The organism is Candidatus Chloroploca sp. Khr17 (genome assembly GCF_004138165.1).
Taxonomy (GTDB): domain Bacteria; phylum Chloroflexota; class Chloroflexia; order Chloroflexales; family Chloroflexaceae; genus Chloroploca.
This window is the reverse complement of record NZ_RYFF01000024.1, coordinates 1-57,671: the sequence shown is the minus strand read 5'-3', so window position 1 is coordinate 57,671 and position 57,671 is coordinate 1. Positions and strand designations below refer to the sequence as shown.

47 protein-coding genes (1 of these 47 running past the window's edge) are annotated in these 57,671 nt (G+C 59.2%); 22 read left to right on the top strand and 25 right to left on the bottom strand.

Annotated elements, in window-relative coordinates:
• A protein-coding gene (locus EKD05_RS14740) for a TrkH family potassium uptake protein (protein ID WP_129674027.1) crosses the window boundary here: on the bottom strand, positions 1–275 show its beginning. 1,078 nt of this gene lie to the left of the window's left edge; 275 of the gene's 1,353 nt are visible here — the first part of the coding sequence; its start codon is at positions 273–275; its stop codon lies off the left edge, out of view.
• Between the two features lies 1 nt (position 276).
• Positions 277–948: a TrkA family potassium uptake protein gene (locus tag EKD05_RS14735; RefSeq protein ID WP_129674025.1), complete on the bottom strand. Its 672-nt coding sequence runs from the start codon at positions 946–948 to the stop codon at positions 277–279.
• 101 nt (positions 949–1,049) lie between these two features.
• Between EKD05_RS14735 and EKD05_RS14730 the strand changes: the two genes are divergently transcribed.
• The 4 genes from EKD05_RS14730 to EKD05_RS14715 all read left to right on the top strand — a co-directional run bounded on the left by EKD05_RS14730 (position 1,050) and on the right by EKD05_RS14715 (position 6,182).
• On the top strand, positions 1,050–1,835 hold the full coding sequence (locus tag EKD05_RS14730) for a TatD family hydrolase (RefSeq protein WP_129674023.1): 786 nt from the start codon (positions 1,050–1,052) through the stop codon (positions 1,833–1,835).
• A gap of 12 nt (positions 1,836–1,847) precedes the next feature.
• The gene (locus EKD05_RS14725) at positions 1,848–4,235 is read left to right on the top strand and encodes a DUF4129 domain-containing transglutaminase family protein (RefSeq protein WP_129674021.1); all 2,388 of its coding nucleotides are present in this window, start codon (positions 1,848–1,850) and stop codon (positions 4,233–4,235) included.
• 54 nt (positions 4,236–4,289) lie between these two features.
• Complete coding sequence (locus EKD05_RS14720) at positions 4,290–5,594, top strand: extracellular solute-binding protein (RefSeq protein ID WP_129674073.1); 1,305 nt, start codon at positions 4,290–4,292, stop codon at positions 5,592–5,594.
• Positions 5,595–5,813: 219 nt separating this feature from the next.
• Positions 5,814–6,182 carry a roadblock/LC7 domain-containing protein gene (locus tag EKD05_RS14715; protein ID WP_097655432.1) on the top strand — a complete coding sequence of 123 codons (369 nt, stop codon included), beginning with the start codon at positions 5,814–5,816 and terminating at the stop codon, positions 6,180–6,182.
• 143 nt (positions 6,183–6,325) lie between these two features.
• On the opposite strand, the gene EKD05_RS14710 is transcribed toward EKD05_RS14715, so the two are convergent.
• The 3 genes from EKD05_RS14710 to EKD05_RS14700 all read right to left on the bottom strand — a co-directional run bounded on the left by EKD05_RS14710 (position 6,326) and on the right by EKD05_RS14700 (position 8,747).
• A complete protein-coding gene (locus EKD05_RS14710) occupies positions 6,326–7,690 on the bottom strand; it encodes a HAMP domain-containing sensor histidine kinase (RefSeq protein ID WP_129674019.1) in 1,365 nt (454 codons plus the stop codon).
• The gene (locus EKD05_RS14705; RefSeq protein ID WP_129674017.1) at positions 7,687–8,379 is read right to left on the bottom strand and encodes a response regulator transcription factor; all 693 of its coding nucleotides are present in this window, start codon (positions 8,377–8,379) and stop codon (positions 7,687–7,689) included. Before EKD05_RS14705 ends, EKD05_RS14710 begins: the two co-directional genes overlap by 4 nt.
• A gap of 83 nt (positions 8,380–8,462) precedes the next feature.
• Positions 8,463–8,747 carry a hypothetical protein gene (locus tag EKD05_RS14700; protein ID WP_129674015.1) on the bottom strand — a complete coding sequence of 95 codons (285 nt, stop codon included), beginning with the start codon at positions 8,745–8,747 and terminating at the stop codon, positions 8,463–8,465.
• A 171-nt stretch (positions 8,748–8,918) separates the two neighbouring features.
• Here EKD05_RS14700 and EKD05_RS14695 point away from each other — a divergent pair, with 171 nt between their 5' ends.
• Positions 8,919–9,278: a hypothetical protein gene (locus EKD05_RS14695; RefSeq protein WP_129674013.1), complete on the top strand. Its 360-nt coding sequence runs from the start codon at positions 8,919–8,921 to the stop codon at positions 9,276–9,278.
• Between the two features lie 64 nt (positions 9,279–9,342).
• Here the strand turns inward: EKD05_RS14695 and EKD05_RS14690 are convergent, their stop codons facing one another.
• The 3 genes from EKD05_RS14690 to EKD05_RS14680 are packed head-to-tail and all read right to left on the bottom strand — an operon-like array spanning position 9,343 to position 12,504.
• Complete coding sequence (locus EKD05_RS14690) at positions 9,343–11,958, bottom strand: heavy metal translocating P-type ATPase (RefSeq protein WP_129674010.1); 2,616 nt, start codon at positions 11,956–11,958, stop codon at positions 9,343–9,345.
• A gap of 36 nt (positions 11,959–11,994) precedes the next feature.
• Entirely contained in the window at positions 11,995–12,210 is a 216-nt protein-coding gene (locus EKD05_RS14685) for a heavy-metal-associated domain-containing protein (protein ID WP_129674008.1), read from the bottom strand.
• Between the two features lie 15 nt (positions 12,211–12,225).
• Complete coding sequence (locus tag EKD05_RS14680) at positions 12,226–12,504, bottom strand: metal-sensitive transcriptional regulator (protein ID WP_129674006.1); 279 nt, start codon at positions 12,502–12,504, stop codon at positions 12,226–12,228.
• Positions 12,505–12,785: 281 nt separating this feature from the next.
• On the opposite strand from EKD05_RS14680, the gene EKD05_RS14675 reads away from it, so the two are divergent.
• The gene (locus EKD05_RS14675) at positions 12,786–15,053 is read left to right on the top strand and encodes a hypothetical protein (RefSeq protein ID WP_129674004.1); all 2,268 of its coding nucleotides are present in this window, start codon (positions 12,786–12,788) and stop codon (positions 15,051–15,053) included.
• Between the two features lie 59 nt (positions 15,054–15,112).
• On the opposite strand, the gene EKD05_RS14670 is transcribed toward EKD05_RS14675, so the two are convergent.
• On the bottom strand, positions 15,113–16,321 hold the full coding sequence (locus tag EKD05_RS14670; RefSeq protein WP_129674001.1) for a DNA double-strand break repair nuclease NurA: 1,209 nt from the start codon (positions 16,319–16,321) through the stop codon (positions 15,113–15,115).
• A 9-nt stretch (positions 16,322–16,330) separates the two neighbouring features.
• Positions 16,331–18,313: an acetoacetate--CoA ligase gene (locus EKD05_RS14665; RefSeq protein WP_129673998.1), complete on the bottom strand. Its 1,983-nt coding sequence runs from the start codon at positions 18,311–18,313 to the stop codon at positions 16,331–16,333.
• Between the two features lie 383 nt (positions 18,314–18,696).
• On the opposite strand from EKD05_RS14665, the gene EKD05_RS14660 reads away from it, so the two are divergent.
• Positions 18,697–20,496 (top strand): DUF389 domain-containing protein, encoded by a 1,800-nt coding sequence (locus EKD05_RS14660; protein WP_129673996.1) that lies wholly within the window; start codon positions 18,697–18,699, stop codon positions 20,494–20,496.
• A 38-nt stretch (positions 20,497–20,534) separates the two neighbouring features.
• Here the strand turns inward: EKD05_RS14660 and EKD05_RS14655 are convergent, their stop codons facing one another.
• The 4 genes from EKD05_RS14655 to EKD05_RS14640 form a co-directional block, all read right to left on the bottom strand.
• Entirely contained in the window at positions 20,535–21,113 is a 579-nt protein-coding gene (locus EKD05_RS14655) for an RDD family protein (RefSeq protein ID WP_129673994.1), read from the bottom strand.
• Positions 21,110–22,414 (bottom strand): hypothetical protein, encoded by a 1,305-nt coding sequence (locus EKD05_RS14650; RefSeq protein WP_129673992.1) that lies wholly within the window; start codon positions 22,412–22,414, stop codon positions 21,110–21,112. Before EKD05_RS14650 ends, EKD05_RS14655 begins: the two co-directional genes overlap by 4 nt.
• A gap of 80 nt (positions 22,415–22,494) precedes the next feature.
• Positions 22,495–23,067, bottom strand: a complete 573-nt coding sequence (locus tag EKD05_RS14645) for a DinB family protein (RefSeq protein ID WP_129673990.1) — start codon at positions 23,065–23,067, stop codon at positions 22,495–22,497.
• 92 nt (positions 23,068–23,159) lie between these two features.
• Positions 23,160–24,527, bottom strand: coding sequence for a dipeptidase (locus tag EKD05_RS14640; RefSeq protein WP_129673988.1), 1,368 nt, complete (start codon positions 24,525–24,527; stop codon positions 23,160–23,162).
• A 68-nt stretch (positions 24,528–24,595) separates the two neighbouring features.
• Between EKD05_RS14640 and EKD05_RS14635 the strand changes: the two genes are divergently transcribed.
• On the top strand, positions 24,596–25,381 hold the full coding sequence (locus EKD05_RS14635; protein ID WP_129673986.1) for a TspO/MBR family protein: 786 nt from the start codon (positions 24,596–24,598) through the stop codon (positions 25,379–25,381).
• Positions 25,382–25,444: 63 nt separating this feature from the next.
• On the opposite strand, the gene lon is transcribed toward EKD05_RS14635, so the two are convergent.
• The 4 genes from lon to EKD05_RS14615 all read right to left on the bottom strand — a co-directional run bounded on the left by lon (position 25,445) and on the right by EKD05_RS14615 (position 30,777).
• Positions 25,445–27,880 carry an endopeptidase La gene (gene lon, locus EKD05_RS14630; RefSeq protein ID WP_129673984.1) on the bottom strand — a complete coding sequence of 812 codons (2,436 nt, stop codon included), beginning with the start codon at positions 27,878–27,880 and terminating at the stop codon, positions 25,445–25,447.
• A 313-nt stretch (positions 27,881–28,193) separates the two neighbouring features.
• Entirely contained in the window at positions 28,194–29,141 is a 948-nt protein-coding gene (locus tag EKD05_RS14625; protein WP_129673982.1) for a ring-cleaving dioxygenase, read from the bottom strand.
• Positions 29,142–29,150: 9 nt separating this feature from the next.
• On the bottom strand, positions 29,151–30,350 hold the full coding sequence (locus EKD05_RS14620; RefSeq protein ID WP_165360746.1) for a DNA/RNA non-specific endonuclease: 1,200 nt from the start codon (positions 30,348–30,350) through the stop codon (positions 29,151–29,153).
• Between the two features lie 13 nt (positions 30,351–30,363).
• Entirely contained in the window at positions 30,364–30,777 is a 414-nt protein-coding gene (locus EKD05_RS14615) for a nuclease A inhibitor family protein (RefSeq protein ID WP_129673978.1), read from the bottom strand.
• 253 nt (positions 30,778–31,030) lie between these two features.
• Between EKD05_RS14615 and EKD05_RS14610 the strand changes: the two genes are divergently transcribed.
• The 5 genes from EKD05_RS14610 (at position 31,031) to EKD05_RS14590 (ending at position 36,628) form a co-directional block, all read left to right on the top strand.
• Positions 31,031–31,396, top strand: coding sequence for a hypothetical protein (locus tag EKD05_RS14610; RefSeq protein ID WP_129673976.1), 366 nt, complete (start codon positions 31,031–31,033; stop codon positions 31,394–31,396).
• Between the two features lie 33 nt (positions 31,397–31,429).
• The gene (locus EKD05_RS14605) at positions 31,430–32,530 is read left to right on the top strand and encodes a mechanosensitive ion channel family protein (protein ID WP_129673973.1); all 1,101 of its coding nucleotides are present in this window, start codon (positions 31,430–31,432) and stop codon (positions 32,528–32,530) included.
• Positions 32,527–34,395 (top strand): LpqB family beta-propeller domain-containing protein, encoded by a 1,869-nt coding sequence (locus EKD05_RS14600; protein ID WP_129673971.1) that lies wholly within the window; start codon positions 32,527–32,529, stop codon positions 34,393–34,395. The genes EKD05_RS14605 and EKD05_RS14600 overlap by 4 nt, the downstream gene beginning before the upstream one ends.
• A gap of 32 nt (positions 34,396–34,427) precedes the next feature.
• Positions 34,428–35,741 carry a DUF58 domain-containing protein gene (locus EKD05_RS14595; protein ID WP_129673969.1) on the top strand — a complete coding sequence of 438 codons (1,314 nt, stop codon included), beginning with the start codon at positions 34,428–34,430 and terminating at the stop codon, positions 35,739–35,741.
• 281 nt (positions 35,742–36,022) lie between these two features.
• On the top strand, positions 36,023–36,628 hold the full coding sequence (locus tag EKD05_RS14590; protein ID WP_129673967.1) for a cyclopropane-fatty-acyl-phospholipid synthase family protein: 606 nt from the start codon (positions 36,023–36,025) through the stop codon (positions 36,626–36,628).
• 253 nt (positions 36,629–36,881) lie between these two features.
• Here the strand turns inward: EKD05_RS14590 and EKD05_RS14585 are convergent, their stop codons facing one another.
• Positions 36,882–37,763 (bottom strand): glycosyltransferase family 2 protein, encoded by an 882-nt coding sequence (locus EKD05_RS14585; RefSeq protein ID WP_129673965.1) that lies wholly within the window; start codon positions 37,761–37,763, stop codon positions 36,882–36,884.
• 641 nt (positions 37,764–38,404) lie between these two features.
• Between EKD05_RS14585 and EKD05_RS14580 the strand changes: the two genes are divergently transcribed.
• On the top strand, positions 38,405–39,886 hold the full coding sequence (locus tag EKD05_RS14580) for an alkaline phosphatase family protein (protein ID WP_129673963.1): 1,482 nt from the start codon (positions 38,405–38,407) through the stop codon (positions 39,884–39,886).
• Positions 39,887–40,118: 232 nt separating this feature from the next.
• Here EKD05_RS14580 and EKD05_RS14575 read toward each other — a convergent pair whose 3' ends face one another.
• Both EKD05_RS14575 and pnuC read right to left on the bottom strand, forming a co-directional pair.
• The gene (locus EKD05_RS14575) at positions 40,119–41,129 is read right to left on the bottom strand and encodes an AAA family ATPase (RefSeq protein ID WP_129673961.1); all 1,011 of its coding nucleotides are present in this window, start codon (positions 41,127–41,129) and stop codon (positions 40,119–40,121) included.
• Positions 41,114–41,839 carry a nicotinamide riboside transporter PnuC gene (pnuC, locus tag EKD05_RS14570; RefSeq protein ID WP_129673959.1) on the bottom strand — a complete coding sequence of 242 codons (726 nt, stop codon included), beginning with the start codon at positions 41,837–41,839 and terminating at the stop codon, positions 41,114–41,116. The genes EKD05_RS14575 and pnuC overlap by 16 nt, the downstream gene beginning before the upstream one ends.
• A gap of 445 nt (positions 41,840–42,284) precedes the next feature.
• Between pnuC and EKD05_RS14565 the strand changes: the two genes are divergently transcribed.
• The 4 genes from EKD05_RS14565 (at position 42,285) to EKD05_RS14550 (ending at position 49,249) form a co-directional block, all read left to right on the top strand.
• The gene (locus tag EKD05_RS14565; protein ID WP_205703948.1) at positions 42,285–43,286 is read left to right on the top strand and encodes an arsenic resistance protein; all 1,002 of its coding nucleotides are present in this window, start codon (positions 42,285–42,287) and stop codon (positions 43,284–43,286) included.
• Between the two features lie 220 nt (positions 43,287–43,506).
• Positions 43,507–46,809, top strand: coding sequence for an efflux RND transporter permease subunit (locus EKD05_RS14560; RefSeq protein WP_129673957.1), 3,303 nt, complete (start codon positions 43,507–43,509; stop codon positions 46,807–46,809).
• Positions 46,810–46,941: 132 nt separating this feature from the next.
• Positions 46,942–48,504 carry an efflux RND transporter periplasmic adaptor subunit gene (locus EKD05_RS14555; RefSeq protein ID WP_240695789.1) on the top strand — a complete coding sequence of 521 codons (1,563 nt, stop codon included), beginning with the start codon at positions 46,942–46,944 and terminating at the stop codon, positions 48,502–48,504.
• A 142-nt stretch (positions 48,505–48,646) separates the two neighbouring features.
• Positions 48,647–49,249 (top strand): TetR/AcrR family transcriptional regulator, encoded by a 603-nt coding sequence (locus EKD05_RS14550; protein ID WP_129673955.1) that lies wholly within the window; start codon positions 48,647–48,649, stop codon positions 49,247–49,249.
• A 68-nt stretch (positions 49,250–49,317) separates the two neighbouring features.
• On the opposite strand, the gene EKD05_RS14545 is transcribed toward EKD05_RS14550, so the two are convergent.
• On the bottom strand, positions 49,318–50,262 hold the full coding sequence (locus EKD05_RS14545) for a low molecular weight phosphatase family protein (protein WP_240695788.1): 945 nt from the start codon (positions 50,260–50,262) through the stop codon (positions 49,318–49,320).
• Between the two features lie 324 nt (positions 50,263–50,586).
• On the opposite strand from EKD05_RS14545, the gene EKD05_RS14540 reads away from it, so the two are divergent.
• The 4 genes from EKD05_RS14540 to EKD05_RS14525 all read left to right on the top strand — a co-directional run bounded on the left by EKD05_RS14540 (position 50,587) and on the right by EKD05_RS14525 (position 55,066).
• Positions 50,587–51,750, top strand: coding sequence for a M23 family metallopeptidase (locus EKD05_RS14540; protein ID WP_240695787.1), 1,164 nt, complete (start codon positions 50,587–50,589; stop codon positions 51,748–51,750).
• 443 nt (positions 51,751–52,193) lie between these two features.
• On the top strand, positions 52,194–52,982 hold the full coding sequence (locus tag EKD05_RS14535; RefSeq protein WP_129673951.1) for a metal ABC transporter ATP-binding protein: 789 nt from the start codon (positions 52,194–52,196) through the stop codon (positions 52,980–52,982).
• Positions 52,982–53,851, top strand: a complete 870-nt coding sequence (locus EKD05_RS14530; protein ID WP_129673949.1) for a metal ABC transporter permease — start codon at positions 52,982–52,984, stop codon at positions 53,849–53,851. The genes EKD05_RS14535 and EKD05_RS14530 overlap by 1 nt, the downstream gene beginning before the upstream one ends.
• Before the next feature lie 111 nt (positions 53,852–53,962).
• Complete coding sequence (locus tag EKD05_RS14525; RefSeq protein ID WP_129673948.1) at positions 53,963–55,066, top strand: metal ABC transporter permease; 1,104 nt, start codon at positions 53,963–53,965, stop codon at positions 55,064–55,066.
• Positions 55,067–55,265: 199 nt separating this feature from the next.
• Here EKD05_RS14525 and EKD05_RS14520 read toward each other — a convergent pair whose 3' ends face one another.
• The 3 genes from EKD05_RS14520 to EKD05_RS14510 all read right to left on the bottom strand — a co-directional run.
• Positions 55,266–56,159, bottom strand: coding sequence for a hypothetical protein (locus tag EKD05_RS14520; protein ID WP_129673946.1), 894 nt, complete (start codon positions 56,157–56,159; stop codon positions 55,266–55,268).
• 123 nt (positions 56,160–56,282) lie between these two features.
• Complete coding sequence (locus EKD05_RS14515; protein WP_129673944.1) at positions 56,283–57,098, bottom strand: hypothetical protein; 816 nt, start codon at positions 57,096–57,098, stop codon at positions 56,283–56,285.
• Between the two features lie 138 nt (positions 57,099–57,236).
• Positions 57,237–57,671 (bottom strand): transposase (locus EKD05_RS14510; RefSeq protein WP_165360745.1); only part of this gene is annotated, 435 nt, incomplete at its 5' end.

Here is a 57,671-nt window from a genome sequence, read left to right as displayed (position 1 = left end):
GCAATGACCATAAAGCCGACGCCACCGATCTGGATCAGGGTCAGCAAGATCAGCATGCCAAAGGTCGACAGATCGCTGGCCGGAGTGATAATGGTCAAACCCGTCACGGTCAACGCCGAGGTTGCGGTAAACAGAGCCTCATTCCAGGTAAGGCTGCCATCACGGCCTGAGATCGGCAGGTGGAGCAGGAATGCCCCAAAGAACATAAAGCTGATGAGCCCAATCGCCAGGCGCACAGGTGGTGGCAGAGGGCGTCGTTGGGTGGAAATGGTCATGCTATTGTGTCTGGTGGCAAAAACTGCTGATTGAATGATCGGCCCCAATAATTAGCATCATATCACCACGCGCAAAGAGCATGTCGGCTGGCGGGGTGACAATCATCTGGCCGTTTCGTTTAATCGCAAGCAGGTTGATATTGTAGCGTTTGCGGAGCCCGCTCATCATCAGTGATTGCCCCACGAGCCACTCGGGGACATGGATTTCGGCAACACTGAACCCCGAGCCAAGATCAAGGTGCTCGAGGACCCGTGGTTCAGCCAGGCGCCAGGCGAGGCGCGCCCCGGCTTCGTGTTCAGGCAGGACGACCTGATCAGCCCCGATCCGCAAAAGGATCTGCTGCTGGCGTTCACTGATCGCCTTGCAGACGACACGGCGCACCCCCAGGCCCTTGAGGGTGACGGTGGTCATCAGATTATTCTCGAAGTGGGTGCCAATCGCGACTACCACCGTATCAAACGAGGTAATATCAACGGCGCGTAGGGCATCTTCATTCGTTGAGTCAAGCGCCACTATCTGCGAAATACGATCCGAGAGCGTCTGCACAATTTCGGCGCTACGGTCAATGCCAAGCACCGTATAGCCTCGCTCGATCAAATTCAAGGCCACCGAACTGCCAAAGCGCCCTAGCCCAATCACGGCAAATTCTTCTTGACGACTTGCACGTGCCATCGTGTGTCCTTTTCTGTGTGCCGTTGGTGGCGGGGCGAGCTTAGCTGGCCCCGCCACCAACAATAACTCATATTGTACCGCAGCTATGCTACAATGCCTATATGAGTGACGGTTCCATTCCCTTTATTGATACCCACGCGCATGTTGCGCTTGCGCAATTTGATGCCGACCGTGAGGCGGTGCTGGCCCGCGCTGCCGCTGATGGCGTGACACGGATCATCGAGATTGGCTACGATCTGCCCTCGTCGCGTGCCGCTCTTGCGCTCGCTGAAGCGTACCCGCAGATCTTTGCGGTCGTTGGCGTGCAACCTAATCATGTCGCCGATCTGCCCCCTGACTGGCTCGCCCAGGTGCGCGATCTCGCTCGCCACCCCAAGGTGGTCGCCCTTGGCGAGATTGGCCTTGATTACCATTGGATGCGGGCCTCGCCTGAAGCTCAGGCGCTCGTCTTTCGTCAGCAACTCGAGCTTGCACGCAGCCTGGATCTTCCGGTGGTGATCCATAGCCGCGATGCCCACGACGATACGGCCCAGGTGCTCGCCGAGGCTGCCAGGGGTGTGTCAGGGGTGATGCATTCGTTTTCGGGCGATTGGGCCTATGCCCAGATCTGCCTTGAATTGAACTTTTTGCTCTCGTTTTCGGGGCCGCTTACCTTCCCCAAAGCAACCATCCTGCACGAGGTGGCGCGTCGTGCGCCGTTGACGATGCTGCTCACCGAGACTGATAGCCCCTATCTTAGCCCGCATCCCTATCGGGGCAAACGTAACGAGCCAGCCCGTGTGCGGCTCGTGACCGAACAGCTTGCCGCCCTGCGTGAGCAACCGCTCGCCGAGGTGGCAACGATCGTAGACGCAAATGCCCGGCGTATCTTTCCACGGATGCGCTGATCGATAGAATATATGACAACATTAACCACATCGGCCAAGCGGCCTGCTCCTCGTGAGTGGAGCCGTGAACTGGCTGAGGTTTTACCCGGGTTTCTGCTGATCCTGTTGATGACCGGCGCCGTCGTCTGGTCACTCTCGGTTTCCAATTGGGCCTCGGGGCTCGAAGTGCTGCGCCCGATGGCGCTGCTTGGTCTGGTGCTCGGGGCAATCTTTGCCCGTTTGCCTTGGCTGAACCCCGGGTTGGCTCATCTGCTGAGCGGGATGCTCGGGTTTACCTGGGCGATCCATCTGCTCGGCGATCTGATGGATGCACGCCTGATCACCTGGCGCGATCAGGCGACCGATCTCTTGATCCGTGCCTTGATCTGGACCCGCGTGATCGGTGCCGGCGGGCGCGGTGAGGATATTCTGCTCTTTGTCTTTGTCCTCTGCCTTCTGGTCTGGTTGCTGGCCTATAGTACGGCATGGATGGTTTTGCGCCGTGGCTGGACCTGGCGGCCCATTTTGCTCAATGCGCTTGTGGCGTTGATTAACTATACCTATGTCTTGCCCAAGCCGACGATGCCCTTTTTTGTCTTTCTCTGCGCGGCGCTGCTGTTGCTCGTCTACCAGAATGTTATCCAGCGCCAGGCGCTCTGGGATGCCCGCCAGATCGAGTATCCCGATCTGCTTCCGCTCCGCTTTCTCTGGTCGGCGACGTTTGTCTGTGGCCTGTTGATCATCCTGACCGCCTTTTTACCCGGTGAGGTCTCGATTGATCGGGCTACCCGTACCTGGACGATGCTCAGTAGTCCCTTTAAGGCCGCCCGCGAGCAGTGGGAGGATATGTTCAGTACGATTACCGCCCCTCCCGGTGCTGGTAGCGGGGCCTTTACGTCACGTGGCGCAGCCCTTGGTGGTTCCCGTCAGTTGACGGCCGATACGGTGATGGAGGTGCGCTCGCTTGAGTATGATTACTGGCGGGCGGTCGCGTTTGATAAGTATACCGGCCAGGGTTGGCAGAATACCGTTGGTGAACAGGCCCGTGCTGCGCTCGGGGTCGGTGCCCCCGAGCAGGCGCGTACCCCCCGCGAGGCTGATGAACCTCTTCCGGTCTCACCTGGGCAGGGCCGCCGTGAAGTTGTGCAGACTTTTACGATGAAATCGGATCGGCTTGATGATCTGGTGATGGTGGGCGGTACGCCGTATCAGATCAGCCTTCCTACCCTGGTTGAACATAACTACGCTTTGAGTGGGGGCGTGAGCGTGCCCAATTTTGATGAACTCGCGCTCGTCGTGGCCCAAGAACGCCTCCGGGCCGAGCAGGTCTATACGGTGACGGCGCTGATGTCGTTTGCCGATGTCGCGAGCCTGCGCGCCTCGGGTAGTGATTATCCGCAATGGGTGCGCGAGCGCTATCTCGCCCTGCCCGAGACGGTAACACCGCGTACGTACGAACTCGCGGCCCGTCTCATCGCCGAAAATGGGGCGTTGACCCCTTATGACCAGGCCATCGTAATCCAGGATTACCTCCGCACTATTCCGTATAGCGAGTCGATCGCGGCGCCTCCTCCTGATGCCGATCTCGTGGATTGGTTCATCTTTGAAGAGCGAACCGGCTACTGTGATTATTTCGCTTCGGCGATGGTGGTGATGCTGCGCTCACAAGGTATTCCAGCACGCTGGGTACGTGGCTATGCCGGCGGCGAGTTTGACACCGAGCGTGGCATCTATGTTGTCCGTGAAAATGTTGCCCATAGCTGGCCCGAGGTCTATTTCCCTGGTTTTGGCTGGGAGCGTTTTGAGCCAACGGCTGCCAGTTACACGGTTGTACCGTCGCGTCGCCTCACCGCCAATCTCGGCTCGGATAGCAGTGATGCTGGGGGCCCGCTTGCCCCGCTCAATCCCGATCCTGGCCGTTTTGATGAGCTCGATGAGGGCCTCGATCAGATTCCCGTGCCTGGTGTTCTGCAGACCGGTGAACCGTCTGGGGCCTTCGGGAGCGTCTTGTCGCTTGGTCCCTTTGGGATGATCCTGGTGGCACTTGGCTTGCTGGCGCTCGCTCTGTATGCCCGCTGGCGATACGAGTTGTATGGGCTGAGTCAGGTAGGTGCGACGTATGCGGGGATGGCGTTACTGGCTCGCTGGAGTGGTCTCGGCCAGGCTGAGCAAGTGACTCCGGCGGAATACGGGGCGCTGCTGGCCGCCGCATTGCCCGACCATCAAACAACGATTGTGCAGATTGCCAGGGCGTATGCTCGTGAACAGTACGGTGGGCCGGCGCAGACTACCGGGCAACTCTTCCGTGGGGCACGCGTTGATCTTCCATCTGATGAAGCGCGCAAGGCCTTGCATCGGGCGCTTGTCCGGCGCATCTTTACGGCTCTGCCCGACCGGATGAGCCAATTCCAACGCTCGTAGCACCATGCATGCTATACTGGCTCGTTGTGTAGCCCAAAAGGAGCAGTGGTGCAGATGCTGGCGCAACTTAGATCTCTCCTGCTTGCCTGGTTGATGGCGGTGCTGCTCGTTGCCTGTTCAACGAGCAGCACGTCGCCACCACCGACGTCTTCTGCGGTTGCCCCGAGCGAGCGTACCGTCTTGATCCTTTGGCATGCCTGGCCCCGTGCCGAGGCCCAGGTGCTTGCGGTGCTGATCGAGCGCTTTAATCGGACAACCCCAGGGGTGCAAATTGTCCTGCAAACCCGCCCTGCCGCGACGCTGCGCAGCGATCTTGCGCTTGCCGTTGCCGAAGGCGGTGGCCCTCATGTTGCGATTGTGCCGAGTCATACGCTTGGTGGATTGCGTGACGAGGCAGTCTTGCTTCCCGCTGAGGATCTGATCCCCGCACGCACGGTGGCGCAACTCTTGCCGGTTGCGGTTGGCGCGGCACGCACCGCAACCGCTGATGGCCCGGCGCTCTATGGCGTGCCACTGACCTTTGATACGCTGGCCCTCTACTATAATCGGGCGAATTTCACCGGAGCGCCGCCATCTGATCTCGATCCCCTGCTCGCGACGGCGCGTGGCTTGACCGTCACCAGTAGCAACCCGCCAATCTGGGGGCTTGCCTACAATCTCAACCTCGACCGTACGCTTGGTTATCTCTATGCCTTTGGTGGGCGGGTCTTTGATGACGAGGGCGCAATCATCCTTGGCCTCGACGGGCGTGAAGGCACTGAAGCCTGGCTCAATTGGCTGCTGCAACTCCGCGAAGATCCGCGACTGCTCGCACGGCTCGATGGAGTGCGCGTGGACAATGCGGTGATGGCGCAGCAGGCCGTGATGACGATTGATTGGGCCCATGCCTTGCCGGTCTATCAGACGATCTGGCCCGGTAATCTAGGGGTGATGCCTTTGCCGCATCTGTCGGGGAGCAATCAACAGCCGCAACCCCTGGTGCAGAGTGATGTGCTGGTTTTCAATGCCCGCCTCGGCGAACAAGCCGAGCGGACGGCGGCAAGCGCCCTTGCCACCTATCTGCTGGACGAGGTCGCCCAGCGCGAATTGTTGCGCGCTGGCCGCCAACCGGTGTTGCTGAGCCTCGATCTTGAAGCTGAAGATACCGACCTTGATCCAGAGTTGCGTAATGCGGCCATCGCTTTTCGCGCTCAGGCCCAGGTCGGCTTGCCAATGCCCAATAGCCGGATCGCCAACGAGGTCGTCTGGAATATTTTGCTTGACATGCATAGTAGTGTTTTGCGCCGCCTTCTTACGCCTGAGCAGGCGATTGAACAGGCTGATGGAATGTTGCGTAGCCGCCTCGAAACAAGGCCCTGATGATGGTATAATTACGACAAGTGCTAGTCATTACACTTGCACGTGTAGAGGCACACGTTCTATCCCATTGGCACGAAGTAAACAAGTTGCCCGTAGTCTCAAGATGTAGTAGAATAGGCCAGGATGGTCATCGCGCTATGGCCCGTGTGCTTTGCCGGTAGAAACTGGCACATTCTCGCCTTTACCCCACAACTGGTTGATGGCCCAAGGAGGATATAAATGGCAAGCAGAACCGAAGAGATGGTGCGGCATCTGAAGGCCCTGTCAATGAATACGCCTGACATCGAGGCATCGGCTGTCGTCAGTGTTGATGGTCTCATCATGGCTTCGGCGCTGCCCGCTGATGTTGAGGAAGATCGAGTCTCGGCGATGAGCGCAGCAATGCTCTCGCTTGGTGAGCGGATTGCCAATGAGTTGCGGCGCGGTCAACTCGATCAAGTCTTTGTCCGGGGTGAAGAAGGATATGTGATCCTGATGGCTATCGGCGACGAGGCAGTCTTGACCGCTCTTGCGCAGAGTCGTGCCAAGCTTGGTCTGGTCTTCCTCGATATGCGCCGAACTGCCAACGAGTTGATTAATCTCGTCTAGGCTGGCTCCCAGGCTCTGTGTTGCACGCGGGCAACGAGTATCTACGTCACTCGTTGCCCGTTTTGTTGTGGGCAAACCCTGTCTTTTTTCAATGCGGCGCCAGTCGGGGCACGGCAGCGCCGGGGCACGGCAGCGCTGTGCCCCTACGCCACCGACAGGGTAAACCAGAAACACGTCCCTTGCCCTGGCTCGCTGGTGACCCCAAGGGTGCCGTTGTGCAACTTGATTAATTGTTGGGTAATGGCAAGCCCGAGCCCGCTTCCCCCTCGATCACGGCTGCGTGACCGGTCTGCTCGGTAAAAACGCTCGAAGATGTGGGGCAGATCGTCGGCTGCAATGCCTGTGCCATTGTCTTCGACGGTGACCCGTACCAGCGATCCTTCGGCTGTTGCCCGCAAGCTGATTGTGCCACTTGCTGGCGTGTGGTGCAGGGCATTGCTCACCAGGTTGCGTAACACTTGCGTCAAACGTTCAGCATCACCTGTCACCATCGGCAGTTCGGGTGCATACGTGGCGTAGAGTGTGATCTGCTGACTCGCCGCAAGCTCTTCAAAGAGGGTGACCGTGCGCTCAAGGAGGGGGCCAATTGCTGTGGGGCTGAGGTGCAGTTCCAGTTGCCCCGCCTCGGCAAGCGAGAGTTCCCGTAGGTCGTCGACGAGTCGGCGCAAGCTCAGCGTGGTATCGTAGATGGTCGCTACTTCGCTTTTGCTGAGCGGGTAGACATCGTCGAGCATGGCGCGCAAATTCCCCTGTACGACGGTGAGTGGGGTGCGTAGTTCGTGGGCAATGTCGGCGACCATATGACGACGCTCGGTCTCGCCGGCTTGCAAACTGGCGGCCATGGCGTTGAAGGCCTCGGCAACCTGGCTTACTTCGGTGGGCCCGCCAGGCGGTACCCGTTCGTCAAGTTGGCCCTGGGCAATGCGTCGCGCTCCATGCGCTAATCGGTTGAGTGGTGCCGTCAGGCTCCGCGCCAGCAGCAAGCCGAGCACGAGCCCGATGCTGGCGGCAAGGAGCGCCGACCACCAGAAAATATCGTTCAGATCCTCCAAAAAACGCTCGGCTGCACCGGGCAGGCTGCCGCCATGTGATTCGCTGACCAGCAGATAGCCCACGGTCTCGTTGGCGACCGTGATCGGGAGGGCGTTGTCGCGCTCACGGACGTCTAGGCTGTTGCCCGTCGCGATGCCGTTGGGATCGGCGATCAGTTGTCCCTGGGCATCGGCTAGCGCGACACTGCTCCGCAATGCCCCCAGACCCTGCCCACCCCGTCCTTGGCCAGGCCCAGACTGGGCCGCGAGGATTGTCTCAACCCCCTCCCACGAACCTTGTTCGCGGTACAAACGCTCAAGTCGCCCGATCAGCCCCGAGTCGGTGACCTGACTACGCACGACATAGCCCCGAAAGGTTGTCGCGGCCCGGGTATTCGCCAGCAAGGCTACGGTTACGATGGCCGTCAAGGCTACTAAGCCGAAGCTCAAGGTGAGTTGGATCCAGAGACGTTTCATAGCTTGCGCAAACGGTAGCCGATGCCATAGACCGTCTCGATCAACGGGTTGGTATCGCTATCACGCTCGATCTTCTTCCGCAAATTCTTGATATGGCTATCCACCGTACGCTCCAACCCGGCATAACTGTACCCCAGCCCCTGCTCGATTAATTCTGTGCGCGTAAAGGCGTGCCCAGGGTTGCGCATCAGCAGTGCCAGCAAGTCGAATTCGGTAGGCGTGAGTTCAAGGGCACCCCCCGCCAAGGTGACGTGATGGGCATCAAGATCGAGCACGAGATCCCCCGAAGTTAGGCGGTGCGTGGCTGCAGGTGCGCCTGCGGTACGACGTAAGACCGCTCGGACACGTGCGACAAGTTCACGCGGATTGAACGGCTTGCTGACATAATCATCGGCTCCCAGCTCAAGCCCAACAATGCGGTCGGTATCGTCAATGCGCGCCGTTAACATAATAATAGGAAGTTGCGCATGAGCCGGATCGCTGCGCACCGTACGGGCAATCTCGAAGCCATCGCGGTCAGGCAGCATCAGATCAAGCACGATGAGATCAGGTCGTTCGGTGCGGATTGCACGGAGGGCCGCTTCCCCATTATACACACCAGATGCACGAAAGCCTGCCTGCTCGAGATAGGCGCAGACAAGCCGGACTATTTCGCGATCATCATCAACAACAAGGATTGTTTCTGGCATAGACGTTCTTCCTCAGCCTTCAGCCTGCCTTCGCTGCGCTGTGGGCAAAGCAAGGTGCTTCTTTGCCCACAGCGCGAATACAACTACCGATTGCCTCCACGACGCTGTTGTCCACCACTCTGGTCACACGTTCCTGTGCCATCGCAGGTGCCATCATTGCTCTGCTGACGTGTCCCCTGGTTGGCGCGATCCCGGTTGCCCTGGTTGCCCTGGCTGCCATTGCTACCCATGCTCAACGGCTGATTAATCCGCTCGGTGAGCTGCGTCTCAATTGTTACCAGACGGGCGTCGGCATCGGCCTGGGTCAGATGACCTGCTGCGACGGCGGCCTCAAGGCGCTCGGTGCGCGAGGCGATCATTGTCTGCACGAACGCGGCTGGATCAACGCCCCCAGACTGGAGCGCGGCAGCGGATGTTTCTACTATAGCAAGTCTTTATGAAGAACCTATGGAGATAGGGGGTAACTGTTGTGGATATCCCTATATGGAAGGAGGCGCTGCGCATCGCAGCGCCTCCTTCCATATGTTACAATAGCTCCCATGCCGATAATGACGAACCTGACCACCGCCGAGCATGGCGGCACCCAGCCTTCCTGCGGGACGGGCGATCATAGTAGTTGTGGCCCCAATTGCTCGTGTGGCTGCCCCTATACTGGCATGCACGAGCGCGGTCTTGTGGAGCCCATTGCGCTCGTCGAGCTGCGCTATCCCAACGAGTGGTTGGCCTTTGTGATTCCCCCTGGTGAAGACGAGTATCACCCCGAACATGGCATGCTCGTTGTCCATAGCCCCGACGATAATGAAGTCTGGGACGCCGTCAGCCGTATCACCTTCAACCAAGTGGTGCATGTCTATTTTAATGGCTGCTTAGAAGCGTACTTCGAGCTTAATTCGTCGTAGTAGGGGCGCAGCAGCCCATAGCTCGCCTGTTGGACAAACGCCCCACTGCATTGCTGCTGCGCCCCTACTTCCGCAAACGCAGCGAATTGGTCACCACAAAAACCGAACTAAACGCCATCGCGGCTGCGGCGAGCATCGGGTTGAGTTGCACCTCGGTGAAGGGGTACAGAATGCCGGCGGCGACTGGGATCAGCATGACGTTGTAGATAAAGGCCCAGAAAAGGTTCCAGCGAATCGTGCGCATCGTCGCCTGACTGAGCGTAATCGCCTGGCTGACCCCGGCGAGGTCGCCGCGCATCAGCGTGATCGCTGCGGCTTCGATTGCGACATCGGTGCCCGTGCCAATGGCAATGCCAACGTCGGCCTGCGCAAGCGCCGGCGCATCATTGATGCCATCGCCTACCATTGCCACGACCCGGCCTTCGCCCTGGATGCGTTTGACCTCATTGGCCTTATCCTCAGGTCGCACCTCGGCGAGCACGCGATCAACGCCGACCTCGTGGGCAATGGCTGCGGCGGTACGCTGGTTGTCGCCGGTGAGCATGGCCACTTCGATGCCGCGGCTGCGCAGCATGGCAATCGCCGCCGCTGAAGTTGGCCGCACCGTGTCGGCGACCCCAATGACCCCCAAGGGTAGGCTGTCTGCCGCGACGATCATCGCGGTCTTGCCTTTGCGCTGCATGGCGCTGATTGCGCTTGCGAGTTGCTCAGTCCCAATGCCGCGCTCGTCCATCAGACGGGTTGTCCCGATCAAGACGGTTGTGCCCTCGATCTCAGCTTCGACGCCAGCCCCGACGATGGCGCTAAAGCGTGTCGGGCGCGTCAGTGTCAGGCCGCGCTCGTGGGCCGCCTGGACAATCGCTTCGCCAAGCGGGTGCTCGCTCCGACTTTCGGCGCTGGCGGCTAGGTGCAAGAGGTGACGCTCGGCTTCCTCTGCGCTTCCGTTTATGGTGATGCCATGTTCCGACAGAAGCGTCGCCTTACCGACGCCATCCCCCGGGTCTTTCTCGCCTGCTGCGGCAGCCGTAACCGAGGTCGGCAGGACAGGTTGCCCGCCCTGTGCGAGCACGATGATATCCGTCACTGAAGGTTTGCCGGCGGTGATCGTGCCCGTTTTGTCCAGCACGACCGTCTGGATCTTGGCGGCGCGTTCGAGGCTTTCGGCATTCTTGATCAGAATGCCCCGCCGCGCTCCGACGCCGGTGCCAACCATAATCGCGGTTGGCGTCGCAAGCCCTAGCGCACACGGGCACGCAATGACAAGCACCGAGACCGCAAAGATCATGCTGCGCGTAAAGCCGACATCCCCAATGAAATACCAGACGCCAAAGGTTGCCAGAGCGATGGTGATGACAACCGGGACAAAGACCGAGGCGACCTGGTCAACGAGGCGCTGCACCGGTGCCCGGCTCCCCTGGGCCTCTTGTACGAGTCGGATGATTTGCGCCAGCGCGGTCGCCTTGCCCACACGGGTGGCCCGCATCTGGAAACTTCCACTTCGGTTGATCGTCGCCCCGACGACCGGGTCGCCAACATACTTCTCAACCGGCAGGCTCTCACCTGTCAGCATGCTCTCATCAACACTCGAAGCGCCTTCAAGCACCACCCCGTCAACTGGGATTTTCTCGCCCGGGCGCACGATCATCACCTCGCCCACGCGAACCTCCGCCACCGGAATATCAACTTCTTGCCCACCACGTAGCACGCGGGCGGTGCGTGGTTGCAATCCGATCAGACTCTTGATCGCCGCACTCGTCTGACTCTTCGCCCGCGACTCGAGATATTTGCCCACCAGTACGAGCGTGATGATGACGGCGGCGGTCTCGAAATAGACATGCCCTGGTGCCCCGCTGACAAGCAGGGCAATGCTATAGAGGTAGGCCGTGGTCGTCCCCATGACAATCAGGGTGTCCATATTGGCCGTACGCGCTTTGAGTGCCGTCCAGGCGTGGCGATAAAAGTCGGCCCCGCTATAGAACTGCACCGGTGTCGCCAGCAACAGAAAAAGCCAGTTGAGCAGGTCGTCGCGGGCGGCGATCTGGTGCATCATTGCCGCCATGGAAGCCCCGTGATCCTGACGCATCATCTCGGCCCCGGCCCCGATCAACCAGGGATTGATGAGCCCGACATCGCGGGCCATCGCGATGAGCAAGAGGGGCAGACTAAAGATGATGCCCACGGTCAACTGCCGTCGCTTGCGGGCAAGTTCTGCGGCGCGGGCAATGGTCTCGGCATCCTCGGTTTCACCCTCTTGCTCGCTCGTCTCGATCACCCCGTAACCGGCCTGTTCGACCGCCGCCTTCAGTTCGCTGAAACTAGTCGCCGCCGGTGAAAAGACCACAGTTGCGCGCTCGGTTGCCAGGTTCACGTCGGCGGTCAAAACTCCGGACACCTTGCGTAACGCCTTTTCGACGCGACTGGAACACGAGGCGCAGGTCATCCCCGTGACTGGTAATTCAACGCGATCAGTGACAATGCCGTAGCCGGCCTGCTCGACAGCTGCCTGGATCTGCTGGGGCGCAAGTTGGGCCGGGTCAAACCGGATGATCGCCTGCTCGGTGGCAAGATTGACGCTGGCACTCGCCACGCCAGGGAGTTTCTTGACCACCTTTTCGACCCGCATCACACACGAGGCGCAGGTCATCCCGGTCACCGGTACAATAAGTTCTTGTTCTGCCATAGGTCTTTAGGAGCATTGCTTTGCTGCAAGCTATGCTCATAGAACTGGAGCAACCTCTTCGTACCCTGCCTCGCGAATCGCCGCCACAATCGTTTCCGCTGCGAGCGTGTTCTCCGACGCAACGGTCACGACCTTGCTTGGCAAATCGATCGTGATACTGGCTACCCCGACCAGTTTGCCTACTTCGTCGGTGACCGCACGCACACAGTGCTGGCACGAAATCCCCGGGACGTGAAATTGTTCGGTTTTCATCCTTGCTTTGCCTTCCTATTCACTCTGACGCGCTTCAAAGACATCCAACAACTCGCGCACGACCCGTTCCCGTTCATCGAGGCGCTCACTCTGGATGGCCGTGGTGACACAGGTGCGCAGATGTTCATCAAGAATGCGCTGGTCAAGACTCGTCAGGGCCTGCCGGATCGCCCGCGTCTGGTTGAGCAAGTTGATGCAATAGGTGTCCGCTTCGACCATCCGTTGTACACCACGCACATGCCCCTCGATCGTCTTGAGCCGCTTGAGCAAATCTGCTTTGTGTTCGTTGTTCATTGCCTCCTCCACCCCCTCCCCCCTGGGGGGGGTATTGATAGTATACCAGATGTCTCAATCGGTTGCCTGCTCCGCTCTCCACTGCTTCTCCATAAGTTCTCCCTATCTTCTCCATCTCTCTTTGTTACTCTGTTAGACAGAAGTAGGATTTTGTTTAAATATTCAGCTTAACTTGCGGTGAAGGCTATAGTAGCCTTTTTATAGATGGGGTGTGCGGTGGATAAGAGAATAGGCAATGTATTTGACCTTCTTACACCACGACCCAAAGGAGTATTATCATAGTGAAACTTGCTCGACTCGCGCTCTTTCCTCTTATTTTGATCCTGGTTCTTGGCCTGGCACTTGTAGGGCACTTTTCGTCGGCAGCTGTACGCGCCGTGAATCTTGCGCAGAGCCAGGCGGCCGTGGTGACAATTCGTTTAGCTGATCTGGGGCTTGAATTTGGAGCAATCGAAGGATGGGAAGCCTCCCTCTACGCCGGTGCTGTCGTTGGTCAAGAGACAAGCGGTCGCTTTACGGCATGGAAACCCGTCGAAGCTGGCACCGTGGTCTTTCAGGTTCCAGATGATGTTTCAGATGGGAGCCAGGCCCCGTGGGATCAAGTCGACAACACGTATGTCCGTGTGCGTCAGGCTGCCCCCACGGTCTATCCAACGCTTGATCTTGTGAGCAACTCCTTTACCCTCGTTGCTGGTAGCTACAACGTTGATGTGGCTTTCTTTTCGACCACAACGAGCCTGCCGCTGGTGCCGGGTGATACCACTGAAGTGCGCGTTTACCTTGACGATCTGGGCGGAGCTTTTAGTTCACTCGATACCTGGGAAGCTTCACTCTATGCAGGAGCTGAACCTGGTCAAGAGACAAGTGGACGCTTTACGGCCTGGAAGCCGGTTGAGGCGGGCCTGGTGACGTTTCGTTTACCTGCCGAGATCAATGAGGGTAGCGCTGCCCCATGGGCGGTCGAAAATGGAGCGTATATACGTGTACGCTCAACTGAAGCCTATCCTACTTTTGACCTGGTTGGACGCCCCTTTACGCTCGTTGAAGGTCTCAATATCGAGTCGCGTCTCCGCCTTGCTCGTGATGTCCAAGCGCCATCCCCAACTGCTGCCATTACCGTCACCCTCACTGATCTTGATCTTGCTTCTGGCTTTGGTGCAGTTGGTGATTGGGAAGCTTCACTCTATACCGGTGCTGCGGTTGGTCAAGAGACGAGTGGTCGCTTCACCGACTGGAAACCGACTGTTGACGGTGCGGTGACCTTTGCTTTGCCCGATGAGGTGAATGAAGGAGGCGTGCTCCCCTGGGGACGTCCCAACGACACGTATGTCCGTGTACGTACGGTGGCAGGTGCATCAGTCCCTGTCTTTGATCTCGTCAGTGATCCGTTTACGCTGGTTTCGGGTGAGCATGCCGTGGCCGTTGCGCTTACTTCAACGGCAGAGGCGATCACCGCAGTCGCTGATGCACATCTGGCTCAAACAACGAATGTCACCATTACGTTGCAAGATGCGGGTGGCATATTTGGTCAGTTTGCGAACTGGGAGGCATCGCTCTATACAGGTGCAGTTGTAGGCCAAGAGACATCTGGGCGCTTTACCGCCTGGAAGCCAGTAACAGGCAACGCTGTGACGTTTGCCTTGCCTGATGAGGTGCTAGCTGGCAACAGTGTCCCCTGGGGTGAGGCTGATAACACCTACGTCCGCTTCCGCCAGACTGGCGTTGATGTCTATCCCACCTTTGATCTCGTTGGTGCTCCCTTTACCCTGAATGAAGGTCAAAGCTTGAGCACGAGCCTGAATGTGTCACGTGCTGCGGCGCCACCGGCGCAGACGGCCACAGTGCTTGTTACGCTGGCAGATTTGGGCCTGGCATTTGGTGCCGTTGGACCCTGGGAAGCATCGCTCTATATGGGCGCGATTGATGGGCAAGAGACAAGCGGTCGTTTCACAGCCTGGCGTGAGCCTGTTGATGGCGTTGTAACCTTTACGCTTCCGCTAGATGTCAATGAGGGTAGTTCCGCCCCATGGGGTGTTTCTGATGACACCTATGTGCGGATACGCACAATAGGCGCTTCCGTTTTCCCGACGTTTGATCTGGCGTCTAATCCCTTTACACTGGTGAACGGTGCCTATCAAGTCCAGGCTAGCTTTACGTCGTTTGCCCTTCTCGATACGCGGATTACCATTCGCCTTGAAGATCAGGGTGGCTCATTTGGTCAGGTTGGCGTATGGGAAGCCTCGCTCTATCGTGGTGCTGTTGCCGGTCAAGAGACAAATGGGCGTTTCACGGCCTGGCAAACCGTACAAGATGGGGTTGTCACGTTCAGTCTGCCTCAGGCGATCAATCCAGCCAGTAGTGCGCCCTGGGGGGTTGTGGATGATACCTATGTTCGCTTCCGTCACGTCGGCGACAGTGTCTATCCTACCTTTGATCTTGTTGGCACACCCTTTACGCTCACGGAGGGAAGCAATATTACGACTCAATTGAGCATTTCACGTCGCGTGAGCCGAGGATGGTTTGTCTATCTGCCTTTTGGCGCACGTTAATTCCTGCGTAGGGGCAAGTGGTTTTTCGGATGCAGCGGGCGACCCCAAAGGTCGCCCGTTTAGCTCCGCGGAAACTGTTTGCTCGCTTGTTTGGCCGAGCTACTCGCCGGGGCTTCGGCGCGGTAGAGGCTTCCTTCGAGGATGCGCAGAAACGCACGCCGGTCGGCGCTGCGCACAACGGCCTGTTCATGGGCGCGAGCGAGCGCTACCGGGTACCCGTCGCCACGGACACACTGGTCATAGACGAGGGTATGCACCTGGTCAACCAGGTCTGGTTCGCGTGCGACCCATTGCGGAATTTCGATCCGACAGAGTTCACGGGCGACCCGCAGGTAGAAGAAGTGAATCAGATGGTGTCCGTACCGTTCCAGGTTGATCCGGCTCATCGAGCCGAAGATCGGCCCGCGTTGCCCTTCAGCGAGCCCTGCCCCAAGGATGTCAGCATCAACCAGATTTTGACAGACCATGCACGAGGCCTCGCGCCCGGCACGGATGTCGCTACACTCGGCACAGACCGCCCCTTGCCCTGCCGCGACATCCACATCAGGGCACAACATCAAGCGGATCATGCCCATCACTTCTGGCGAACGGGGCCGACTGATATACGAGGCAACCGGAATGGATCGTCGGCGTAACTGTTCCAGATACCCAAGATAGGGTTCAAGAAAGAAGTCCTGGACAAAGCGCTCGGCCCCTGCCAGCGCCCAGCGTACTAGTGTCCCATCCTGCAAGGCAAGCGCTGGCAAGTCGTCGGTCAGGTACTCATCGGCCAGTTCGGCCAGCACGACCCCTTCTTCGACATCGCGCCGCGCACTCAGGTACGCCCCTTCAATCGCCACGCGCCGCGACCCTTCCCGCAGATAGAGATCCTCTTCCCGGTAGTAGAGCGTTGGCTGCGAGGTGAGACGCGCTGTCGGTTGGTGGCCGTAGCGCAGAAAGACCTGGCCGATATTGAGCAAGTAACAGCTCACGCTCCCGTGGCGATCAAGGTCAATCTGCGATCCATCGGTGGCAACGAGGGCATACGCGGCTGGGGGCGGAGGAAGATCGCGCACCGTTCCGAGCGGCTCAATCGGGCGGGCCAGCAACCACTGGGCGGTCGGGCGGCTCAGATCAACCGCCTGCGCCCAGTGTGCCTCGTTGCCCTCGGCCTCAAGATAGTGCGCCCGTAGCACAGCCGCCCGCGAGGCGGTCGCGGCGGCTGCACCAGCCGCCGCCTGGCTCATCTCGCGTACCTGTTTGCTGAGCGTTGAGAGATCGAGTCCCATAGGCTTCGCTTACCGTGCTTTCAACCGCTGGGCCAACTCGACAAAAAAGGGCAGCAATTCGGGATTCTTGAGCGAGTCGGGATTCGCGGCACGTTCGACGGGTACACCCATCAGGATCTTCTTGACCGGCACCTCAAGCTTTTTGCCACTGAGCGTGCGTGGTACATCGGGGATCGCAAAGATCTCATCGGGCACATGGCGCGGCGAAAGCGCCGTCCTGATCGCCGTTTTGATGCGCTGTTCCAACGCCTTATCGAGGCTCACCCCGTCGCGCAGCACCACAAAGAGCGGCATATACGAGGCTCCGCCTAGTCCTTCGAGGTCAATCACCAGGCTATCGAGTACTTCGGGGATCGCCTCGACGGCACGGTAGATTTCGCTGGTGCCCATACGAACGCCCTGCCGATTGATCGTGCTATCCGAGCGTCCATAAATGACGACCCCGCCGTGCTCATTGAACACGATCCAGTCACCGTGGCGCCACAGCCCCGGATAGACCTCAAAATAGCTTTCGCGGTAGCGGCGGCCATCAGGATCATTCCAGAAATAGATCGGCATCGAAGGCATTGGCTCGGTAATCACCAGTTCACCCATCACCCCCGTCACACTGTTGCCATCGGTGTCAAAGGCCTGCGCCTTGACGCCCAGCATGCGCCCCTGAATTTCCCCGGTATACACCGGTAACAGGGGCGTGCCGCCCACAAAACAGCCACACACATCAGTGCCCCCGCTGATCGAGGCCAGCCAAAGCTCTGCTTTGACCTTGGCATAGACCCACGCAAAGCCCTCGGGTGGCAACGGCGACCCGGTCGAACCCATACCCACAAGCGTATGCAGATCGTACTCGGCCCCCGGATGCACATCAGATTTCATCAGAGCCGTAATATAGCCTGCGCTCGTCCCAAAAAAGGTTATGCCCGCCTGTTCGACATACTTCCAGAGCGCCCCCATATCAGGATACCCTGGGCTTCCATCGTAGAGTGCAATCGTACTACCCGTTAACAGCCCACCCACCAGCAAGTTCCACATCATCCAGCCGGTTGTTGTAAACCAGAAAAACCGGTCGCCGGGCTTGAGATTCAGATGCAGGGTCAACTCTTTCAGATGCTGGATCAGAATACCGCCCTGGCTCTGCACAATAGGCTTGGGGAGACCGGTGGTGCCTGAGGAATAGAGCACCCAGAGCGGATGATCAAACGGGACGTGCTCGAACTGCAACGTCCCGGGGGTTGCAATTGCCGTCGCCCAGGGCAACACGCGACCTTCGAGATCGTCGCCAGTCGCCGCTGGATCAAGATAGGGCACCAGGATCGTCGCTTCAAGCGTCGGCAGGGCCGCGTGAATCTCGCGCACCGCCCCCAGGCGTTCGTGGGCCCTGCCGCCGTACCGATAGCCATCGACCGCAATCAAAACCTTCGGCTCGATCTGCTGAAAGCGATCAATCACACTCGGGCTGCCAAAATCAGGCGAGCAACTCGACCAGATCGCCCCAAGGCTTGCCGCCGCGAGAAAAGCCACCAGCGCCTGCGGAACATTCGGGATATAGCCCACCACTCGATCACCTGGATGCACCCCAAGTTCACGGAGCGTTGCCGCAACACCGGTTACCTGCGCCTCCAATTCAGCCCAACTCACCTCGGTTAGAGGCCTGCCCTCAGCTTGGAAGATTGCCGCAGGATGACTTGTCGTCGCCCGGCGAAAGATATGCTCGGCATAATTCAGCTTCGCGCCCTCAAACCAGCGAGCCCCGGGCATCGTATGGCTCGACAGCACCGTCGTATAGGGTGTCGACGACTGAATATCTGTATAGTGCCAGATCGACTCCCAGAAGGCTTCGATCTCATCAACCGACCAGCGCCACAATTCATCATACGTCGTGAATTGTAACCCACGCGTCTCGGCAAGCCAGGTCATATAGTGCTGCATCTTGCTCTGCTGCTTCAGTTCAACAGAAGGCGACCAGAGCAACGTCGGGGCAGGCTCGTTCGGCATCGAACACCTCCAGAGAGTATTGCATCGCGGTAAGCGCCTCTTATTGTACCCTATCTTGCCAGGGCAATGGCATCTTCTACCGTTACGTTTCAAAGAAGCTCACGCGAAAGCGCGCAGGGTATTGAGACCGCATCTGGACGACAAGCGTGCGACGGATTGGCTGTTCCAGAGGCATAGAAGAAAATTCAGTTGACAGACTAATGAGTAGTGTGTAACGTAAGTTTTCTGGGGTCGTTCGCCGACCACGAATGGGGCCACGAAGAAACGAATACCGCACCGCCCCTATGCGTTTCTTCGTGATCAGTATTCGTGGTCGGCGGTGCTACCGGGAAACTTCGTTCCCAGACTACTGAGTAAGTATCGTGAGCATAGAGGATACTTTCATGATGATGCGCGTCCCCCAAAATAGCCGTCGGAAATCACGTACCGTCATCGTCGCAGCTGATGAGCCCGAGCCAGTTGAAGAGATGGTTCGGCTGGCCGAGTTGCTCACAGAAGGCGATCAGGCGCGTATCATCGTCTTAACTGTCTCGCTTGGTTCAGTGGAAGATGAAGCCGAGAATGTCGGTGCGATCGAGCAGGTTGTAAAGCGGATAAATGAGCAAGGCACGCCGGTCAAGACGTTGGGCGTCAATGCCTCGAGTGTGGCACGGGGCGTGCTTGATGTTGCACGTGAATATGGGAGCAACCTGATTCTCCTTGGCCTCAGTCGCGATCCTGCCCAGCGTTCGGGCATTGGTTCGATCGCCGAGAATATCGCGGCGACTTCGCCGTGCCCGGTGGTCATCTATCGTCCAGGCCCTGCCGATATCAGGCAAATCACGGTGGCCTGCGATGTGACCGATCTGTCGAGGGAAGCCTTACGGGTTGGTAGCCAACTGGCCGAGCATCTGGGGCGTCCGATGCAGATGGTGACGGTAGGCGAAGCCCAAAGCGGTGGTGCAACACGGCGTTATTTGCGGCGGCGGTTAGAGGAACTGGGGCTTGATCCGAATCTCGCACGCACCCATATCAACGATGATGATCCCATACGGGGCATCTTCAAACGTACCGATGAACAGACAATGCTTGTGACGGGCTACGACTACGCCCATGCCGACGAAGAGGACTGGTTCTACAACCGGGTCGCCAAAGCGTTATTGCGTGGCGCTGACGGGCCGGTCGTGCTCGTAATTCGCGAGCGAGGCGCGGCCCAGGCAAGCCCAAACCCCTCGTTGTTCACCTGGATCAAACGCTGGCTGCGCCCAACCGTGACGCCAGTCGAGCAACGTGAATTGCTGAGTCGCGCCGACCAGATGAGCCGCACGAGTCTCGATTACAACGTCCTGGTCGTCATTGCCGCCATTCTCGCCTCATTGGGTCTCTTGTCGAACAGCAATGCGGTGATCATCGGCGCCATGCTCGTGGCACCATTAATGTCGCCCTTGATCGCCTTTGCGGCCGGCATCGCCGGGGGGCGCACCAGCATCATCTGGCAAGCCGTGTTGACCCTCGTTGAGGGCTTTCTGGTCGCTTTTGGGGTGGCGTGGATGATCGGGATGCTGAGCCCAGGGCTGCTTGTTACCACTGAAATGGCGGCGCGGGGCAACCCAAGCCTGGTTGATCTTGGTGTCGCGCTGGCCGCCGGCGTCATCGCTGCCTATGCGCAAGCACGCAAAGATATTCCGGCGGCCCTGGCTGGCGTCGCGATCGCCGCCGCCTTGATGCCGCCTATCTGTACGGTCGGCATTGCGGTCGCCATCGGCGACAGCCCCCTCTACCAGGGCAGTCTCCTCCTCTTTCTCACCAACATCAGCGCCATCATGTTTGCCGCCACGACCACGTTTGTCTACCTTGGCCTGCGTCCACCCCCAGCCGAAGCCGCCCGTGTTCGGCGCATCGGCTCGCTGATCAGCATTGCGATGTTTGGGCTCATCCTTAGCCTGATCGTCGGCTTTGCCGTCAATCCCCTGTCGAATGCACGGATCGAGCGTGAACTACAGGCGGCTTTTCCCCATGCAGAACTAGTCAACATCGAACTACGCCGGAGTGACCCGCTGCGCATTATTGCGACGATGCGGCAGACAACCGACGCGCCACTGACCGGGCAGCAGGTCACACAGGCGCGCCAGGACATAGAGCAGCAACTGGGGCGGGCCGTGACCCTCGACATCGTTGTGCAAGAGGTCTTGCGTAGTGAATAAAGGTGTCGCATGATCATGCTGAGCGCAGCGAAACATCGCTATACATCTTCGCCCAACTCAAACGACTCGGGTCCATCAGGATAGTCGCGCCAGCTATGGACAACCACGGTTCCGGCGAGCAGGTCGTGCCACCCACGGCGGCGGTCGTCAATGAGGATGTTGATAAAACCGGCATAAATCAGTGGGGTTGAGACCAGATAGGCCAGCGTACGCAGCGCGGCACGCGCCAGCGAGAGCGGCTGGCCGTTGCGCCGGACAACCTGCAAACCCATCAGGTATTTGCCGATGGTGGCACCACCAAAGCCGTAGAAGAAGGTAAAGTAGAGCTGGGCGATCAGGAGCAAGGTTGAGATTTCGAGCAAGATGCTGAGCAGATTCTGGTACGGTATGATCCAGTTGAAAAAGCTGTTTACGAAGGCGAGCAAGCCATTGATCCCCGAGGTTTGGCTCAAAAAGGTAAGGGCGAACCCCCAGAAGATCCACGTAATGCTAACAATCAGCAGGTCAACCACCATCGCAACGAGGCGCGAAGCAAAGCCGGCATAGCCGACAAACTGCAACACCGCCGGTTCGGGGTCGCTCACGACGGGTGGCGGATCCAAGGGTGGAGCCGTCATTGCTCACCTCCTTTGAAACGTGAGCGTAGGCGCCGCGCTTGCTGAGCCTCGGGATCGATCAGGAGGCCACGCGCTTCATGGGGCAAGGTCGTACGGGGTCGCCGCCGGAACAGGCGGCGCATAAAGCCTTCGAGCCCCTGGTCGCCGCGGATCGCTTGCAAACGCACCTGCACCAGAATCTCAGTGACAACCGAGGTTCCTTGCGTCGTGACCAGCGAGACGAGCGCCGGCGATTGGGCCAGGGTGTCAATCGCTTCATTCATGGCCTGCGTACTAACCAGATGTTTGACGGCATCCTCCATCGCCGGCGTGCGTACAATATGGCTGACCGCCTCTTCGATCACCGGGCTATGCACAATGCGGCTGACGGCTTGCTCAAGGGCAGGACGCTGCGCAATCTGATCGATCACGGTATCGAGCGCTGGACTCCCAGCGACCTGCAGCATCACCGCATCGAGCGCCGGGCTCTGCGCCACCTGCGTAATGACCTGGTCGAGCGCCGGGCTGCTGGCGACCTGGAGCATCACCGCATCGAGCGCCGGGCTCTGCGCCACCTGCGTAATGACCTGATCCAGCGCCGGGCTCTGGCCAACGCGGACGATCACATCATCGAGGGCAGGGCTGGCGATGACCCGCTTGATCGCCTCATCAACAACCGGGCCAGCGACAAGCTGGCGCGCCGCATCGTCCATCGCCGGTGAGCGCACAATTTCGCCAAGCGCCTGGGCCACCGCAGGGCGACGGGCGAGATAGATGATGGCCTGATTGACCCCATCTTCCAGGGCGACTGCGGCCAGACGACGACTCCGTAGCTCCTCGTCGCGGCCACGACTGATCCAGCGGCGGGTCTCTTCATCAGTTGGCTCGGCGAGGGGTGGTTTGGTGCGGCGAAAACTGGGGCGCGGCAAGGGCAACAACTCGAGTAGCACCGTGAACAGCGTCCCAAACAGATACGTGATCACCGCACGCAGCCAGATCACGGGATTGCCCTGTGGACGCAGCCGCTGCTCGCTCTCAAAGATCCAGCCAATCAACGCCTGGCGGAAACGCGCCGAACCCGGCTCACCAGCAGCAGGATCGGGCGAAGAAGCATCGCGAACAATGCCAGCCTCGTTTTCCCAGGTCGCCGAGCGTGCTGCGAGGGCATCGAGGCCAAGCAGCACGATGCCAACGACGAGACGGGTAAGCATCTCGGTGAGCGGAACCCTCACGCGATCGGCCTCAGAAGGCTCCTCGGGAAGGGCCTGCAAGGCTTCATCAAGCTTGCGCAGAGCCGAGTGAAACTGCGAGTCGTCAGGCATAGGATGCTTCGCCCTTCTAGGTTCAACACCAGTGCAACGCATAGGGATGGCGGGCTTTGCCCGCCATCCCTATGCGTTGCTCATTGTTTCACTGCGTGACTCTGGCGAATGATCTCTTTGATCTGGTCGAGATGGCTGACAGCATGGCCGATGCCAATGAGGTAGCGGCCACGGGCATCAACCACCGGGCCACCAGGCCAAGCTTCGCCAGTGAGCTCAAGATCGGGCTGATCAGGCCACATGTCAAGTGAGCCAAGACACATGCGCCGGCTCTCTTCGAGGCGGTGGCGGAGTTGCGCCATCGTCGTCATTGTCTCCCAGGGCACTTCGTAACGCGAACGTCCGTGGAAGGGCACGCCACGGGCCTGTTCGGCGGCGAGGGCGGCCATTTCTTCATTGCCAGCAGTCAGGTGAACAATGACATGGCCGAGGGTCCAGGCGATGCCGACCTCTTCGGCGGAACTGGCGACGGGGTCATTGGCCTCGGGATCAACGGGCTGAAAGGTGACATCTTCATCGTCACAGTCGGCAAGCAAGCCGAGGATATATGCAGTCAACTCGTTGGTTTCGTTGCGAAGATCCACGATCCTCATTGGGGCAACGAGATCGGCCATCGTTTGCTGGCCGGTGAAGACAGGGAGGAGATTGATCATCTTTCATTCCTTTTGAGGGCTCTCGCCCTTAAACCCCTTGGTAGCGGAGACAAGACCTCACAGGTCTAGCAGACCTGTGAGGTCTAGCACAATTAGCGACCGAGGCGTTCGAGCGTCATGCAGTAGGCGGTCTGGCCGCGACGGAAGCTGGCAAGGCGGAAGAATTCGTCGGGTGAGTGCTGGCGTTCATCGTCGAGGCCAAACCCGAGACTAGCGCTGTAGACGCCCAGGTGCTGCTGGAAGAGGCTACAGACCGGGATCGAGCCACCACTGCGTACATAATAGGGTTCGCGTCCGTAGAGGTCAACCAGCACCTCACGCACAACCTGGTTGCCGGGGTCGTTGCCTTCGGTAAGATAAGGGGCCGCCCGGAAGGGGAGTGGCGTAACGGTCGCGGTGACACCGGGCGGCGTATGGGCGGCAACATGCGCCTGCAACAACTGAACGATCCGTTCGGGGTCCTGGTCGGCGACGAGGCGACAGGTAATTTTGGCGTGAGCCATGCTTGGCAGCACAGTCTTGATCCCTGGATCCTGGAAGCCCCCCCAGACCCCGTTGACTTCAAGGGTTGGCCGGGCCCAGGCGCGCTCTTGCGGCGTATAGCCGGCTTCTCCAAAGAGATCGGGCAGATCGAGATCGGCCATGATCGCTTCGGGGTCAAAGGGCACAGCGGCGATACGTGCACGGTCAAGGTCAGTGAGTGGACGGATCTGGTCGTAAAAGCCTTCGATGGTGATCCGGCCATCACGCGAACGCATCGAGTCGAGAATCATCACCAGCGCATGAATGGGATTCATCACGACGCCACCATAGAGGCCGCTGTGCAGATCAATCTTGGCCGCTTTGACATCGATCTGAACGCCGCAGCCACCCCGCAACGCCACGAGGATCGCGGGTTCGGTCTCGCTATACTGGCCGCCATCGGCATTGAGCACCAGATCGCAGGCAAAGCGGTCTTTGTGTTGGGGCAAGAACGCCCCGATCTGCGGGCTGCCGATCTCCTCCTGGCCTTCAAAAAAGACCTTGACGTTCACCGGCAAGTGTCCTATGCTCTGAAGGAGCGCCTCGAGCGCGAGGATCGGTACCAGCATATTGCCTTTATCATCGCTGGCCCCACGGGCGTAGACCTTGCCATCAATAATGTGCGGCTCAAAGGGGGGATGCGTCCAGAGAGCAACGGGATCCACTGGCTGAACATCAAAGTGACCATAGATCAGCACGGTTGGCTTGCCCGGGGCATGCAGCCAGTCGGCATAGACCACCGGATGCCCACCCGTCGGCAAAATCTCGACATGCTCAAGACCCGCAGCGGCGACCCGTGCGGCGACCCACTCGGCGGCGCGTTGCACGTCGGCGGCATGGGACGGAATAGCCGAAATGCTTGGAATACGTAAGAAGGAGAGCAGTTCATCAACAAAACGAGGCTGGTGCGCCTCAAGATAGGACTCCCAAGAAGACATGGTGGCTCCTCGTACCTTGGACAGGTCTAACATTGTGGATAGAAACAGTATACTCGGAGGAGAGACTCATGACAAATGCTGCTGCTGCTGGTGCTCAACCATCGTACGTTCATCTGACACGCCAGGGGGCGGTCTTGGCAGCGCTCGCCGGCACATTGACGGTGAATGTGCTAGCGAATACGCTTCCGATTAACGGACAAACCACGGGTGAAATTTCGGACAAGTTTCCTATTTTAATCACACCACCCGGCTATGTTTTTGGCATCTGGGGGGTGATCTACACCGGCCTATTGAGCTACGCGGTCTATCAGGCGTTGCCATCGAACCGCGACAATGAACGGCTCAAGCGGATCGCGTTGCCGTTCATCATCAGTTGTGCCGCCAATGCGATCTGGATTGTGCTCTGGCATTACAACAAACTGGGGGCCAGCCTGGGGGTCATCATCGGGTTGTTGCTTGCCCTGATCACGATTGACCGTCGCCTCGGCAAGGCGACCGAGATGCCTATGGCCGACCGGTTGCTTGCGCGGTTGCCCTTTAGCATCTATCTCGGCTGGGCCAGCGTCGCGACGATTGTCAATGCCGCCGTCGTGCTCTATGATGCCGAATGGGACGGGATGGGCGTGAGTCCCGAGGGCTGGACGGCGGGGATGCTGGGGGTTGGCGCAGGTCTGGGGGCAGCGATGGGGGTACGCGAGCAGGATGTTGCGTTTCCGCTGGTGCTGGCCTGGGCCTTTTCCGGGATCGCGAGGAAACAGGCCGAAACACCACTGGTTGGCCCGGCAGCCTGGGTCGCAACTGCGGTTGCACTGCTCAGCGCCGGGGCGGCCCTCGCCTTGCGCCGACGAGGGTAAGACAACTCTGCCGCACGCAAAACTGCCAGCTTTGCTGGCAGTTTTGCGTGCGGCAGACGCTCATCAAACCGACGGAAGCAACTCCTCACTCCTGGGGGCGACGAGGATTTCGCCAAGGGTGGCACGTTCAGCGGGACGCAACGCGACGCGAAGCACCTCGTCAAGCGTATCCACCGGGATAAAGGTCATTTCAGCGCGGATCTCGTCGGGCATTTCGTCGAGTTCAGCCATATTGCGACGGGGTAGGATGATCGTACGAATGCCTGCGCGGTGCGCTCCAAGCGCCTTCTCTTTGATGCCACCGATGGGCAAGACCCGTCCACGCAACGCGATCTCGCCGGTCATCGCGATATCCTCGCGCACGAGTTGGCCAGTCGCCGCCGAGGCGAGCGCGGTGGCAAGGGTGATGCCTGCCGAGGGGCCATCTTTGGGGACGGCACCGGCAGGGACGTGGATATGGATCGCGTGGGTCTCAAAGAAGCGTGGATCGATGCCCAGCGTGTGGGCCCGCGAACGCACATAGGTGAGCGCAGCTTCGGCACTTTCGCGCATCACATCGCCGAGTTGCCCCGTAATCTTCAATTCACGATTGCCCTCGACAGCAACGGCCTCGACAAAAATGATATCGCCGCCAACGGGTGTCCAGACCAGACCAGTCGCGACACCCGGCTGATCGATGCGCTCTTGGGCCTCATTATAGAAGCGCTGACGACCAAGGGAACGTCGGACGAAGGCTTCGTCTACCGTGACCGGGGGCGGGGCAGTGTGGTCCGTGTCGGTGATCTGGCGCACGACTTTGCGCAAAACTCCGCCAATGTTGCGTTCGAGGTTACGCACGCCCGCCTCACGGGTGTAGCCATTGATGATGGTGCGGAGGGCTTGCTCCTCCACCAGAACCTCTTCGTTTCGCAGACCATTGGCCTGGATCTGCCGAGGCACGAGGTGGGTTTCGGCAATGCGCAACTTCTCGTTCTCGACATAGCCGGCAAGTTCTATCACCTCCATGCGGTCGCGGAGGGCGGGTGGCACGGTATCCCAATTATTAGCCGTTGCCAAAAACAGCACCTTGGAAAGATCAAAAGGCAGAGTGAGATAGTGATCGGTAAAGGTGTAATTCTGCTCAGGGTCAAGCACTTCAAGCAGCGCAGCAGCAGGATCGCCGCGATAATCGCTGCCGATCTTATCGATCTCATCGAGCAAGATCACCGGATCAGCGGTACCAGCGCGGCGCAGTTCCTGGATAATGCGGCCGGGCTGTGAACCGATGTAGGTACGGCGGAAACCGCGCAACTCGGCCTCGTCACGCACCCCACCGAGGCTCATCCTAACAAACGTACGGCCAAGGGCACGCGCAATGCTCTGCCCAAGGCTCGTCTTGCCGACGCCGGGAGGGCCCACAAACGCGAGGATCGGCTCGCGGCCGGCGCGCCCAGTATCATCGCCGAGCGAGGCGCGGCGTTGCTTGACTGCCAAATACTCAAGCAGACGCTCCTTGACGCGCTCAAGGCCATAGTGATCGGCATCGAGCACCTCGCGGGCGAAGGTCATATCAATCGGCTTGCCGGTATAGACCCCCCAGGGCAACTCGGCGAGCCATTCAAGATACGTACGCACCATCTGATACTCGGGCGAACTGCCATTGATCCGGCTCAGGCGATTCAGTTCACGGTCAGCCTCTTTGCGCGCTGCCTCCGGCAACTGCGCAGCGGCGAGCTTCTCACGGAGATCGTCAAGCTCAGTGGCCTCGGCATCGTCCTCACCAAGCTCCTTCTGGATCGCCCGCAACTGCTGGCGCAGATAGAACTCGCGCTGCTGGCGGGTCGAACTATCCTGCACCTCCTGGCGGAGACGATGCTGCACTTCGAGCAGGGCGAGTTGCTTGCGATAGGCCTCACGCACCTTGAGCAGGCGTGCGGTGACATCAAAGGTTGCGAGCAGATCGAGGCGTTCTTCGAGCATATAATCAGGGGAATAGCCGGTATTATCGGCCAAATGGCCCGGATCTTCAATCGAGCGCACAAAATTACGAATCTCCTGGGTCATGCCAGGGCGCAACGCAAGCACCGCATCAATGACCGCGCGCACCTCAACCATCAACTGCTCGAGGGCGGGGGTCAGTTCAACCACATCAGGGCGGCGGACAAAGCGAAAAGAAGGTGCCGACTCGCTCGCAACCTGATCCTGCAACTCGGCCCGCACGAGACCGCGCACAATGATGCCGCTGGCACCACCGGGCAACACACCCGACTGCTCAATCCGCCCGATCACCGCAATCGGAAAGAGTTGGGCCGCGAGCTCTGCCGACTCATCGGCATCGGGGCGCTTGACCGCCAGGAGAATCTGGCGATCGCCCTTGAGCGCCGCCTCGGCAGCGTGCAGATTGCCATCATCCAGCGTAATGCTAATGACCGTATGGGGAAAGACAACGGCCCCTTCAAGGACAAGCAGGGGCAACACATTTTCTATCGAAAGCTGGGCAGCGTCGGTATGCTCACTCATGAAAATCTCCTCACTGAACCAGAAACGTCATTTTTCTTGTTATAGGTATTATGAAACTGGTTCAGATCGGAGTCAATGCAATGCTAGCATGTTCTAGCGAAACGCTTACACTTGCCTTGAGGGCGCGATAGGGCTACGCTGAAAATGGGGGAACCAAGTTCCCCCATTTTCAGCGTAGCCCTGGAGGGTGTGACCCAGCGCAAAGAAACTCACGCGAAGGCGCGAAGGGTGGCGCACCTTCGCGCAAAACCTTTGCGCCTTTGCGCCGTTGCGTCAAAAGAACCGCCTTCTTTGCAAGGCATTGGCCCTAGGCTTAGCTTAGCGGCTTGAGTTTTGCCACAATCGCTTCGCGCTGCGGTTCAAGGAAGGGCGCGAGCACAATCTTCTCGCCCAGGGTCGCCTCGTCTTCGTCCACGGCGAAGCCAGGGCCATCCGAGGCGATCTCGAATAAGATGCCACCTGGGAGATGGAAATAGAGGCTGCGGAACCAGTAACGGTCGACTTTGCCACTGTTGGGAATGCGGAGGGCTCGTAGCCGCTGCGCCCAGGCGTCGTAGGCATCATCAGGGGTGCGCAGGGCAAGATGATGCACACCGCCAGCACCCTGGTGCGCAAGCGGGAGGTCGGGTTGCACAGCAAGATGCAACTCGGCTGCGGGGCCTCCTTCACCCATGGCATAGACGTGTACCGTCGAACGCGCATCATCGGGATGGGCATAGTCACGCACGAGGCGCATATTGAGTGCCTTGGTGAGCAGCACATCGATCGGAGCAAGCTCGGGTACGCTCAGCATGACCGGCCCCAGACCGCGGATCTGATAGGCCGCTGGCACAGGGCTATGTTCCCATGGATAGGCCGAACCGACGCCGCCATCGTCAACGAGAGCCAGGCGCTGGCCTTCACCATCCTCGAAAGCAAGAGTCAGGCGGCCATCGCTTTCGGCGGGTTCGCCAACCTTGACGCCCAAGTCACGCAGATGTTGCCACCACCAGGCGATCGCCGCCGGGCCGGCGACACGTAACGAAGTACGCGTAATCGAACGACCACCACGCTGCTCGGGCGGTACCGGCCAATCAAAAAAGGTCAGGTCGGTGCCTGGTGAACCCTTCGCATCGGCATAGAAGAGATGATAGGCACTGACATCGTCCTGGTTGACACTGCGCTTGACCAGACGCATCCCGAGCGTCTGGGTATAAAACTGGTAATTGGCCTGAATGCGGGCCGAAATCGCTGTCACATGATGAAGACCGGTGAATTGCATGTATTCCTCTTAATCGGGCCAATAGCTGATCAGATAGCCTTCGGCATCATAGAGTGCCCCAGGATCAGAAGAGCTATTGCTCCAAATATTGGCATCTGGACCAGGGAAGATCCGTGTCGTCCCTGATTCGAGCATACCACTGATTGGATGATCCTGTCCACCGCGGATGCTGCACATACGCCAGCCATCCAGGTTAAGCGGAGTCGGCCCCACATTTTCGAGGGTCACAGTTTCGGCAATTTTATCAACGGTGACAATGCGCACGGGGCGCTCAGGGGCCACACCGGGGCCAGGATCGGCGTCGCAGCCAGCGAAGACCGGCGGCGGCGGGGTAGGCTCATCATCAACCACCAAGGGCAGCAGAGCGCGATAGGGCGCGCCATCGGGGCAACCCTGGCCTTCGATGCGATCTTGGAGCGTCGGTTCGACGGTAGAGAAAAAATCGTAGCCCGTAAGATCTTCGACACAACGAATCGTCGTCTGATAGTCTTGCCACGAAGCACCTGCGACGCTATTATCGTTGGGCATCCAGACGGCCAGCACCAGCGTATCGGCAGTCACGCGAGCTACGTCGTCACCTTCGGCTTCAGGCAGGAAGAGCAAGACCTTCCAGACATGTGCAGGGATGGTCAATTGCCCCTGCGCCAGAGTGCCCAGGCTTCCGGCACTCCCGGCGATGATATAGGCCTCGTTGCCCTCGCGCACCACGGCACGGGCATACTCTTCAAGTTGCGCCCAGACGCCGCGGTTATTATCGGGGGCCTGGGGCAGAATATTGGTCAGGATGAACGTGGCGATATTATCTTCTTCAGTCGCCGTCCGATCAGCCGAAGGCGTCATATGGCCGCGATCATACCCGGAACTAGTATAGTCAGCATGCGTAACCCGATACCAGCCCTCGGGCAGACTCTGATCGGTAATGAAAGAACCGCTATAGCGTTCAGCAGGGCCGAAATCGCTCGCTTGCAGGTGCCAACTAACCCAATTGGGGATGCCACGATCACGATGGTAGCCAACCGCATACTGATCGCGCAGCAGCAGGTAATTGGTCGGCTGCCTGACATCAACCGTGGCCCCACTCGGATTGCCAAGGGCAAGGTGGCGACTCGCATCGGCGACCTGGGCTGAGCCTGAAACACAGCCAACGAGCACGGTGAGCAGCAACAAGAAAATGGTGAGCCGAGGCAGAGCAAGCACAAAGACGTTCATAGCGACGAAACTCCTACGTTTCAACCACCGTCGTATGCAACCCAACGAACGCACCGGACGCATCACGCCCAACGATCACCACATGAATCTCGATCGTGCCAAGCCGATAGACAACCGGGTCGGTCAGGGTCGCCAGCAACGTCGCGTGGAGGTGGGCGAAACGCTCAACCAGCGCATGGTCAGCCGGGCCATGCCAGGAGCGGGTACGAGTCAACGGGGCAAAGAACGCCTCAAGCTCACGCTGCTCCACCGGGGTCTCAGGAGCAAGCCCCAACAACGCACTGAGCGTTGCGGGCGTCAGGGGTTCGTCGCCAGGCCAATGAAACGGAAGCAAGGGCGCGTCCTGTTCACTGGGAACCATCAGATCCTCTGCAGCCGTCATGATCGTCGCCAGCGAGGGAAGAAGTGGCACGAGTTCATCGCTCATGGTGATCCTCCTGATTAGTTTTTATACTAATTAATCGTTGTAGTATTCGGATTGATAATCATCAGTCGTGTGTGAACTACATTTCCCGGTAGCGCCGCCGACCACGAAGACTGATCACGAAGAAACGAAGATGGGCGTTGCGGTGCAGTATTCGTTTCTTCGTGCCCCCATTCGTGGCCGGCTGACAACACCAGAAAACTTAGTTCCCTGAGTACTGAATGCGATCCCCAACGGGAAATGGTATTATTGATGTATGATACCATTGAGTGGGTCATTGAGCATTGGCGGGTTTAGCCTTCAAGCCGCTGATCCGGCAACTCCCCCGCTTGACATTCTGACATGGACTGATGCCTGGCTTGATGAAGCCCTCGCCCACCCGGCCTATGATGCCGCTGGCTACCCGGTACTTGCGCGGCCATACCTGATTTTGTTAAAACTCACGGCGGGACGTACCCAGGATCTTGCCGATGTGCAGCGCTTGGTCGCCTATACCTCAGAAGAGGAGCGCAACGCATACCGCTCCCTGGTTGCGCAGGAAGCCCCTGAGCTCGGCGAGGATCTTGAGGCGCTCTTTACCCTGGCGGATCTTGAATTTGGGGCCAAAGAAGAAGGGGCTTGAAAGGCTGGTCGAGCCTGATAGCAGACAAAGATTATGGTCGAAGCCTACGATGCAGCAAATAATAGTGCAATTTTTCAAGCCTACACCTTCCTGTTAGCCGTGATCGCCATTGGTGCGTTGATCGAATTTGGGATCTTAAAGCTCCTCAAGCGCTATGCGATCCGTCGTGAATGGTTTTTCGCCGAGGTAGCGCTCCGTGCGCTCAGTGGACAAGCGATCTTCTGGCTGAGCTTTCTCGGCTTGGCCTCAACCCTCGCGACGGTGGTACCCGATCTGCGGATCGCGAGTGCCGTGCGCCTGTTGCTGAACCTGATGGCCGTGCTGGCAGGAATGAGTTTTCTGGTGCGCCTGGTGACCAATGCCGTCCGGCTCTATTTTATCCGACATACAATGGGGTCAATTTCGCTGCTCAACAATGTGTTGCGTGCCTTTAGTTTTATTGTCCTCGGCACCACCGCGATGGCCTACCTTGGGGTGCCCATTGGCCCGCTCTTGACGATCCTGGCCGGTAGTTCGATTGGGCTCTCGCTGGCGCTGCGCGAGCCGCTTGCGAATCTCTTTAGCGGGATCATGATCCTGGCGACCAATAAGATTCAGCCAGGTGATTATGTCCAGTTGAGTACCGGGCAAGAGGGTTTTGTTGACGATATTCGCTGGGCCGACACCTATCTGCGTGAATTGACCGACAACATGCTCGTCGTGCCCAATTCATTGATGACCAATACGATCCTGACCAACTTTGATCGCCCCAACTCTGAGTTTTTGATCTTTCTGCCTGTGGCCGTGCCGTATGATAGCGATCTTGCCCGCGTCGAAGCGTTGCTGGGTGAAGAGGGCCAAGGCATGATGCACCACGAACTGGGTGGCGTACCGGAACATACTGTCCGTGTTCGGCTCGCCGCATTTGGCGAACTCGGCGTGCAATTCAATGTCATCCTGCGTATCAGAGAATTCAATGATCAGTTCCCGCTCAGGCACGAATTTTACCGGCGTGTCTTTGCCCGCTTTGCCAGTGAAGGGTTGCCCCAGCCCATACCGATCCAGCGCATTCGGATCGAGCCGGTACGCAAAGGAATGGCGAATGACCGCGATCAGTCTGGACGGAATGAACATGTGGCAGGAGCCGAGCAATGACATGGCGATCAGCGCGTAGCATGCGACCGGTACACTGGATGGCGCTGATCCTCTTGGGGTTGCTCGGTCTGGGTGGTTGTGGCGCGGCCCTGCCGACGTCAACGTGGAGTGATCTCTTTCAACCAACCGCGATGCCACAAATGACCCCCGTGCCAACCCCACCGCCACCGAGCACGCCAACCAGGGTTCCGCAGGAGACCGAACGCCTGGCTTTTGTATCAGAACGCACCGGCAACCGCGAGATTTTCGTCCTGAATGTAGACGGTTCTGGCCTCGCCCGCCTGACCAACGATCCTGGCAATGATGAGTCACCGGCGTGGTCGCCTAATCGCCAGCAGATCGCTTTTGTCTCGGATCGCGATGGCACGCCAAATATCTATCTGATCAATCCTGATGGCACCGGGTTGCGCCAGCTAACGAATGAAAGCCAAGGTGCCGTTGACCCGGCCTGGTCATCTGATAGCGGGCAGATTGCGTATGTCGCCGTACGAAGCGCCGGGCGGGTCTTGATGATCCTCAATCTCGCCGACGGCAAGCGGAGCGAGTTTTCTCGCGAATTGGCTGATCTTGCCAGGCCATCTTTTAGCCCCGATGGTCGTTTCCTTGCCTTTTCGGCACTTGATCCAGATGGTGAGGATACACGTGATATTTTTCTCACTAGCCTCGCCAATGCCTCAAGGATGATCAATTTGACCAATGCCGAGGGCGACGACGATCATCCCGTGTTTAGCCCGGACGGACGGCGAATTGCATTTCAGAGTCGTCGTGATGGCAGTTGGAAGATCTATGTGATGAATGTTGATGGTGCCGCTGCAACGCCGCTGACTGAGGGAGTTGGTGATACGATCAACCCAAGCTGGTCGCGTGATGGTCAGCGCCTCGCGTTTGCCGCGAATCAGAGTGGCACCTTTAACCTCTATACAATGCGCGACAATGGCGAAGAGATCCAGCAGATCAGCGGGCATCGGAGCAATGAAGTCGCCCCGGCTTTTCCTTCGCCGCCACGCCTGCCCGTTATCGCCACGCTTGCCGTCGCAACAGGTGCGGGAGGAACGCGCAGTCTCAGCCTGGTCTCCCAGGGACAAGAGCAAACCTTGCGGGCGCGAACACCCCTGATTGATTATATGACTCCGGCATGGTCACCCGATGGCACAAAAATCGCCTATGCAGCTAATCTTGATGGTACCTACAATATTTATGTTATGAACGCAGATGGCACTGAACTCTTGAATCTCACCAGCAGCGAAGCAAACGATCTTCATCCCGCCTGGTCGCCAGACGGCACGCGGATTGCCTTCGAAAGTGACCGGAACAGGAACTGGGAGATCTTTGTGATCGCGCTTGACGATGCGAGCAACGTGCGGAATCTGACGAATCACCCCGGCGACGATGGCAATCCAACCTGGTCACCTGACGGGACACGGATCGCGTTTGCGAGCAATCGAACGGGCCATTTCGATATTTATGTGCTTGACATGTCGGCGGGTATGAAGCTACGCAATATTACGAATCACCCAGCCACCGACGTCTTTCCGGCCTGGTCCCCCGTCAGTGAACAGATCGTCTTTCGTTCGGATCGCGCAGGCACCAATGAACTCTTTCTGGTTGAAAGCGACGGTCGGCGTGTCCAGCGGCTGACTTTTGATCAGGCGGATAATACAACGCCAGCCTGGGCACCGACGGGTGAACGGATCATCTTTGCGAGCAACCGTTCGCAGTCAGTATTGCGCCGTCCGGGAACCCGCAACTATGGCATCTACAGCTTCGATCTCGCTTCGCTAAACATCGAAGCAATGCTGGTCAACGAACGGAGCCACGAATACCCGGCATGGCGCCCGCAGCAACGCCAGGATCTCCGTCCTTGACACCGGCTTGTCACCGGGGTATGCTGCTCAGTATGGTAATGGTCTTACGCCCACTCTTTGTCTTGCTTCTGGCCGGGGCAAGTTTTCTTGCGGCCCAGGGGACTGGCCTGCGGCTCTTTTTTCATTTGAGTTATCTGCTGCTGGCGCTGCTTGTCCTTTCGTTCATCTGGGCATGGCTGAATCTGCGTGGCCTCGAACTTGAACGCGAAACCCTGACCCCCAGAGCAACGGTGGGCGAGTATGCCCGCGAGCGGATTATGATCCGCAACCGCTGGATCTTGCCCAAGCTCTGGATCGAGTTGCGTGATAGCTCGGATCTACCCCGTCACGGGGCTGGTTTTGTTGCGTCGCTGGGCGGGCGCGAACGGGGTCGTTGGTTGTCACGGACCCGCTGCACGCGCCGCGGGCGCTTTCGCCTTGGGCCGTCCACCTTGATCAGTGGCGACCCTTTTGATATTGTGCGCCTGCAACGCCAAATCGCCTCAACCAGCGAGATCCTGGTCTACCCGCAGACGGTCGATTTGCACGATTTTGCCTTGCCGGGGGCGGATCTCCCCGGCGGCCAGGCGACGCGCGCACGAACCTTTCACTCATCGCCCAATGTAGCCACGATCCGCGACTATGTTCCCGGTGATGCGATGAACCGCATTCACTGGCGTTCGACCGCACGCACCGGGCGGATGATGGTGAAAGAGTTTGAACTCGATCCGAGTGCCGATGTCTACCTGGTGCTCGATATGCAAGAGCGTGCCGTCGTACGCGATACGCGCATGTTGAGTAGTGTGCTGCGTCGTGATCGCCGCATCATGCGCGGGCCCTGGTGGTCACGCCCGGCCCAATCCGATGAGGTGGATGAAGCCGAGCTCGCCAGCACCGAAGAGTACGCCGTCACCGCGACGGCCTCACTGGCCCGAACCTTGCTGAGTCAGAATCGCATTGTGGGCCTGGTTGCGTGGGGCCAGCACCGCGAAATCATTCCTGCCGAACGCGAGGCCCGCCAACTCTTCAAGATGCTGGAAGCGCTGGCGGTCTTGCGTGCCCAGAGCACCAGTTCGCTCGCCGAAGTTCTGCTGGCCGAGAGTCAGCGCTTTGGGCGCAACTGTTCCTTGATTATTGTGACCTCGTCACTCGATGAGCGCTGGGTCGAGGCGTTGCAACAACTCCGCTATCGCGGGGTGCGCGCCGCCGTGGTGCTCGTTGATCCACAGAGCTTTGGCGGTTGGCAAAGCCCCGATCTGATCGTGCAGCGCCTAGCAGAACTGCGGGTACCAACATATCGCATCCAGCAGGATCAGCCCATTGCTGATGCCCTGAAAATGCCGGTGAATTTAGATCTGGCAGCGTAAAAGAGACAGCGTGCCTGGCTAAAGCCCATACCTGCAAAGAAGGCGGTTGTTTTGACGCAAAGGCGCAACGTTTTTCGCGTCGGTGCGCTCACCCTTCGCGCCTTCGCGTGAGCTTCTTTGAATGGTATTGGGCTTGGAGCAAGAGAGTACGCCCCTGCCGAGGCTCTGAGCGGTCGCACTGACCAGGGCTGCCAATGGTCAAGCCTACGTCAGTTGCCCTGGGGTGTGGTAGGATGAGGCCAGGCTTGATGATGATCGCCCTGAGACAAGGATCCTGCCCAATGACTGAACTATCGGCCGAGCGCTTTGCCTCGCTCCAACGGCGCTACCAAGAGCGCAACCTGCCGTGGGATCTGCCGCTCCCGCCGCCGGAGATCGTGACATTGGCGGCGACGCTCCCGCCGGGGCGGGCCCTCGACCTGGGCTGTGGGGTGGGCCGCACCTGCATCTACCTGGCGGCAGCGGGCTGGGAGGTGGACGGGGTCGACTTCGTGCCCGAGGCGATCACCCTAGCGACCGAGCGCGTTGCCCAGGCTGGAGTATCCGAACGGGTGCGGCTCTTCCAGGCGTCCGTGACCGCTATGCCCTTCCTCAGCGGGCCGTACGACCTGGCGATCGACATCGGCTGCATGCACGCGCTGACAGGCGACGACCTGCGCGCCTACGCCGACGAAGTAGCGCGGCTCGTGTCTCCTGGGGGGCGCTACGTGCTCTTTGCCCACCTGCGCAACGACGCAGCCGACGACATCCCCGTGAGCATCCCGCGCATCGTGCTGTTGAGCCTGTTTGCAGAGACCTTCACGATTGAGCAGGTGGTCGAAGGCGAGACGACCGTCGCCGAGCATCGCTGGGCCTCGGCGTGGATCTCCACCCGCCGCAATCTGTAACGCAGAGCCGCAGAGACAGGGGGCCGCGGAGTTTCCATATGCCTCTCTGCGCCTCTGCGCCTCTGCGCCTTTGCGCCTTTGCGTTAAAACAACCAGTCTTTTTTGTGGCAAAGTGGCCCAGCGCGAGCTTGCACGGATTCATTGCTGGACGACATTGCGGTGAGACTGAATGCTTTTTAACGAAGCTCACGCAAAGTGCCCAAGCACTAAGAGTTGGCAGGCATAATGTCAGAAACTTTACTCAACACTGGAATCAGACTGTGCGCAGCCCATCGGCCAGGCCGGCCAGGTAAGCCGGAAGCTGCGCACGCCGACGCGCCGCCAGCCTCGCTAGGTCGACGGCGGTGCGCAGCGCCAGCCAACCGGCGGTCAGCACCGGTGCCGGGCCGTGGGGGTGCCGCCGGTAAAAGCGCAGCCGACCCGCCGTGTGGCAGCGCAGGCTCAGCCGTGGAAGCTGCTGGGCCGTGCGCGAGACGAGATGCCAGACCCGTGCGTCACCGACAGCCAGCACCGTAAAGCCAGCGGCCTGTGCTCGCCGACACAGGTCGACGTCTTCGTAGTACATTGGAAAGAGCGGGTCGAGCAGGCCAACGTGGGTGAGCAGCGCGCGGCTCAGCAGCATCGCACAGCCGTTCACGTAGTCCACCGGGATGACGGCGCTGAGCGCGGCGCTATCGCGGCGCCCGCGACCGAGATCGAGCGGAACCGGACTCCAGCGCCTGCGGCGGCTCCCGAAGCTCCAGATGCGATCCGGCGTGTCGTCGTACAGGATCTTTGCACCCAGCACGCCGGCATGTGGCGCTTGTTGGGCAGCGGCGACGAGCCGTGCGATGGCGTGCGGTGCCACGCGCGCGTCGTTGTTCAGCAACAGGACGTAGTCCGCACCTAGAGCAAGAGCGCGGCGGAGACCATGGTTCGTCCCGATCGTGTAGCCGCAGTTGTGCTCCAGACGGATAAGCTCGCACGCGTCTGGGCACGCGAGTGTGTCGTGCAGGGCGACCGGCGAGCCATTGTCAACCAGCACGATCTGGAGCGGTGCGTAGATAGAAACCTGGAGCGACGCGAGGCACGCCTGCGTCTGCTCGGGAAGCCCCCAAGCGACCACGACACAGATGACACGCGGCTGGCGGGTCATCCGTGTACCTCCCTGATCGCATCTTCCAGCGCGGCGCAGGCCTCATCCTGCTGCGCTGGGCAGCGCATGGTCTCCAGCACTGCCGCTCGCTCGGCATCACCAAAAGCCGGGTTCGACCGGGAAATGCGGTTGTATGACACGGGAGCACCTCCAGCGAGCGCTGCATAGGGCGAGGGGCTGCGGAGGTGCGAGGAGCGTACCGCAGATCTCCCTCATGGGCCATCTGATGGGGGTTGTCGGCTGCGTGCTGCCGACCATTATAGCACGGCCATGTGATGGCATCTGCGGCGCGGGCCGGATTCATTAGGGCGATTGCATTTTCTGTTTGTCCGTGCCACCAGACCGTTTGAATGCCCCCATGCGCCCACACCGTCGGCGTCAACGCCTCGGCTACCGCATGCAAAGCCGGCCTGCGCCGACTGAATCAGGCCACGAAGGTGGCCTTTGCCAACCAAAAGCCGAGCCGTTTACGGCGACGGAAAAAATGCAATCGCTTTACCGAATTCAACGATGTGCATGGCTGCTAAAAAATGATGTCCAAAGCGGTGCCAGGCGGAGGCGACATGTGACCGCATTGCTGGCAATACACCTCATAGTCAGGTATAATTCGCATAAGATTGCCGACTGGAGTGAAGGATCGTATGAGTACAGACATGCCTCCGGCCATCAGGCGCAAGGTCATGGTGATCGGCCTCGACGGGCTGACCCTCAAGCTGCTGCTGCCGCTGGTAGCTGCCGGGCAACTGCCGACCTTTGCACGTCTGCTGCGCGAGGGAGCCCACGGGGTGCTGCGCTCTGTGACGAACATGACAACGGGGCCAACCTGGGCATCTTTCGCCACAGGCTGCGAGCCTGTGCGCCACGCAGTGCTGCATGACTTTCACCATCGCCACGATAGCTACGAGTTGCTGCCCACAACGGGGCGCGACCGCCGCATGCCGTCCTTCTGGGAGGTGGCCAGTGAGGCAGGGCGCACGGCGATTGTGCTCAACGTGCCGCACAGCTACCCAGCGCGCCCGCTGCGCGGTGTACTCCTGGCCGGCGTTGACGCCCCCAGCGAGCTGGCCCCTGGCTTTGATTACCCCCCGGGGAGCTTCCGTGCGCTGCGTCGCAGCACCGGAGATTACATCATCGACTGTGGTCTAGCCTCCTACATGCAGGCAGGTCGCCTGTCCGAGGGTGTCGCTGCGGTGGAGCGCGAGACCGAGGGCCGCACCCGCGCCGCAGAGTACTTTCTGGCACGCCTAGACTGGGATCTGCTAGTGGTCGTCTACAGCCTCCCCGATGTGTGGCAGCACTATCGCTGGGCTGCGCTCCACGCGGCACCCGACCGGGCTGGCAGAGAACTGATCTACGACGGCTACCGAACGATGGATCGGCATCTGGCGCGGCTGTTGCGCCACCTACCACCTGATGGGTTGGCGGTAATTTGCTCGGATCACGGCTTTGGGCCACTGTGCGGCACACGCGACCAGCTGAACAACTGGCTGGCATCGCAGGGATTGCTGCACTACCAGTCCGGCGCGTGGCGTGGCACGCGGGCGCACCTGAGCAGAGCACTGCTAAATGCGGCCCGTCGTCGGGTAAGCTTTCGCCTCCGCCAGCAAGCCCTGGCGGCGCTGCCCCCGCTGCGCCGTACGGTCGAAACGCGCCTGCGCGTGGGTGGGATCGACTGGGCGCAGACCCAGGCCTATGCCGCGCTTGACCACCAGGAGTTGTGGATCAACGTGCGGGGTCGCCAGCCTACCGGCTGCGTCGATCCTGACGACTACGAGCAACTCTGCAAGCAACTCGCCGTGGCACTGCTCGAGTGGTGTGACGAGCAAGGCCGTCCGTACATCAACGCGGTTCACACGCAGCCCTACGCCGATGCCGCCGCAGACGACTATCTACCGCCCGATCTGCTGCTGGAGTGGAACCCGGCTGCGGCGCAACCGAACCTGCACCCGCTGATCAGTGGCGACCACGATCCAGAGGGTGCGCTGATTATCGCCGGGCCTGGGGTGCGCCCGCAGCGCCTGGCCGATCGCTCCCTGCTCGACATCGCGCCGCTGGCGCTCTATGGGCTCGGCGTTCCCATTCCAGGATCGATACAGGGGCGGATACCGGAGGACCTATGCTGAGCAGCCCAACGGCACCTCACGTTGGGGCGCTGCTGAACGCCTCGCAGCTTGGTGAGCGCCTAGAACCATACTTTTCAAATAAGGACGAGAAGCGACCCCACAGGTCTTTCGTTCCGGCGCGCCTACCCAGCGGGGGAGGGCGGCCTTTCACACAAGGTCTGGCAGACCTGTGAGGTCTCGCCCGTGTCACGTATACCGGATTTTGGCACTACCTCAACCACGCTAAGAGTCATCACGTATTGCGATAGATATCCAGTACGTTGCCGAATTTACGATGCCGTCGAAGGACATCGTGTACCTGCGCGACTCGTTCTTCGAGCGTGCCACTGACGCGAAAGAAGGGTACCTGCCGTTCCGCGAGGTCGCCGACGATCTGATCTTGAAACCATTTCCTCTTCTGATCGCCACTACGATCCCACGTATCGGCGTAGGGAATATCCGTGTCGCAAAGGAAGAATACGTCGTACCGCTTCTCCGCTTCCTTTGCCAGGCGGGTCAGAACCGGACCGGCGGTGCCATGGTAGTCCTTCGCAAAGACATATGTTGTCATGGGGTTTGTGTCGCAAAAGAGGTACGTTCGGGACTGTCGCGTCAGCGTATCCTCTCTGCGGTTATGTTCTGGCGCGATTTCTTCAAACTGCTCTAGCGTGATGCGCCGATCAACCTGGTGCTCCCGCCAATAGTCTGCCCCGTACTCCGGCATCCACACCGTCTTGTGCTGTTCCGCCATCGTGCTGGCGAGGGTTGTCTTGCCGGTCGAGGGTGCGCCCAGAAAGCAGACTTTCGTGATCAGGTCAGCATACACGAGAGGGTCGAGGTAGGGCCGGCCCGCAAAGTAGTCCTCGCGGAGAGCGGTTCCGCTGATGGGCACGGCCAAGCGTGCCTCGTCGATCCTGCGGTCGATGGCACCAAGAGCCTGGCTGACGTGGTCTCCGTAGAACTCGCTGGAGTAGAAATGGGTAATGCGCAGTCCGTTGAGCTTCTTGAGAATGTAGTTTTCCTGTTCACGAACGATCTCCGGAGTGGTACCGTAGCCGCTTGGACCGTCCCATGCCTCGATGATCCGGAGCGTCGGGTACAACGCGTGGATCCATCCGGCGCGAACCTGGAGCGGTACGGCGATCACGTCGGTGGCATAAACCATAACGACCAGTTCGTCCACCTCAGACAAGGCGGTCTCGAGAAGCAGCTGGTGCCCCCGGTGGAAGGGGGCAAACTTGCCCAGCGTTAGACCACGTCGCATGTTCCTACCTCGGTATTCACACCAGCTTTCGCTGGCATTGCGCTCTTTGCCCCCATGTGCCATCGCCAAGACCCAAACAACGCATTCAACAAAAACAGTGACCACATCATGATCATCAAGTCTCCCGCCGCCCCTCCGGCCATGAAGCGCAGCAACCACATGACGATGGTGACAAGGTTGAGCAGGATGTAGAGCAACCACTGCTCCTTGTACCGCCACATCATGAGGAATGTCGCCACAATGGATAGCACATTCGTGGAAGCATCAATGAAGGGTGTATTTTGGCGCGGGTTCAGCCCGAGGAGAAGCCCAAGTCCTACGGTGCCTATGATGCAGACTGCGACGACCATAAACCGCTGTGGCCAACCAAGTTGCCTCATCTCCACAGTGCTGTCCTGGCTCGTATGGCGCGACCAGAGCACATAACCGATGACGCCCGTTGGGACGAAGAAAAGCAGGTTGAGATAGACTTCGCCGAAGAGTCCGTTGTTGTAGGCCAACATCGAGTAGGAGAGGCTGTTGTAGAGACCGATGAGGTACCCCTCACGGCGACCAATCGCGATCAGCCCAACGCACAGAATGCCAGAAAGGGAGACGGTCGCGTCGAAGACGCTCGTTGCAAGAAACGCGCTCAAGGCACCCCCTGCAATCATCAGAAACGCCAACCATACGCGGTCGAGTCGCTTGCTTTGTGATGCTTCGAGCGTCATAGCTACTCTCGTGTCATGCGTCATGCCCAGCGCCGGGCTTCAGGTGCGCCGCAGGCGGCATCAAATAGAAAAGACTATACCATACCCGATTCTGTCTGTCGATACGCATGAAGCGTGCAAGGAGGGCTGATGCAACGTCAGCTCGATGGTTTTCAAGAAATTAATTCGCTAAACCAGGCCTTATAGGTCTGTTAAATCTGTTTTGTAACCATACATCCTCCTAAAGCATCAAATAGGGGGGTGTATGGTGCTGCAAATCAATCATGCGTATAAAGTAGGGCGCTTGCAGCTTCTATGGAAGCTGCAAGCGCCCTAGCGTAACAACTGCTACGAAGGGTCTCAGGCATCCTGACGGCAGAGCTGTTTCGCGGCGCTCAGGATGGCAATGCAGCACCTTGAAGCGTAATTGGGTCTTACTTGGGTTGATAATGGGAAGGAACAGATCATGCAGGCGGTGTGGAATGTGCTGGCCTTTCTTCAAAAGCGCTTGGTCTGGAGCATCCCTCTTACGATGGGTTTAGGGTTGCTCTATGGGGGGGTCTTTGATGCAACCGCGTTACGCAGCGCGATTATGCCCCTGACGTTCCTGATGGTCTACCCGATGATGGTCACGCTCAATGTGCGTGAAGTGCTCACCGGCGGGGATACCAGGTTGCAACTGGTCACGCAAGGGCTCAATTTTGCCGTGCTGCCTTTTCTTGGTTTTGCCATCGGGCAATGGTTCTTTCCTGATCGGCCTTTCATCGTGATGGGCCTGCTGCTGACGGCGCTCTTGCCAACCTCAGGGATGACGATCTCGTGGACAGGTTTTGCGCGGGGCAATGTTCCTGCAGCAGTCAAGATGACCGTGGTCGGCCTTGTCATCGGCTCAATTGCGACCCCACTCTATCTCAAGTTGCTGATGGGTACCATTGTTGACGTGCCGATAACGTCTATCTTTAGCCAGATTATGTTGATCGTCTTCTTGCCGATGGTGGCTGGCTATGCAACACAACGGGTGCTCATCAAGCAGTTTGGCGCAAAGCGCTGCCAGAAGGAGATCATGCCACGCTTCCCTAGCCTCTCAACGCTTGGGGTGCTTGGCATTGTCTTTACCGCCATTGCATTGAAAGCAAGCACGATCCTCGAAAATCCTCTCTTGCTGTTGCGCCTCTTCCTGCCCCTACTTTTGCTCTATGGGCTGAATTTCCTCATCAGTACGCTGATTGGGCGCTTCTTTTTTACTCGCAAAGATGCAATCGCCCTGGTCTACGGCAGTGTGATGCGCAACCTGTCAATTGCCCTCGCCGTAGCAATGACTGCTTTTGGCCCTGCAGGCTCCGAGATTGCCTTGATCATCGCCCTGGCCTATGTCATTCAGGTGCAGTCGGCCGCCTGGTATGTCAAGTTTACCGATCGGATTTTTGGCGCTGACGAAGCTGCCGTTCTCGTGCCAACCACCCCGTAGGGGCGGTCGCCCTGCCACGGCTAAGATTATGGGTAGGCTGAGGCCCCCAGACAACTTTGCTGTCTGGGGGCCTCAACCTACCCATAATTGTTCGACATTTCCTACTTGCGCGTTCAAAGACTTTACGGTACAGTAAAGACAAAGCTCGTGCAAGTTGTGTGCATGAGCCATGTGCAGTGCAATGCGCTGTGTGCTTATAACCCTCAATTGAGGAGGCTTGATGGCTACGCCCCAACGCCAAAAAGAAAAGTTGAACGGCCTCTGGGTCTCGGATGTCTCAATCCGCCAGCCAGTCTTTATCACGATGGTGATGCTGGCGATTATGACGTTTGGCATTCTCTCGTTCCGTACGACTCCGGTCAATCTGCTGCCCGATATTGATGTGCCTGTCTTTGTGGTGTCGGTAAACTACCCCGGCGCCGGCCCCGAGAGTGTCGCCGATCAGGTGATTCGCCCAATTGAAGATGCCGTCAATACGCTGGCCGGTCTTCGTGACCTGACCTCGAACTCGAGTGAAGGTTTCGGTTTTGTTGTGCTGGAGTTTGAAGCCGGGACGGATATTAATGAGATTGATCAGAATGTCCGTGAAAAGGTCAATGCGATTTTGCCGTCGTTGCCACGCGATGTGCGCCAACCGGTCTTTGAACGCTTTGATCCGAATCAAGCGCCGATTATGTCAATCGCGGTCGCTGCTACCGCCGGTCAGTCGCCGCTTGCCTTGCGCTCTCAACTCGAAAATGAGATTGTGCCGCTCCTGCAGCGGGTTCCCGGTGTGGGCAATGTGGAGGTAAGCGGCGGTGAGGTGCGCCAGATCAATGTGCTGATGGATCTTGCCCGCCTCCAGGCGTTTGGCATTCTGCCTTCGCAAATCACCCGCTCACTCCAACAAGCCAATGCCAATCTTGGCCTCGGTACCATCGAGCAGGGCGATCAGTCGATTAGTCTCCGTGCGCCGTCATTGCTGCAAACCCCCGAAGATATTGCGCGGATCCAGATTACCGGTACCAATTTCCGCATTGGCGATGTCGCTTCGGTGGAAGATGGCGTCGCTCAGGTGACGCGCTTTTCGCGCCTCGATGGCGATGATGCGATCATCCTCAGTGTCCGCAAGCAGTCGGGGAGCAATACCGTAACCGTTGCTGAAAATGTTCGTGCAGCCGTTGAGGATCTTTTTCGTACGCGCTCGGATCTTATCTATACAATTCCACAAGATGATTCCGAGGCGGTGACGGCGTCGGTTATTTCGTCCCTCGAAGAATTAATCTTCGCCTCGATTGCCGCCTTCCTTGTGGTCTGGTTCTTCTTTCGCAATCTCCGCAGTACGATCATTACGATGATTGGTCTGCCGGTGATTCTCATCGGTACCTTCATCTTTATGCCCTTTTTCGGGCTGACAATTAACCTCATCACGCTGCTTGCCCTCTCGTTATGTGTGGGCCTCGTGATCGACGATGCGATTGTCGTCCGTGAAAATATCTTCCGCCGGATGGAACGCGGTGAGACGGCCCGCATCGCTTCATCCAAAGGCACATCTGAAGTGAGCCTCTCGGTGCTGGCGATGACGCTGACGATCGTCGCGGTCTTTGTGCCGGTGACCTTCGCCGAAGGTACCGCTGGCATTGTGTTCCAGTCCTTTGGCGTCGTTATTGCGGTGGCGATTCTGCTCTCGCTCGTCGAGGCGTTTACCCTCGCCCCGATGATGTCATCGAATGTCTTCCCCAATACCAAAATGAAGCCTCACGATACCCACGGTTCCCGCCGCGAGGCATTGCCGGGGCTCGATATTGATCGCCTTCAACAGGAGAACGATGATCGCGATAGCAGCCTGCTCCAGGAGGCAAAAGAAGATCCGGGGCGCATGGGCGCAGCCTATGGCAAATTGCTCGGCTGGACCCTGGCAAGCACCCGTAACCGGATGATCGTTGTTGCCACATCGATCGGTGTGTTGCTGATCAGTGTGGTGGTGGCCGGTGGCCTCAAGTTTACCTTCTTCCCCGAACAGGATCCCCACGAGTTTCTGATGGGCTTCGAGGCCCGGCCCGGTACGACCCTGGCCGAGACAAATCGCCTCGCGCAACAAGCCGAGCAGATCTTGCTCGCCGATCCCGCGGTTGAAACGGTCATCTCAAATGTCGGTTTTTCGGGCAATCCCGAACGTACCGAGTTTTTTGTGAAGTTGGTCGATCGCACGCCGACAATTCCGGTGCAGGAACGCCTGCGTGAGCAACTCGCCTTTTTGCCGCGTCTCTCGTTTGCCCTGCCCAGTTTCCAACCCACCAGTACCGGCGTCGCCGGCCGCGAGTTCCTGGTCAGCCTCCAATCACCTCGTCCAATTAGCGAGATTGCACCGGTTGTCGCCGCCGTCGAGAACGAGTTCCGCCAGATAGATGGCCTGGTCGATCTTGATACCAATTTCCAGACGGGCAAGCCCGAGTTGCAGTTCATTGCCGATCCTGGCCGCATTGGCGAGCTTGGGGTTACCAACGATGATATTGCCACTTCGGTACGTGCCCTGATCAATGGTGAGCGTGCGACGGTGCTCCGTCAGGGCGGGCAGGACTATGATGTGGTGGTGCGGCTGCGAGAAGAAGACCGGACAGGGGTCGAGTCGCTCGGGGCGATCAGTCTGCCTACCCGTAGCGGCACCGTCCCCCTCAGTTCACTCGGCACGATCGAGGTCTCGAGTAGTCCGGTGACGATCCGTCGTTTCAATCGACTCAACCAGGTGCTGATCGGGGCCAATCTCGAAGGCCGCAATCTCACCGATGTCCAGAACGAGATGAATGAGCGCCTGGATGCGCTCGGCATTCCCGATGACGTTGTGGTTAGCTACGTCGGCTTGCTGCAGCAAACCACCGAAGGATTTGACTCGCTCTTGCTCGCGATGGCGCTCTCGGTGCTCTTTGTCTATATGGTGCTCGCATCGCAATTTGGTTCCTTTACCCAGCCCCTGGTGATTATGATGGCCATGCCCTTCAGTTTCATCGGGGCCTTCCTGGCGCTCCGCATCATCGGCATTGACCTCGACATCACCGGGATGATCGGCCTGATTTTGCTGCTTGGTCTTGTGGTCAAGAATTCGATCCTGCTGGTCGATTTTACCAACCAGCTCCGCGCACTTGGCCTTAATAAACACGATTCGCTGCGGCTCGCCGGGGCGATCCGTCTCCGCCCAATCCTGATGACCGCTATCTCGCTAATCGCTGGCGCACTGCCGACCGCGATGGGCATTCACGTCTTTGGTACCGGGCAAGGCACTGAGTTCCGCAGTGGCCTCGCCTGGGTCATCATCGGCGGGATGACCACCTCAACGATCCTGACCCTGCTGGTCGTGCCGACGGTGTACAGTCTGATCGAAGGGATGACCTCGCGCTTCAACAACTGGTTTATCCGCAAGTTTCCCAGCGCAGGTGAACCCGAAGCCCAGCCTGAACCAACGGTCGCCACGGGGGCAACCGCAATCACTCCGACACCACCGGCATCCGCAACGATGCCAACACAGACGGAATCATCAGCCGATTAATGAGCACGTAGGGGCGAAGCACCCGCCCCTGCGCCATCCCAAAGCGGCACCATGGTCACGGGCGAGGGCTTCGCCCGTCGCTAGCACACGATATCAGCGCTAACAACGTACATATATTAAGGAGTGTCTTTCGTGTTACGCAAACTTGTCTTGAGTGGGATGGCAGCCGCGCTGCTCGCTGGCTGTGCCACTACGGCACAGCCCGAAAGCGCAGCTACGCCTGTGCCGACGATAGCTCTGCCCGCGTCTTCGACAGGCAGTAGCCCTGCCCAACCAGATGCCGAGGGGGTGCTCGCCGCCCCGACCGCCGCACCGCTGCTCGCGCTCGGCGTGACTGCGTCGGGCGAAATCGCCCCGAAACGAAGCGCGTCGCTCCTCTTCCGGGTGCCAGGTACCGTCGCCGAGGTGATGGTCGAAGAGGGTATGAGCGTCCGTGAAGGCCAAGAACTGATCCGGCTTGATGTCTCCGAGCTTGAACTAGCCTTGCGCCAGGCCGAAGCTGGGCTGGCCCAGGCCCAGGCCGGCTACGAGCGCCTCGTTGAAGGGGCTACCCCTGAAGAGGTCGCCGCTGCCCGCGCCCAGGTTGCGCAGGCCCAGGCAGGGCTGCGCCAGACTACTGGGAGCGTTACGTCCGAAGATATCGCCGCTGCCGAGGCTGCGCTTGCCAGTGCGCTCGCCCGCCAGGCCGAAGTAGCCGCCGGCCCACGCACCCCCGATCTCCAGCAGGCCGAAGCAGGCGTCGCCCAGGCCCGTGCGAATCTTGAAGTGCAACGGACAAATCTCTCGGCGGCCAAGACCAACGCGCAACTCCAACTCGATATTGCCGCCAATGGTCTGCGTGACGCCCAACAAGCCTATTCAGATATCTACTGGCGCAATCGCGAAACCGAGTTGCAGTTGAGCAAGTTTGGGCTGGAGATCCCGCAAGAGGCGCTGGACGCCGAGCAGCAGACGCTACGGGCGGTGCAAAATGCCGAGACGCGTTTTGCCCAGGCCCAACTCGCCTACGACCAGACGACCCAGAATGAGGTCGAAGGCATCCGTGCCGCCGAAGCGAGCGTTGCCAACGCCGAAGCAAGCCTGCAGCGCCTGCTCGATGGGGCCACCGCCGAGCAACGCGCCGCCGTTGATGCCCAGGTTGCCCAGGCCCGTGCGTCACTCGACCGCTTGCGCGGCGATCAGCGCGCTGGCTCGCTCGACGCCGCCCGCGCCGGTGTTGCGGCTGCCCAGGCCAATCTCGCCCGTGCCACGAGCGATCCGACCGCGGCCACCCTGGCTGGCTCGCTCGCCCAGGTTGAGCAGGCCCGCGCTGCCGTCGAATCAGCCCAACTCAACCTCGGCAAAACCGTGCTCCGCGCCCCCTTCGACGGCACCATTGCCATTGTCAACGTCGAAATCGGTGACAGCGTCGGTGGCGCGGGCTTGCCCGTGGTGCAGATCGTTGATGTCAGCGAATTGCGCGTCGAAGTTAGTGTCAGCGATACCGATGTCGCCCGCGTCCGCGAGGGCATGCCCGCCACCGTCACGCTCGACGCGATCCCAGGGCAAACCTTTACCGGCAACGTCAGTTTCATCGCCCCGACCGCGACGGTCGTTGGCAATGTCCGTACCTTCGCCGTGCGGATCACCCTCGATGAACAGACAGGGCTGCGCGCCGGCATGAGCGCCCGTGTCACCATCCAACTTGATGGCTAAGAAGTGCCTCCGGCTGGGTTTTGGGGGCCTACGGCCCCCAAGAATCTCGCTTGTGCTGGCGCAAACGGCCAACTCCGTTGGCCGTTTGCGCCAGCACAAGCCTGGGGTTTGAGGGCGACAGCCCTCATTATTGAGAAAATCTATGAGTCAAACCCTACGCGAACGCCGTAAAGCATTGCTCCGTGATGAAATTCTCGCCGCGACACACCAGTTGATGGCCGAGCGTGGCTATGCAGCCTTCTCGATGGAGGAACTCGCGGCACGCGTCGGCGTCTCCAAGCCGACGCTCTACAATCAGTTCCCCACCAAAGAGGATCTGGTGGCAACGATGGCAATGCAGCTGATGGAGCGTACCTTTGCCCAGGTCGAGGCGGCGAGCGAGGCGTCGCCGTTGCAGCGTCTCCTCACCTTTCTCCATACAAGTGTGCGCCTGCAAATCGAGCATCGTACCTGCGCGATGCAACTCTGGCTGCCCGAGATTATTGATCTGCTGGAACGCCATCCACGCTCGCAAGACTATCTGGCACGCATTGATGCCCACCTGGTCGCCACGATCGAAGAGGCCATTGCTGTCGGCGAAATTGCCTCCTCGATTGATGTTGCTAGCGTCGTCCGCATCTTCAATGCGCTCAATATCTCACCAAGTATCGGCTGGATCAGCGTCAGCGGCGAACCAGACCCCAAGCGCCTCGCCGATACAGTTGTCGCCGTCTTTCGCCAGGGTCTCGCCCCGCAGGGAACCTGATGTTCATTCGTCAGTAATTTGTGCTCAAAAAAACGATCAGCTTTGATGATCGTTTTTTTGAGCACAAATTACTGAAAGTGCCCCAACATCGCCGAAGCAGCGGTCACATCTGTTGCCGTAAGCGGCGCAGCGAGCCGGGCAAACGCCTTGAGCAACAGGTGCGCCTGATCAGGCGTCGGGAGAGCGTTTGCCAGCACCAGCATTGCCCGTACCAACGCCAGGTAAGCGCGCCCAAAGCCGTCAAGAGGTGCAGTTTGCTCGAGCTCGCCCAGATCGGCCAGCAGATGGTGACGCGCCGCCGCCCAGATGATCACATCAGGCACTTCGGCGATGAGCAGCAAGATGCGCTCGGCTCGTTGCACCAAAAGCGTCGCTTGTTCCATCGGCGGCAAAGGCTCACGCCGTTCGTGCGGCAGTGCCATTGAGAGAGCGGTCGCAGGCAACGCAACGCCGCGCACTTCCAGGTCAAGGCGAGACGGATCGGGCTCGCTTGCTTCTCCAGACGGCGCAGCCGCAGGTTCAAGCGAAGAGCCCGCCCCGGTGTCCGACGACAAGGCAGGGTCAACAAGTTGGCACAGACGCATCATGCCAGCCCGTAACAACATTACAATTTCATTACCATATTGCACCCAGGCCCCGACCTGCATGCGAAAAGGGTCAGGGATATCGCGCGCCCGACCGGCCAGTTCACCCAGACTAACCGTCACCGCATCAGGAAAGCGCATCCGCACCACACGGGCAATGCCGCTATCAATCGCCAGTAACACCTGTGCCTGCACCACCAGTTCAGGCGTGAGTGAACGCGCACGATGAGCCTCTAGATCAAACCCGAGGATCATCATCGCCGAGCGCGCCTCTGGCTCAGCCGAATAACCATCGTGCCCCACAATCCCCGTCGAGGCCACGTCCCACGGCAAGCCCTGCTCGCCAAGCAAACGCCGCAACATCGCCGCCGCCATCGGCGCACGACCGGTATCTGCCGCACCCACAATGAGAATATCTGGCTTTGCCATGCCATGTATCATACCACAACTACCCCCTCGCTCCCAGAAGATGTGCGAGCACGTTGCCTCAACCCCACCCTGGTTGCGACGGGCACGGTGTGCCTGTCGCAACCAAAATTTGATCATTTTGTCAGTTTGTGATATGTTTATCAGGCTGCCTGACCATGAACGTCACGGTGCATGTCTTCATAGCGAAGCGTCGAGCCATGTCTGCTCGTGCTTCCCAGAGCTTCCGAAAGGCTCTACCCAAGGCCGTATGCCCTGTCTGCACCGGCCTGATCCAGGAACGATCGCGGGGTTCGCCCCACCATTACTGACCCAGGAGGTTCTCGTTTGTTGAGTCTACGTGCGACTCTGCCCGGCAAGTTTGTCCTCGGCTCACGTCAACGCATACTCGCTTGCTTCCTGCTGCTGGTTCTGCTCGCAGCTTCCACCCTGAGCCCGTCACCCGCTCAGGCTGCTCAAAGTCTGGTTCTGCCAACCCCGGCTGGCGAATCCTGGCGCATTATTCAAGGTTATGCTTGCGGTACCCACAATAGCTGGGATCGCTATTCACTTGATCTTATTCAGGTCAACGGACCTACCTATGGCGCACCGATCCGCGCCGCCGCCAATGGCACCGTCTGGCATTGGGAAGCCGGCAGTGGAACGCTCATTCTCCATCACGGGAATCAGTTTTTCACGATGTATACTCATCTCCAAAGTGCGGTGGCAACCTCCCGCGGTGTCTTCTTTGAAGCCGGTCAGACCCTTGGCTACGCCGGCGACCGCGGTTCACGCGGTACCCCCCATCTCCATTTCACCGCGTTTACGGCAAATCGTGATGGCTGGAGTGGCAAGCAGTCGATCCCGCTGAAGTTCGCTGAAGGCTATGACCTCCCCGAGATTGGTGGATGCAGCCAGCACGGCGGTAAAGTAATGACCGCCATGGCGCTCCAGCCACCCGAGGTCGTCTTCAGTTCTGAGCTCCAACCCGACACCTGGACAAATCAGGATCTGCGGATCAATTTTACGATCAACTGGGGCGGCGGTGGCCTCAGCCAGGCCTGGAACCAGGAACCTGCGGAGGATCGTCCGATGTTCCCGTCAGTGGTTGATGGCTATGCCCAACTGTCCGATAAGGGCGAAGGCAAGCACATGCTCTATGTGCGCGCCTGGGGACCCGATCGCAAGCAGACCCTCGCCAGTTATGGGCCGGTTGGTTTCGACCAGACACCACCCTCGACACCCATAGCGATCCCGGCCATGACGGTAAAACCGGGGGTCGTGGTCGTGCCCTGGCAACCCGCTGAAGATGCCCTCTCGGGCGTAAACGGCTACCTCGTTTATATCGGGGCCGATCCTGAAGGTACGTCACGCTGGTTTACGCCTGACCCGGTCGTCAAGACCGAGCCGCTCAATCCTGGTGAGTACCTCGTGCGCGTGCAGAGCCTCGATCATGCCGGGAATAGTAGCCCCTGGACGACCATCGGGACAATCACCGTCACGGATGAGTAGTTGGCTGCTTCTCGCCCAGCATGTCAGCCTTGGTGGCAGAGCACTACCTTCCAAGTAAGCCCTTTTCAACCCCTCCCCAGCCCTTCCCGCTGGGGGTTGCACGCATGACATCAGAGCGTGCCGACTGATGGGCTTCCAGAAATGAATCCGTTCGACCAGACCTCACAGGCCTCGCAAACCTGTGAGGTTTCGCCCATGGCGCGTATAACGGATTAAGGACTCCGTGCTCAAGGAGAAACCAGCAAGCCGATGGCCGACCTGGTGGCAGAACGAACAAAAGCTCATCGTTTGGCTGAAAGAACGTGATATGCCGCAGGATGAACGCCCATCGGTGAGCAACTTTCAAGCAACGTGCCATGTGGGCCATTGACAAAAACCCTCGTCTATGATATTTTAGGTATAACTAAAATAAATTTCTGGCATGGCAAATTTGGAGGAGTGTGATGCAGCCTGCGTTGACCATTACTGATTTGACTGTTGCATATCACGAGAAGCCTGTGCTCTGGGATGTTGATCTCGAGGTGCCTGCCAGTACGCTGATGGCGATTGTTGGGCCGAATGGGGCCGGCAAGACGACGCTGATCAAGGCTGCGCTCGGTCTGGTGCGCCCCGCTGCCGGTCAGACGCTCTTTTATGGCCGTCCGTATCGCGAGCAACGTCGCCTGGTGGGGTATGTGCCTCAGCGCGGGAGCGTTGATTGGGATTTCCCGACGAGTGTGCTCGATGTGGTGATGATGGGCCGCTACGGGAGCTTGGGGTGGTTCCGTCGTCCCGGCAAAGCTGAACGCCAGCAGGCTCTGGCCGCCCTCGCGAAGGTGCGCATGGCCGATTTTGCCACCCGTCAGATCAGCCAACTCTCGGGCGGGCAACAGCAACGGGTCTTTCTGGCGCGTGCCCTCGTTCAGGATGCGCAGATCTATTTTATGGACGAGCCCTTTCAGGGGGTTGATGCCATCACCGAGCGTGCCATCATCGATCTGCTGCGCGATCTGCGCGCCAGCGGCAAGACGGTCATCGTTGTCCACCACGATCTCCAAACGGTGCCCGAGTATTTTGATCAGGTCTGTCTGATCAATGTGCGCCGCATCGCCAGTGGCCCGGTCGCCGAGGTCTTTACCGAAGCAAATCTGCGCGCCACCTATGGTGGACGCATTGCCTTCCTTGGGCATGCCGAAGATGACGAAGCCACACCGAGCCGCACCGAGGGTATGCTGAAAGGAGTGGCCGACTGATGGAACTCTTTGCTGATTATACGCTGCGCATGGTGGCCCTCGGGTCGGCTATGCTTGGCATCGTCAGCGGGGTGCTTGGCTGCTTTGCCGTGCTACGCCGTCAGGCGCTGCTCGGCGATGCAATGTCCCATGCGGCCCTCCCCGGCATTGTGGTGGCTTTTATGCTGACCGGGCAACGCGATCCACTTATTTTGATGCTCGGGGCCGCAGGCTCCGCCTGGCTTGCCGCCCTCTTGTTGATGAGTGTGACCCGTACCACCCGCGTCAAAGAAGATAGTAGCCTCGCCCTGATCCTGGCCGTCTTTTTTGGGACTGGTCTCGTGTTACTCTCGTGGTTGCAGCAGCGCCCCGATGCGGCGCAAGCTGGGTTGCGCAGTTTCCTCTTTGGGCAGGCCGCCGCGATGGTGGCCCGTGATGTCCAGGTGATGGTCGCCCTCGGTGTGCCAACCCTGTTGGTCGTTGCGCTCTTCTGGAAGCAGTTCAAGGTGCTCACCTTTGACCCTGAATATGCCGCGAGCCTTGGCTTGCCGGTGCGTGGCTTGAGTGTGCTGCTGACCTCGTTGATCATTGTCGCCATTGTGCTCGGTCTCCAGACCGTCGGGGTTGTGCTGATGAGTGCGATGCTCGTCGCCCCAGCCGCCGCCGCCCGCCAGTGGACCGACCGCCTCGGCGTGATGATTGTGCTAGCGGGATGCTTTGGCGCAAGCGCAGGCGTCGTTGGGGCACTTATCAGTGCCACCGCACGTGGGCTCGCCACCGGGCCAACCATTGTGCTCTGTCTCGGGGCGCTCACCCTGGTCTCGTTTCTTTTTGCACCCAACCGGGGGCTGATCTGGCGCGCCACGCGCAAGATGCAGCTCCAGGTGTAGGCGCAAGGCTTCAGGATTTAACGCAAAGCCGCAGAGGCACGAAGCACTGAAATCTGAAATCTGAAATCTGAAATCTGAAATCTGAAATGGTATAGAGAGAGGGGTGCCACGATGTCGTCAACAATGGAAGTGCAACTCATTGCGATCGTGGTCGCCGCAGCCTGTGCCTTGCCGGGGGTCTTCCTCGTCTTGCGCCGGATGGCAATGATGAGCGATGCGATTAGCCATACGGTTTTGCTTGGCATTGTGCTTGGCTATTTTGTGACTCGCGATCTCGCTTCGCCGTTGCTCTTTGCGGGTGCGGTTGCAACCGGGGTCTTGACGGTCAGCCTCGTTGAAATGTTGACCCGTACCAATCTGATCAAAGAAGACGCCGCTATTGGCCTCGTCTTTCCGGTGCTCTTTAGCATTGCGGTGATCCTGATTTCACGCTACGCGGGCAATGTCCATCTCGATACCGATGCGGTGCTGCTTGGTGAACTAGCATTTGCGCCATTTGATCGCATTACCTGGGGCTGGCTCGATCTTCCCCGGGCCTTGCTGATCGGCAGCATCACGCTCGTGCTCAACCTAGGGCTGATTGTGCTCTTGTACAAAGAGCTCAAGCTTGCAACGTTTGATGTTGGCCTCGCCGCAACGCTCGGGTTCAGCCCGGTGCTGGTGCATTACGGCCTGATGACCGTCGTCTCCATTACGGCCGTCGGCGCTTTTGATGCGGTTGGCTCGATCCTTGTCGTTGCGCTGATGGTTGCCCCGCCTGCGGCAGCCTATCTCTTGACCGATCGCTTGTCACGCATGCTCGGCCTGAGTGTCGCCATTGCCGTGCTCAGTGCCGTGCTTGGCTACTGGTTTGCCCGCTGGTTCAATGTCTCGATTGCCGGTTCGATGGCAATGATGACCGGGGTTGCCTTCCTCGTGGCCTTCCTCTTTGCGCCGGCCCGCGGCCTGGTGGCGCTTGGGGTACGGCGTTCGCGCCAGCGCTGGGAATTTGCCCAGCAGATGCTGACGCTCCACCTGCTCAACCACGAAGGTACCGCCGAGGCCGACGACGAGTGCAGTCGCAACCACCTGAGCCACCATCTCCGCTGGCAACCACGCTTCGCCGCGACCGTGATTCGCCTGGCCGAACAGGGTGGCCTGATCCAGTGCGATGGCATGCGCCTGATGCTCACCGAGCAGGGGCGTCGCCTCGCCCAAGAGGCGAGTCTCCGCTAAGGGAGGGCAAGCTCTCCCTGAACACCCCCCTTAGCTCCAATACTTTTCAAATAAGCTCACGCGAAGACGCGAAGGGTTACGCTCACCTACGCAAAAACCTTTGCGCCTTTGCGCCTTTGCGTCAAAAGAGCCGCCTTCTTTGCAAGGTATTGCCCTTAGCTCATCCGCAAGACAGCAAGCGTAGCATGCAAGCATGGCGCTATGGCGCAACGCCATACTCAACCTCGACATTGAGCAGATAGAGCTGCCCGGCAAAGGTTTCACTATTGGCCGCATTGCCCCGCAGCAGGAAGAATGACCAGAGTGATGTCGCGGCGAGGTTACTGTCGGTCAGGGTGAAACTCTGGCTGTAGATACGGTACCACGACGGGCCACTCGGGAAGGTCAACAAGCTGTCGGCATCGCGCGTTCCTGGATTGGTCAGCCACTCACCCGAACCGGGCGTGTACGTATTGAGCTTGAGCCGCCAGTTGACCGCCCCGGCCCCGTTGCCGCCCAGCGCAAAAAAGACGCGCACCGTCACCGGCGAGGTGCCGTCCCAATCCGCCGGACGCGCCAGATAAAAGCCGGCTTCGTCATTGACATTGGCGGCCCAGCGCAGCGCCAGATCGTTGTCCATCAGCAGATTCGCCGAGTCGAGATCGCGGATCAATGCGGCCGGGCTGATATTCACTGTACGGGTCTGGCTAGCGGCCGTCGTTCCCGCTCCCGTGGCTGCCGGAGTCACGACCTGACGAGGCGTCAGCACGGTGAAGGTAGTGCTGCCCTGCGGGCGTACCGCAACTTCAACATAGACCGCTTGATCGCGTGCGGGCAGGCTCAGCGGGGCGGCAAAGCGTCCCTCAACCACCGTCACATCAGGCAGAGCCAGCGCTTCACCAATCGGCTGCCCATCAGTGAGCGCATCAAAAAGCTGGAACACGAGATCGTACTGGCCCTGCGCAGGAGCGCCACCATCCTCAAGATAGCCCTCGTAGGTAACGCTCGCGTGAGCCGTGGCCGATTCGACGGTGACTGGCTTTTGCAGCCACCCGAACCACGCAACAACGATCGCAAGGCCGGTGAACAAAAGCAGCGCTAGACGGCGTACCATAGCAACAACTCCCTTCTAAGCGAAGGATTTAGAAGATAGCAAAGAGCAAATAGCCGAGTGCATCAGCAATGCGATGCACACCTCTGAACAGTAAAGTTGCTTGAAACCTTTCCTCCAGAAGCGTTAACGCCGAATGATCGGCAGATAGACAACATACGACGGCGGATTGCGCAGATATGCAACTTCTGCATTGAGCAGGTAGAGTTGCCCGGCAAAGGTTTCACTATTGGCCGCATTGCCCCGCAGCAGGAAGAATGACCAGAGGGGATTGTTGGCGAGGTTACTGTCGGTCAGGGTGAAACTCTGGCTGTAGATACGGTACCACGACGGGCCACTCGGGAAGGTCAACAAGCTATCGGCATCGCGCGTTCCTGGATTGGTCAGCCATTCACCCGAACCAGGCGTATACGTATTGAGCTTGAGCCGCCAGTTGACGGCCCCGGCCCCGTTGCCGCCCAGCGCAAAGAAGACGCGCACCGTCACCGGCGACGTGCCGTCCCAATCCGCTGGACGCGCCAGATAAAAGCCGGCTTCGTCATTCACATTGGCGGCCCAGCGCAGCGCCAGATCGTTGTCCATCACCAGATTAGCCGAGTCGAGATCACGAATGAAAGCCGCCGGGCTGATGCTGACACTGCGCGTAAGCACGTGGGCTTGGGCAAGCATCGGCAGCGAACCGGTTGAAATCCTCGACCACCCGAGGCGCAATGATGGCGCAAAGCTTACCGGACGTGACCGCAGATGGCCCTGGAGTTGGTACGTGCCACCACGCATAGAGGATTGAGGGGCGGCATTGCTATCAGCCGAAAAAGCGTGTCCAGGCTGCATCAGCCTGAATGTACCCAAGCCTAGCACCAACCCAAGCAGAACCAGCACGAACAGGAACAAGCGTTGCGGAGCAACCCCTATGCGCTTGAACCGCGGCTCTCGTTTTTCCATATGCGCACTCCTGAGGTTGACCCGTGTAGACGCAACGGCGCAACGGCGCAACGGCGCAAAGCTGCGCATCGTAAGGCAGCGCATGCCTGGTGAGTATAGCATACGGATAGCATAATGAGAACCCAAGTCAAGCGACCGTTACGACTTGGGGACTACTTCTGCCAGCCCCTCTGGGGGCCAGCCGAGCAACTGCCCCCGACAGAGCTGGGCCATCGGCAGTGTACTCACGTCGTAGCCGGCCAGTTCGAGCGGGCACTTGCCCCGGATGCGCTCCTGCGCGTCTTGGGTAAACGGCGTCAGGCGGTAGCACCACTCGAAGACGACCAGATAACGCTCAGCCGTCTCGATACTGTGGAAGCCGCAGAAGTTCTGATAGTGTTGCGCGAAACGCCGGATCACCAACTCCGTCGTGTTGTTGGTCAGCGGGATGCGCTCGCTCTCGATGGCGTTGACTAGCTTCGGCCAGTGGTGCTCCAGACTGGTAAACACCGGCGCCACCTCCGGCTGCGCCGCGACGTACGCCTCTCGCAGCGCCAGCACCCGTGCGTAGCGCCGCTCGGCCGTGCGCTTCGT

Bases quoted from the DNA above. Each gene is read 5' to 3' on its own strand.
- EKD05_RS14735 (WP_129674025.1), bottom strand. From the start codon at position 948: ATGGCACGTGCAAGTCGTCAAGAAGAATTTGCCGTGATTGGGCTAGGG.
- EKD05_RS14730 (WP_129674023.1), top strand. From the start codon at position 1,050: ATGAGTGACGGTTCCATTCCCTTTATTGATACCCACGCGCATGTTGCG.
- EKD05_RS14725 (WP_129674021.1), top strand. From the start codon at position 1,848: ATGACAACATTAACCACATCGGCCAAGCGGCCTGCTCCTCGTGAGTGG.
- EKD05_RS14720 (WP_129674073.1), top strand. From the start codon at position 4,290: ATGCTGGCGCAACTTAGATCTCTCCTGCTTGCCTGGTTGATGGCGGTG.
- EKD05_RS14715 (WP_097655432.1), top strand. From the start codon at position 5,814: ATGGCAAGCAGAACCGAAGAGATGGTGCGGCATCTGAAGGCCCTGTCA.
- EKD05_RS14710 (WP_129674019.1), bottom strand. From the start codon at position 7,690: ATGAAACGTCTCTGGATCCAACTCACCTTGAGCTTCGGCTTAGTAGCC.
- EKD05_RS14705 (WP_129674017.1), bottom strand. From the start codon at position 8,379: ATGCCAGAAACAATCCTTGTTGTTGATGATGATCGCGAAATAGTCCGG.
- EKD05_RS14695 (WP_129674013.1), top strand. From the start codon at position 8,919: ATGCCGATAATGACGAACCTGACCACCGCCGAGCATGGCGGCACCCAG.
- EKD05_RS14690 (WP_129674010.1), bottom strand. From the start codon at position 11,958: ATGGCAGAACAAGAACTTATTGTACCGGTGACCGGGATGACCTGCGCC.
- EKD05_RS14685 (WP_129674008.1), bottom strand. From the start codon at position 12,210: ATGAAAACCGAACAATTTCACGTCCCGGGGATTTCGTGCCAGCACTGT.
- EKD05_RS14680 (WP_129674006.1), bottom strand. From the start codon at position 12,504: ATGAACAACGAACACAAAGCAGATTTGCTCAAGCGGCTCAAGACGATC.
- EKD05_RS14670 (WP_129674001.1), bottom strand. From the start codon at position 16,321: ATGGGACTCGATCTCTCAACGCTCAGCAAACAGGTACGCGAGATGAGC.
- EKD05_RS14665 (WP_129673998.1), bottom strand. From the start codon at position 18,313: ATGCCGAACGAGCCTGCCCCGACGTTGCTCTGGTCGCCTTCTGTTGAA.
- EKD05_RS14660 (WP_129673996.1), top strand. From the start codon at position 18,697: ATGATGATGCGCGTCCCCCAAAATAGCCGTCGGAAATCACGTACCGTC.
- EKD05_RS14655 (WP_129673994.1), bottom strand. From the start codon at position 21,113: ATGACGGCTCCACCCTTGGATCCGCCACCCGTCGTGAGCGACCCCGAA.
- EKD05_RS14650 (WP_129673992.1), bottom strand. From the start codon at position 22,414: ATGCCTGACGACTCGCAGTTTCACTCGGCTCTGCGCAAGCTTGATGAA.
- EKD05_RS14645 (WP_129673990.1), bottom strand. From the start codon at position 23,067: ATGATCAATCTCCTCCCTGTCTTCACCGGCCAGCAAACGATGGCCGAT.
- EKD05_RS14640 (WP_129673988.1), bottom strand. From the start codon at position 24,527: ATGTCTTCTTGGGAGTCCTATCTTGAGGCGCACCAGCCTCGTTTTGTT.
- EKD05_RS14635 (WP_129673986.1), top strand. From the start codon at position 24,596: ATGACAAATGCTGCTGCTGCTGGTGCTCAACCATCGTACGTTCATCTG.
- lon (WP_129673984.1), bottom strand. From the start codon at position 27,880: ATGAGTGAGCATACCGACGCTGCCCAGCTTTCGATAGAAAATGTGTTG.
- EKD05_RS14625 (WP_129673982.1), bottom strand. From the start codon at position 29,141: ATGCAATTCACCGGTCTTCATCATGTGACAGCGATTTCGGCCCGCATT.
- EKD05_RS14620 (WP_165360746.1), bottom strand. From the start codon at position 30,350: ATGAACGTCTTTGTGCTTGCTCTGCCTCGGCTCACCATTTTCTTGTTG.
- EKD05_RS14615 (WP_129673978.1), bottom strand. From the start codon at position 30,777: ATGAGCGATGAACTCGTGCCACTTCTTCCCTCGCTGGCGACGATCATG.
- EKD05_RS14610 (WP_129673976.1), top strand. From the start codon at position 31,031: ATGATACCATTGAGTGGGTCATTGAGCATTGGCGGGTTTAGCCTTCAA.
- EKD05_RS14605 (WP_129673973.1), top strand. From the start codon at position 31,430: ATGGTCGAAGCCTACGATGCAGCAAATAATAGTGCAATTTTTCAAGCC.
- EKD05_RS14600 (WP_129673971.1), top strand. From the start codon at position 32,527: ATGACATGGCGATCAGCGCGTAGCATGCGACCGGTACACTGGATGGCG.
- EKD05_RS14595 (WP_129673969.1), top strand. From the start codon at position 34,428: ATGGTAATGGTCTTACGCCCACTCTTTGTCTTGCTTCTGGCCGGGGCA.
- EKD05_RS14590 (WP_129673967.1), top strand. From the start codon at position 36,023: ATGACTGAACTATCGGCCGAGCGCTTTGCCTCGCTCCAACGGCGCTAC.
- EKD05_RS14585 (WP_129673965.1), bottom strand. From the start codon at position 37,763: ATGACCCGCCAGCCGCGTGTCATCTGTGTCGTGGTCGCTTGGGGGCTT.
- EKD05_RS14580 (WP_129673963.1), top strand. From the start codon at position 38,405: ATGAGTACAGACATGCCTCCGGCCATCAGGCGCAAGGTCATGGTGATC.
- EKD05_RS14575 (WP_129673961.1), bottom strand. From the start codon at position 41,129: ATGCGACGTGGTCTAACGCTGGGCAAGTTTGCCCCCTTCCACCGGGGG.
- pnuC (WP_129673959.1), bottom strand. From the start codon at position 41,839: ATGACGCTCGAAGCATCACAAAGCAAGCGACTCGACCGCGTATGGTTG.
- EKD05_RS14565 (WP_205703948.1), top strand. From the start codon at position 42,285: ATGCAGGCGGTGTGGAATGTGCTGGCCTTTCTTCAAAAGCGCTTGGTC.
- EKD05_RS14560 (WP_129673957.1), top strand. From the start codon at position 43,507: ATGGCTACGCCCCAACGCCAAAAAGAAAAGTTGAACGGCCTCTGGGTC.
- EKD05_RS14550 (WP_129673955.1), top strand. From the start codon at position 48,647: ATGAGTCAAACCCTACGCGAACGCCGTAAAGCATTGCTCCGTGATGAA.
- EKD05_RS14545 (WP_240695788.1), bottom strand. From the start codon at position 50,262: ATGGCAAAGCCAGATATTCTCATTGTGGGTGCGGCAGATACCGGTCGT.
- EKD05_RS14535 (WP_129673951.1), top strand. From the start codon at position 52,194: ATGCAGCCTGCGTTGACCATTACTGATTTGACTGTTGCATATCACGAG.
- EKD05_RS14530 (WP_129673949.1), top strand. From the start codon at position 52,982: ATGGAACTCTTTGCTGATTATACGCTGCGCATGGTGGCCCTCGGGTCG.
- EKD05_RS14525 (WP_129673948.1), top strand. From the start codon at position 53,963: ATGTCGTCAACAATGGAAGTGCAACTCATTGCGATCGTGGTCGCCGCA.
- EKD05_RS14520 (WP_129673946.1), bottom strand. From the start codon at position 56,159: ATGGTACGCCGTCTAGCGCTGCTTTTGTTCACCGGCCTTGCGATCGTT.
- EKD05_RS14515 (WP_129673944.1), bottom strand. From the start codon at position 57,098: ATGGAAAAACGAGAGCCGCGGTTCAAGCGCATAGGGGTTGCTCCGCAA.